The sequence below is a fragment of the Paenibacillus gyeongsangnamensis genome (assembly GCF_027533625.1).
Lineage (GTDB): Bacteria > Bacillota > Bacilli > Paenibacillales > NBRC-103111 > Paenibacillus_G > Paenibacillus_G gyeongsangnamensis.
This window is the reverse complement of the sequence record NZ_JAQAGZ010000031.1, coordinates 1-57,671: the sequence shown is the minus strand read 5'-3', so window position 1 is coordinate 57,671 and position 57,671 is coordinate 1. Positions and strand designations below refer to the sequence as shown.

The window sequence follows — 57,671 nt, the reverse complement described above, 5'->3', positions numbered from 1 at the left end:
GCATACTGCTCGACGAAATAAACGCCGCCCCGCTCCAAGCTTTTCTTAATCTGCTCTGCTCCAAAACGAATAACCTCATCCTTATGGTCATAAATCAGCTTCAAAGGAATATCCCCCTGCCTGTATCGCCCCATTTGGTAAGCCTGAATCAGCCTCAAGCTCCCCTACACGTGTAAAAGAATCCAGCCGTCCTCCACCGTAACCGGGTACGTGTCGATCCGCGTTTCCTGCTCATCCTCTGCCGCTAAATCCGTCACCGCGATGGCCGCCGTCCCTTGCTCCACGGTCACGTCGTACGTTTTCACCAAGCATTTGTGCGGATCATAGATGGACTTGCCGTTCGTCAGATCAAACTCCCACCCGTGCCAAGGGCAACGCAAGATCTCCCCTTCGCGCCCATATCGGTATTGTCCGGGAGGGGCGGTCAGCGTCATCCCGGTTACATGGCCTTTACAGAGAGGGGCTCCTTGGTGAGGACACGTGTTCCGCAAGGCATAATATGTACCCTTCACATTAAACACGCCGATGGAACGATTCTCCACGAGCATGATTTTACGTTCGCCCGGGGGAAGCTCGGTTACTCTCCCAACAACATGTGTGGACATATCGGCTTTCCTCCTTTCATCTGCTTACAATCCGTAAAGCTCTCTGGCATTGTCCGAGAAAATGCGGTTGTAGAGCTCCTCCGGAAGCCGTGGAAACGCCCGGTCCGGCGAATCGAAGTCCCAATGCGGGTAGTCGCTGGAAAACATCAGCACATGCTTGGCGTCCATCATTTCCAGCACTTGCAGCAAATACGCATCGTTATCTGGGCGTTCAATCGGCTGCGAGGTGATTCTCACATGATCACGCAAATATTCGCTTGGCCTCTTGGTAAGCCACGGCACCTCATAACGAAGCCCTTTATACTCGGCATCAAGCCGCCACATCAAGGCCGGCAGCCAGGAAACCCCGCCTTCGACAAGCACCACCTTGAAGCTGGGGAAACGCTCAAACACGCCTTCGGTAATAAAGCTGACCAGATGCGCTTGGAAGCTTAGCGAAAGGCACGTATGCCATTCGATGTAATGCGTCGGATAGCCCGGCGAAGGCTGCGCATTGATGCCCATGCCGTCGGTTCCCGGATGGATCGCGAAAGGCAAGTTGCCGCGTGCGCACGCTTCATAAATCGGATAATACTGCCGCTGACCGAACGGTGCCCGTGCGCCGGAATCCGTCATCACCTGCACGAAATGGGGGTGCCCGGCCCAGCGGTCGATTTCTTTGGCCGCCGCCGCAGGGTCCTGGTGAGCAATGGTGATGGAGCCTTTAAACACGCCGTCCTTGTTGTATTTGCCAAGCCATGTATCCGCCAGCCATTCGTTGTACGCGGCGGCAATCGCCGTGGCATAATCGGGGTCAGGGTGCATGTTGCAGAAGGCTCTCGGCAGCAGAATGGCATGGTCAATGCCGTATTCGTCCAAGAGCTGCTCGCGCAGAAAGTCCGGATCGGTACCCGGCCCTCCTCCTCCCGGAGGCTTCGCATCCAAACGGCTACCGTGCACCGGATTCTCGAAAAAGCCCCTTCCCATCGGCTTGAGCCGATCCCGCCAAGGCTCCTGCATATAGCGCTTAAGCTCCTCCATATTTCTCGGATAGACGTGAACGTCACAGTCGATAATTCCTTTTTTGCTCTGCTGTTTTTCCATGGGGCACCTCCAGTGAGATTAAGAGTTATGCTGCGTGCTTAGCCCTTAATAGAGCCGAGCATGACTCCTTTGGCAAAATGCTTCTGAAGAAACGGATACACTGCCAATATCGGCGCCATGGCGAGCATGATGGAAGCCATGCGGATCGTTTCCTGGGGCACAATGCGGTCATCGCCTCCGGCTCCGGCTACACCGACCCCGGTCGAGTCCGAATCAATGACCAGCGTTTTGACCAGCACCTGCAGCGTCCATTTCTTGGAATCGGATAAATAGATGAGTGCATTGAAGTACGTATTCCAATACGTTACGGCGAAGAACAGCGTGAACGCCGCTATAGCCGGCATCGACAAGGGAATAATGATTCTTATAAATACCCCGATGTCCGAGCAGCCGTCTATGCGGGCGGAATCCTCCAGCTCCGGCGGAAGAGATTCGAGAAAGCTTTTGATGACGATCAGGCTCCAGGCGCTCGTCAAGCTTGGCCAGATCAGTGACCAGTACGAATTTAGCAGACCTAGCGACTTGATCAGAATGTAGCTCGGCAATATGCCCGCATTGAACACGAGAGTAAATACAACCGCGCTTAGCATAATCGAGCGTCCGGGCATCGCTTTTTTCGTCAGCGTGTAGGCGAACGTAAACGAGGTGAAGATGCTGAGCGCGGTACCGATGAAGGTAACGAACACGGTGCTTTTTAAGGCATTCAAAAAGCTGTTCGTCGATAAGATGTACTTATATGCTGCAAGCGACCATTGATCCGGAAATAAGTAAAATTTAAGCGGAATATATACTTTAGGGTCTGTGAACGACACGCTGAATACATAAAGGAACGGGAACACGCACACCAGCGAGATCAGCAGAAGCAGCGAGTAATTGACATAATCGAACAACGTCAGTTTTTTGGTGCTTACCAGACTCATGCCCTCTCCTCCTTCCTAGTAAATGCCGTCGTGGCCCATTTTCTTGACGATATAATTCGAGGTTAGCACCAGCACCAGACCCACCACGCCTTTGAACATGCCGACAGTTATCCCGACGCTCACCTGGCCCTTGAGGATACCAATCGAGTAAGCATACGTGTCGAATACCTCCGCCACAGACATGACGAGCGGATTGGTCATCAGCAGCACCTGTTCGAAGCCGACGTCGGCCATATGCCCGAGTCTAAGGATCAGCAGGATGATGATCGTCGGCCGGATCGCCGGCAGTGTAATGTGCCATATTTGTCTCCAGCGGCTGGCCCCGTCCACTACAGCCGCTTCATAGCGCTGAGGGTCGACACCGGCCATAGCCGCGAGAAAAATAATCGTGCCCCAGCCGGCTTCCTTCCACATATTTTGTGCGGTCAGCAGCCCCCAGAAATAATTCGGGTTGGATAAAAAGGCAATGCGTTCATGGCCCGCCCCGGCGATCAGCTTATTCACGATGCCTACGTCGGAGGAAAGGATGAAGAAGGTCATGCTCGCTACCACCACCCAGGATAAAAAGTGGGGTAAATACACGATGGATTGGTTGATCCGTTTGAATGCCTCATGCCGGACCTCGTTCAGCATCAGGGCGAGGAGAATAGGCAGCGGAAACATGAAGATCAGACCGAAGAGGTTAATGGCAAACGTATTTCTAAGCATGATGTAAAATTTGCTGTCAGAGAATAGCTCGGTAAAATTTTTAACCCCGATCCACTCGCTGCCCATGATGCCGGCATAAGGATTGTATTTCATAAAGGCGAGGATCAGGCCCCACATGGGTACGAATTTAAACAGGATGAAATAAAGGATCCCCGGCAAAGCGAGCAAATACATGTACTTATGCTGTAAAATACGGATCCCAAGCTTAGACCCGCCTCTTGCTTTGGCTGCGGCCTTCGCGAGCGTAGTGGATTGCATGGTGTCCGGCTCCTCTCTATGTGAATTCATCGACTTGAAAATCATAGTCGTAATTTAAATCTCCGAGATCCGATATTCCGCTTTCTCGAGCCACTCCGGCCGGATGGTCACGCCCCAGCCCGGTTCGTCAGGGATTTCCACCTTGCCGTCCCGAACCTTCAGCTTGTTGGAGGTAAACAGCTGCTCGGTCCATGCATCGGATTCGACGGTGAATTCCATATAGCGGCCGGCGTTGGGGATGGCGGCCACCATGTGCATGGTGAACACGGTCACCATCGAGAGGTTGGCCGCATGCGGCGTGCAGGTCATGCCACAGGACTCCGCCATCCGCGCGACCTCGAGTGCTCTGCTCAAGCCGCCGATGTAGCAAATATCCGGCTGGACAATATCGACGGCATGCATCGAGATCATCCGCTGAAACTGGGCCAGGTCGGTATCCTGCTCCCCGCCGGTTACGGGCACTTCCAGCGCGTCGGCCACCTGCTTTGTCCATTCCAGCTGCGGATAAGGGCATGGCTCTTCGTAATGAACCACCCCTTGCTGCTCCAGCATTTTGCCCACCTCAATTGCCCGCGCAGGCGTGAAGCCGCTGTTCGCATCAACATAAAGCAGCGTTGCATCGCCTAATGCTTTGCGCACTGCCGGAACAATGCTCTCTGTCCGTCCCGGATACACATCCACGTCGTTGCCGAAATTGCTGCCGATGCGGAACTTGAACGCGCGGAAGCCGTGCTCCTCCTGCAGTTGCTTCAGCCGCTCCGCTTCCTCCGCCGGACGGATATCCCGCCGCATGCTGGAGCCGTACACCTCGACCGCACGCCGGTGCCCGCCAAGCAGCTCGCAGACGCTTTTGCCGAGCCGCTTACCCTTCAGATCCCATAGCGCGGTGTCCAATCCCCCGACGGCTCTGCAAACATACGAGCCCGGGAATTTATGCTCGGCTGTCACGATGGCCTCCGCAAGCCCTGCGATGTCATCCGCATCCGCTCCCAGTGCGTGATGTGCAATCTGCTGATGGAGCACCAGCGCGGAAATATTTGCGTGATAAGGGGCCATTTGGCCGATCCCTTCCAGGCCGTCTTCCGTTCTCAACCGAACTATACTAATTTGACGTGTGGTGAACGTTTCGATGCTTTTTATTTTCATCTGCCAAAGCCGCCTCCATTTTTCCTAAAGCTTATGTCTGCCTGGTCAACCGTGCGATCACCGCATCTTTGGCCGGTACTCTCACCTGCAGTACGTTCGCTGAAGCTGATAATGCTTCGTGGTGGCCCCAATGTATTCCACTTGGCCTACACTCGCCCCATGCAGGGGACAACGCCACCTCCGATACAACCTCTTCCCTTCCATGGTTGAGCACCCATAGGTACAAGCTGCCATTATGATGCTCGCTCAGCCTGACCGTCAAAGTGCCGTTGGAGTCGCGGGCATGCGGCTGAATCCCCGCCCAGCGGGCCACCTCCGAGAAAAACTCGAGCGTCCCCGCGTCATGCGTCCGGTAGTATGCCTCTCCCGGGAAGGTGCCGACCAACAGCGTTCGCCCCTTGCCGCAGGTATGCTCAATCACGGCTGTCCGACCATCCGAATAGGTACCCAAGGCTACTCCTCCGCCCGCCGCATACGATTGCACATACACACCGCCGCGAACAGTCAAGCCGTTAAACCCAAACGTCACGTCTCCCAGAATATCCGGCATAAACTCAACGCCGTTCTCCATCGCTCCAAACAGCTCACCCAGACTATAATTCGGCTGCCTGGTACCTACTCGGCCCCGATCACCGAAATAAGCGGGACAGCCCTCGCTGATGAGGATCCCTCCCTGCTCCACCCACCTCTTAATGACCTCCGCATGAGTATGCAGCGTCATGATCGGATAGGGCCAATACAGAACCTTGAATTTGTCGATCTGATCGATATGCACCCAATCGGCTTGAATGTGATTATCGAAAAAACCCTGATATGCCCCCCACATGGAATGGCTGTAAAGCTCGCACTTACCTTCCCGGCTCAGCAAATAATCAAACGTCTGCGTCTCCGGTGTGACGAGGATACCTATGTCCCCTTGCACCGGGGCCGCTTCCAACAGCTCCTTCTGTGCCGATGCGTTCGCCCACTTGGCAATTGTGCCGGCCATCCTGGAGCGCTCCGTGCGGGAGCCGTCCATCGCGTACGGTCCGAACGCGCCGAACAATGGCCCGTCCAGCAGCGGACGCCACCGGGGAAACAGCAGCCCTCGCGCTCCGCCGGCAAATGAGGTCATCTGCCATAGGCGGATATCCTCCGGCTCCGTCACTCTTCCGTCCTCTCGCGGCCGGCCGGTCACCTGCGGCTGCAGCCAGAGCGGGCCGCCCTGCGCCTCCGCATGCCAGAACGGCTTGCCGCCGGAGGCTGCACGCGTCAAGTCGACGGCGTGCCACTGCTTCCATGGCTCGCTTCCCTTGCGTGAAGCCACCCAAGTGAAGCCGTACACCTCTACCTTGGAAGCAGCCAGCCAATCGTCCGCTCCCATCGAGGCCATGGCATTCATGCTGCCGGCAATCCCGTGCGCCGTGATGGGGTGATCCGGATCCAAGCTGCGGATCAGATCGATCCGCCACTGCATGTGGTTGTAGAAATTGTCCTTCTTGAAGTCAAGCCAATCCATACATTCCGGATACGGCTCAAGCTGCTCCGGGGGCTGAACCTGATCCCAACCGGTATAGCTGTATCGATGCCAGGCGGAGCCCAGCTCCCGTAGGCTTCCGTATTTGTTCTGCAGCCAGCTGCGGAACTTGTTCTTGGTATGCTCGCAATAGCATACATGAGGGGAATAATTGCACTCGTTCCACACATCGTAACCGGCCATTGCCGGGTGATCCTTATACCGGAGCACCAGCTCCTTCAAGAACCGTCCGGCCAGCTGCCTTGCTTCGGGGCAATCCAGGCACAGCGCTCCCGAGGAGCCGTCGCCAAATCCGCCGGTGGCGCTGCTGACTCCCATTCGCGATTTCAGCCTGGTACCGTCCGCACGCGTATGAACGGCCGACGGATAAGTGTCGACGGCCCATTCGGGAACGGAAGTGATCATCTCCGCGATGATCGTCTTTATTCCCTGCTGTGCCGCCAAATCCATCTGGCGGTCATAATCCGCCCAATCGAACACGCCGGGTGCCGTCTCGATCGCTCCCCACATGAACCAATGACGAAACAGGTTCATTCCGTCTTCCCGCGCTGCTTCATAATCCCGTTCCCAATCCTCACACGGAGGGTTGGATTTACGAAAATATACCGCTCCATAGGGCAGTTGCGGCAGGGCATTCATCTGTCCCTCCACCTTTCTTGCTAAGAAAAGGCGACTTGCCGCATAAGGTCATTTGAACCTGCCCGGAAGTCGCCCACACTTGGGGTAGCGCTTACATTTTTGATTGTATTCCCGGCGTTATCGGCATGAAAGAGACAATTCTTTTCCATGGCCAGCGATCTGTGAGTAGTCAAATTTCGTCCTGCAGGTCAAATAAAGTCCGTATTACCGATGCCTGGCTCTGAACACACTGGGTGAGGTTTGGGTCAAACGCTGAAAAATCCGATTCAAATTCCGCTCCGAATACCCGATCGCCGTAGCGATTTCGCTGACGGATTGATCCGTCTCGGTAAGCAGCATCTTGGCCTCCTCCACCTTGCATTCCACGACAAAATCGAGAAAGTTCATGCCGGTTTCCTTCTTAAACAGCCGGCTTAAATACGATGGGCTCATCCCAACCATACCAGCGCATTGTACCAAGGAGATGTCGCTTGTACAGTTCTCCTTAATGTACTTGCAAATTTGCTGAATCCCGGATTGGCTCGATGAACTGCGGCTGTTTTCCGTCAACCATTGGTACAGCGGGAATAATGTCTCTACGAACCAGTCGTAGATTTCCTTGGACGTCTGCTTGTTCTTGAGCTGCCCGAATAAGTTGTGCTCCAGGATGTCGAGGATGCTGCCGCCTTGCTTCTCCAAGGAAGTGATGATGGCTGAAAGCAGTATATGATAGCTCTGATAAATAAACACGTAGGATTCGGAATCGCGCAAGACTTCGGCAAACTGCGATAAACTCGCTGATGCACTATGAACATCGCCGATTTCAAGCAAATTCAGGATGCAATGCTCCAATGGTTTAGGATAGCGGAGCGGAGCCTGCTTCTTCACATGCTCCAAATCCTCGATAAACAGAACGTGGTCGGATTCTTTATAAATCCGGTACTGCAGAGCGGTATCCGCCTCCTTGTAAGACACCGGCACGTCCGCCACGTGGGCATAAAAACGTCCGATCCCGACCGAAACGTCGATGTTTAACGCGTTCTTGAGGGAAGCACATACCGAGTGGGCGTAACGGAGCGTTTGCTGCTGGAGCACCGTCTGCTCCTGGCCGGGATGAAAGTGCAGCTGAGCCACCCCTCTGCTTTGGTAAGGCATCACATACCCTTGAAGGGTATCATGCATCTGTAGTATTTCCTGCATCACATTGGCAATGACAAAAGCGATAATACCCTTTTCCTCCGGAATAAACCGCTTGTCTTTCGTAATGTTCTCGGCTTCCGCCACGAGCACCACATGGGTAGCGCTGACCGGTATGCCGTACGTCTCACAATCCCGGATCAAAGCCTCCTGCCTGACATAATCGCCATCCAGAAGCTGCTGCAAACATTTTTCTCTAAGCGTAGGTTCGATTTTCTCCATATAGCTGCCTAATTTTTCCGTCTCCTTATTTAGGAAATCAAGGCACTCCTTTATATAATCGAATTCGTTTTCCTTCGACTGAATCCGCCCGACGTTCAGCGCCTTGCTGTGATTGATCAACTGCTCAATCGGGTTATAAGCGCGTTTCGTGTTAAAGTAAGTAATCAGCACGCCCAGAACGATAAATAAAAGCAAAATGAGTAAGGTTACTCCTCGAATCCAATTCACTTGGCTCGTAATCAGTTGTTCAGAGATGACCGTGATATAGGTTCGGCCGAACACATTTTTTAAATACAGAAAGTGCGCTTCCTTCCCGTCGATCCCTTTCGCGTAGAGGTGGTCGGAGCTTTTATCCGACGTCCGAATCATTTGAATAGCCGGCAGGTTAATAAGCACGGAGTTAAGGTCTGCCCTGTCGCTTTTATTTGAATCAAGCAGCTTTTGATAGTTCGTAATCAATAAATCCTGGCCTTGTGGCAGAATAAATGTATCCGTTTCCAAAAAGTTGCTGAACGCTGACATCTCGATCTCAAAGACCAAAACTCCTTGCGGCTTCCCTCCGCTAACGACGGGCAGCATGCGCGCAAACGTAATAAAGCCGTCCTTCTGGCTAACAGGCAAGTAAGTCCACTGGGACAGCTTCACTTCCGTCAACAACCGGTCGATGTCATCTTTGTACTTGTACGATTCTTTGGGAATGACGCCGTATCGGTTGGAGAGCACCACATTTTCAGTGGCATTGTAGAAATAAATCTCGTCGATAAAGCTGTTGCTGTTCTTCAATAAAGCGATCCGGTCCAGCAATTGCTGATGCCAAATGATCGTATTTTCAACAGATCCCTTAGTGAAAAAATCGGAAACGATGGGGTCTATGGCTAACTGCAGGGACTCCTGCTCAATCCCTTGTAATATCCGCTCCGCCCTGTCTTTCATTGTCACGAGTGAAGCTTCGCTTTTACTTACAATTTCTTGGTTCACCCGGTTCATGGAAAATTGGTAGTATACCGAGCATGCGAGTATGATGGGAACACACACGGAAATACAGCCAAGCCAAATAAGCTTATACAAATACTTGCCTCTTTGTACCGGCTTAAAACTTAGGTGACTCAGCATCGTTTTCATCCAGTTGACCATAGAACCCTCCCAACAGCTGAGCATCGAGAATACTAAGTTGTGCTGCAAGTTGCTATTTTATTTGCGGCTTGCGGCTCTTTCCTTCGGCATCACCAACTGGTTCGCACACGAAGTCGGCATCTTGTTAACCTCCATGTAACTTCGATTTTGACCTTGCCAAGTCCTTTGTCAAATGAACACTAGTTTTGCCGAACCTCCTAAATAAAGGGGGCGGTCTGCCGTCGGCCATGTAGTGGTCCGACGGTCTGTGGCCGCCCCATGCTGCAATGTTTATTTTTTACCGAAATATTCCTTGTAGTTCTTCGCGAATTCCTGATAAGCCTTCTTAAAATCCGGATTGCTGTTTAATTTATCCAGATAAGCCTTATATTCGTCCAGCGAAATTTGTCCTACGATCGCCTTGGTGACCATCGATTGCCATTCCTTCTCAAATTTCGGCCAAACGTCAGTCCACGTTTCCGATGCGATGATCCCGAATACATTGAGCTTGCCTACTTGCGCGAAGACTTCGGTTTCCTTCAGCTTTTCATCGTTATATGCCTTTGGAGCCGCTGGATTTAACACTTTCATTTTATTATTAAACGCCATCGCAAACACCTGATTGGCATTGGTGGTCACCTGCTTCACACCTAGATCCGTCAGTACCGGCTGCCCGTCGACCTTTTTATGGTGAACGCCTTCGATGCCGAAGTAGTTAAAATCGGTATACTCCATCGTAGTCGTCTTTTCCATGTAATCCAAAATCTGACGAACCTTAGCTTCCGGTACTTTCTTTGAAATGTACATCGCTCCGAAGAACGGAGTCGCAAGTTGGACGCTTACCCCGCCAGGCCCTTTCATCGGCGGCAACGTGATCACTTTGGCACCGGGCTGGACCTTCTTAATGTCCTGTTCCCATGAGTAGTCCCGCCAAATATTGCGGACGTAAGAAGCTGCTTTACCGGTCGCAAACAACTCCTCCGCCTGCGTTTTCTTGATCGCGGAAAACTCTTTGGCAAGCACGCCGTCCGCGTATAGCTTACGAAGCCAGGCTACCATTTCGGTGTATTGAGGGGTCATCGTTTCCTTTATCAAACCGCCGTCTTTATCGTAAACTGGATCCAAACCGCCGAATGCGGCCAAAAGCGAACCGTCGCCGTCGGCCAGCAGGAAGCCATGGCCCAATAAGCCGATCGTATCGTTCTTTCCGTTGCCGTCTGGGTCACTATCGACGATCTTTTTCAGTGCAGCGGCGTATTCATCCAACGTCTTAGGAATCGGAATATTCAACTTATCGAGCCAATCCTTACGCATTTTAATACCCAAATCGACAAGCGGGCGGTTGCGCGGTATTCCGTAAATTTTACCGTCCACCTTCATGTAATTCCATACGTTGGCCTCACTGTTATTTTTCAAATTAGGGTATTTGCTGAAATCGCCTAGGAACGGACTTAAATCCCAAAAAGCCCCTTGTTTAATCGCGTTTTGCAACGTCGGGCGAGTGGCCGACTGGGAAACAATAATTTCCGGGAGATTGCCGGATGCCAGAACGAGGTCGAACTTCGTATCATAATCGCCCGACGGAATCCATTCAACGTCCAGTTTAGTGTTCGTTCGCTTCTGCCATTCCGTCCAATATTCGTCGTTCATGTTGGGAACATCGGCAAAAGACGGCACCATCATCTGCATCTTAAGCAGCTCCGCTTGCTTCTGGTCAGCCGGTTTCGCATTGCTGTCCTTCCCGCTTGCTGCGGGCTCTCCCCCTCCCGTACAACCTGAAACTATGCCAATGGCGAGGACAGACACCATCAAGCTGCTCCAACGCTTCTGTATTCCAACCTTCATGTTAAACCTCCCCTTATGGTTAATTTCTATGTTATCGCTTTCATTCTATAGGGTTCCCGGTCGGCACGAAAGTGACAGTTTATGTTGAACCGAGCGCGGGAACCTCGCAAAACAATTTTTGTCTTACTGTATATAAAATGTCCGTTGTCACATCATCGGCAGTCGCTCATTCCCTTTTCAAAAAATAAATCATTGTTTACTTAATTTAAGGTAAAAAAAAGAGACCGCTTATGGTCTCAATTAATCCACTGGTGACTGCACACGTTCCAAAACGTTGAATTATGCTTTCTGGGCAGACTCGTTAGCCTTGAACTCTTTGCGTCGGCGGTGCAATATCGGCTCTGTGTAGCCGCTTGGTTGTTCATAACCTTTAAAGACAAGCTCACAGGCAGCTTGAAACGCAACAGAGTTATCAAAGTTACCCGCCATAGGACGGTATGCCGGGTCACCGGCGTTCTGCTCATCTACTATTTTGGCCATCCGCTGCATGGTCTTTAAGACCTGTTCCTTCGTACAAATCCCATGGTGCAGCCAGTTTGCCATATGTTGACTGGAAATTCGCAATGTGGCACGGTCTTCCATTAGCCCCACATTATTGATATCCGGTACTTTGGAGCAACCAATTCCCTGTTCAACCCACCGAACCACATAACCCAGTATCCCCTGCGCATTATTGTCCAGTTCCTGCTGAATTTCTTCATGGCTCCATTCCGGGTTCTCCGCAACTGGAATGGCTAGAATATCATCCCGATAATCTTTATTCGTTTCTTTTAATTTATTCTGAACTTCCTTCACATCGACTTGGTGATAATGGAGCGCATGCAATGTAGCCGCCGTAGGCGAGGGTACCCATGCCGTATTACAGCCTGCTTCCAATTGACCGATTTTCTGCCTCAACATATCCTTCATCAGATCCGGCATGGCCCACATGCCTTTGCCAATCTGAGCGCGGCCTTGCAAACCGCAAGCTAGGCCTACACTCACGTTCGACTTTTCATAGCCTTGTAACCATTGGGATGACTTCATATTATTTTTCCGAATCATAGGACCTGCTTCCATAGACGTGTGCATTTCGTCACCGGTGCGGTCCAAGAATCCGGTATTAATAAACGCAATTCGGTCCTTAACCTCGCGAATGCATGCTTTCAGGTTTAAAGAAGTACGGCGTTCCTCGTCCATAACACCAATCTTAATCGTATTACGTGCCAGACCAAGCATATCTTCAACTCTAACAAATAGTTCATTTGTAAAAGCCGCTTCTTCCGATCCGTGCATCTTGGGCTTAACGATATAAACGGAGCCTTCAGAAGAATTACGGTAGGGGCTATTTCCTAATAAATCATGCTTCGCAATTAGACCGGTCACAACGGCATCCAGAATTCCCTCCGGAATCTCCTGACCGTCTTGATCTAATATCGCATCACTGGTCATCAAATGCCCAACGTTACGAACAAACATTAGGGATCGCCCAGGTAAACTAATTTCCTCATCGTTCGGGGACTTGTAAACCCTATCCGGGTTTAAGGTCCGTGTTACCGATTTATTGCCTTTCTGGAAGGTGGCGGACAACGTTCCGTTCATAAGACCTAACCAGCTTCTGTATACTATTACCTTATCATCGGCATCAACCGCTGCAACGGAGTCTTCACAATCCATAATAGTAGTGAGTGCCGCTTCCATGAGGATGTCCTTGATACCCGCTTGATCCATCTTGCCAATTGGATGATTGCGGTCTATTTGGATTTCAAAATGAAGCCCGTTATTCTTCAGCAATACGGCTGATGGATTTTCGGATTGGCCTTGATATCCAATAAACTTTGTGGAATCCTTAAGTTCCGTCGTTTCTCCATTGCTAAGTGAAACGAGCAATTGACCATCTACGATCGAATACTGCTCAGCGTTTGTATGCGAGAATGCCGATAATGGCGCTGCTTGATCCAGAAATTCTCGGGCAAATGCAATGACTTTCTCGCCGCGGATCGGATTGTATTCGGGTGCACGGTTAGCTCCGCCTTCATCATCGATTGAATCCGTTCCGTACAGAGCGTCGTACAGGCTACCCCAGCGAGCGTTCGCCGCATTAAGAGCATAACGGGCATTATTCACCGGAACCACTAGCTGCGGGCCGGCTTGCGCTGCGATTTCATCATCTACTTTTTGGGTAGTAATCTGAAAATCTTCTGCATCCGGTTCCAAATAGCCAATTTTCTTCAGAAATGATTTATAATTTTCAAACTCAAAGCTTTCGTTATTCTCCTTATGCCATTCGTTGATTAATCTCTGCATCTCATCTCGTTTGGCTAATAAAGCTTTGTTTATGGGAATTAAATCGTTTAACAGGGTATCCAAGTCGGACCAGAACCGTTCGCCGCTTAATCCACTGCCAGGAAGGGCCTCCGATTGAATAAAATGAAAAAGCACCCGAGCCACTTGAAGATTTCCTATTTCTACATATCGTTCCATGGACATTGATCTCTCCTTTTTATCATTTATTATACTGACTGTTTTAAGAAGCGCTTACAGGGTTTCGCAGGTGCCCTATTCCTTCAATGAAGCAATCTACAATGTCCCCATCCCGCACCATATCCGCTCCGGCCGGCGTACCCGTTAGGATGACATCTCCTGGCATTAGGGTCATGAACCGGCTGATGTAGGATATCATAACGTCGATCGGAGTAATGATTCTGTCCATCGTGGCATCCTGCTTGACTTTATCGTTCACAAAAGCTTGAATGCGCGCTGAGCGATAATCGAATTCCGTTTCAATCACAGGGCCTAGAGGGCAGAACGTATCGAACGCTTTGCCGATCGTCCAGTGTCCTTCCGGGTGAAAATAATGGGTTGCGCCAAAGTCGTTTGCGACCGTAAAACCGAAGATGGCTTCATCTGCTTGACTGGGTTGAATGTCTTTTGCTGTTTTCCCGATGATTACGGCAAGCTCGGATTCGAACTTGATCTCCTCCGTTCCACGGGGCAGAAGCACCTTGTCACCGGGGCCGGTAACAGTCGTCAACGGTTTAAAAAATAAGATCGGCATTTCAGGAACCGGCGGTTTTTCCACACCTCCGTCAACAAAATTTTTGCCTATTCCAATGATATGTCTAGGTATGAGAGGCGCTAAGATTTGGACATTCTCCAAAGGATACGTATTTCCGGTGGCAATGCGAGATGTAAATAAGTCACCCGTAAACTCACTTACAATATTGTCTTCAATAATGCCATAACGAATCTCAGAATCATCCATAAGAGTAAACCGGACTATTTTCATCGACGCACCACTTTCTTGTTCATTATACTAAACATTGTTCTGTATTTTACCTAAAAATATATTCCCATAGTTTCCCGTTTGAGTCAATGGTATTTCTATAAAAAATGACCTATAAACCAGGATGTATAAACCAGGATAAACGGCTACGCCATCCTTGTCTTATAAGGACCAGCGCGTTTACCAAGGTTGATGCGAGGCAATAAGTTGCGAAAAACTTATAAATTCTTATCAACTCAAAAAAACGGTTACACCCGGAAAGTGACCGTTTTATATTGAATAAGTTATTCTGGTACAAGCCTTATAGATTTGTTGACAGCCGCTTTGCCAATGCGCAAATTTCACTTAAAGCCTCGTTCTTCTTCCCCTCCCAATGATGGATCGGCATGGAGCAACTGACCGCTGCAACAATTTCTCCACGACGGCGGACCGGCGCTGCTACACAGCAGAACCCCATTACGCCCTCCTGTATGTCAAATGAGTAGCCATTCCGACGAACATTTGCTAACTCCTGCAAGAAGCTTTCTCGGGAACCGATCGTATGAACCGTTACTTTATGAAGCGTCTCCTGAGGAAAGGTTCGGTGGACTTGCTCCGCATTCATATCCGCCATTAAAGATTTTCCCAGACCGGTCGCATGGGCCGGAAAACGTACTCCCGTCCCGGATACCATCTGTACCGGTGATGGCGCTTCAATCTTTGCAAGATATAACACTTCTTTCCCATCCAAACGAGCGAGCTGTATGGATTCCAGCAGCTTACGCATAACCGGTTCCGCTGCTCGTCTAAACTCTTCAATGAGGTCAAACTGACGGAAATAAGCGCTGCCCAAATCTCCGACAGTACTCCCTAAAGCATAAGTCTCATTTTTATCCCGGTTGATCCAATGAAGCCGTTCCATGGTCTGCAGCAGAGAATACATCGTACTCTTACTGATGCCCAACTGCTTGGATAAATCGGATAATTTCCATTTATAAGGCTCCTCGGTTAACAACGTTAGTACGGCATGAGCCCGATCCAGTGCAGGTACGGAATACTTTTGATCCATGTTTTCACTTTTCCTTTAGTATTATAAACGTCGTTCTTTATTTAAAGAATCCCTTTGATCGTATCATGGCTATCGATGCCGGTCAATGTTCAACTTTTTAATTTCCGTATGTTCCAAGACTAATCTATAACGACTCGCCTTCGTCTTATCTTAAATACCCCTGCTCATCAAATGACATGTACTCCGGTGTGCCCACAATCCTGACATGATCCAAATTTTGTATTTCCGGAAGTAAAGCTTCTGATACATAAAGATGTTCGAGGTGCAATGTATTGGGAATGCGAATAATACGTGCATCTTCTGCTTTCACGTCCCAATTGCATCGAAGGGCTGCAATTAATGCCTCCCGATCGCTTTCCATGACGATTGGAATCGCCGCCCTCGTCAAAAACGTGCTGGTTATAACGTTTTCGTTTGTTTTCTGAAAGTCAATTTTTTCAAATAACCTGCGCGTTGTCAGATCCGCAAGCCCGATTCCAAGAGCATTTCCATGGCTTTCTTCACTCAAGTCGCTTGCAATAATATATTTAATGCTTGGCATCTCAGGCTCCTTAACGCCGAGAATACGCATTCTCCCAATAATATTGGTATCCATGCCGGTGCCGCTAAAATTTTTGCCAATTTGGTCAACGAGTAAAATATCAAGGTTATTTACAGGGAGCTTTGGCATGAATGACGCAGATTGTTTCAAAAGTTCACGTTCCCGATTTTCAATTTGCTCTGTAGGAATAGCCTCAATGATGGCTGTCTGCTCAAATGCATTTTCCACAATAGCCAAACCGCATAATACATTCGCTTTCTTCAGAACTAATCGCGCTACTTCCGGCATGTAATCGCGGATGCCCGTTATCCCGGAGCTGTGCAAGGCAAGCGCTTGTTTATGCTTTCCCATGCCAATCGCTGCCATCTTCATAATACCGCTTTCAATGCCGATAGGGGACTTGAAATCCGTATGGACTTTAATCCGAGCTATAATCAAAACGGCGTCTGCTTCCCATGCATATTTGTCTACGTATACCGGTGTTCCCTGCTCCGTTACCCCAATTTGAACAACTTCCATCGATGACAGAATAGGTGCCTTACAAAACTCCTCTGTAATTCCGTAGCTTTCAAGGACCTCGACCTGGCCTTCCGCGGTTGCGCCGCCATGGCTGCCCATAGCTGGAATAATGAACGGTTCAGCACCGCTTATTTTCAGAAATGCCGCAGTTTCCCGTATAATTTTCGCAATGTTGGCAATTCCTCTGCTGCCGGCGGTAATGGCCACACGCATACCTGGCTTAATCTGTTCCGAAATTTTGATACGGGTCAATTCCGATCGGACGGCACTCTCTACATCATCGATAGAAGGTCCCGTGAAATGCTGTTGTACTTTAATAAAGCGAGGTAATTTCATAATACTCTCCCTTTCATGTTTACGTTGAACTTGGTCAACCTTAAACCGCACCGGACGTCAGTCCTGAAATAATCCTTCTTTGGAACTATCATCCATACCCATCACGATGCTGTACAACGTGGTCGCTGTCGCTACAATCAAGCTGTAGAATGGATAAAGCTTTGAAAAGCTTTTCACAAATGTAAGTATAAACTTATACCCTTAGTCTGGTTATTCACTTTCCGAATTAACCGAAGTCGCTTTCAAAATCTCGACTCAATAATTCATATTGCTGATTAAAAACGCAACTAAGTTCTTTTTTTACCAATTCCCACTTATGAAAAATATAACTAATAAGGCGGTAGCTTGCAATAGGGTATTAAACGCTTGTTGCAGGTACCTCCACTCGCGGTCCCGACTTGCGGAAGTAAAGCTTCCGACACAAAGATATGCTCAAGGTGCAATGTTCGACCAAATGCTGGCAATAGTGTTTGATCCGGGCAGCAGCCAAAACGGCGCCTACCTAAGGTAAAGGGTAAGTCAGCTGCAAGGTTCCCCCCTTACTAATCTATGTAATTGTAAATTTTATATAACGCTTGTGTACCGCTATCTTCCTCTCCCAACTCTGCCAATCGGTCATAAAGAGATTTGGCCAATTTCAAACCATGGGTAGGAAGGTTAAGCTCCTCTGCGGATTGCAAGGCGATGGATATATCCTTGATAAAATGCTTCACATAAAATCCAGGCTCAAAATCTTGCCGAATCATTTTGGGGCCCAACCTCGACAAGGACCAGCTGCCTGCGGCTCCGCTTTCAATGCTTTTTAATACGGAAAGTTCATCCAGACCAGCTTTCCTTGCATAAACCAGAGCCTCGCAAACCCCTATCATATTCGAAGCAATGGCAATTTGGTTGCATAGCTTGGTATGCTGACCTGCCCCTGCCTGTCCTTGGTAAACGATATTGGTGCCCATTATCCGAAAAATAGGAAGCACCGAATCAAATACTTCTTCGTCACCGCCAACCATAATGGATAGCTTCGCCTCTCTAGCACCCAGGTCCCCACCGGATACGGGAGCATCAAGTGAAAACATATGCTTTTGCTTGGCCGCTTCATAAATTCTTTTCGCTAATGACGGACTGGATGTTGTCATGTCGATCAAATATGTGCCGGGCTTCGCATGATAAATAACTCCCAGTTCTCCAAGATAAATCTGTTCCACATCACTTGGGAAACCGACCATTGTAATAATAACGTTCGCCTCTTTTGCCAAGGTGGCAGTATCTTCGTGCAGCTTGGCGCCCATGTCGAGCAGCTCCTCAGCTTTTGCTTTCGTACGATTGTAAACATGGACCTCATAACCCGCACGAATAAGATTTGCCGCCATGCTTTTTCCCATAACCCCCGTGCCAATAAAACCTACTTTTACAGTTTGTGGTGTTAAAGTCATAAGGCTACCTCCATATCCAATTCAATTTTAACTTCCGCCCCCAGGTGGGAGGACTCATATATGGCATTCAAGACATGAATCATTTGTAGCCCCTCTTCCCAAGTAATAAATGGATGGTGCTTCTACATTCCCTTGGCTCCACAGGAGTTACGAATAATAAGCTCGGTTTTAAGCACGATCCTTTGCGTATGAATCATTTCTCCGCGAAGTTTCTGAACCAGCAGCGACATCCCCAAGGATCCAAGCTGCTCAATGGGCTGGGCCATTGTTGTCAAATGGGGCTCTATAACGGTGCATATGAATTGCCCGTCGAAACCGACAACCGCCATATCTCGAGGAACGGTTAGCCCTCTTTCCTTTACGCCTTGAATAACCCCTACAGCCAGTTCATCATTCGCCGCAAATACGGCTGTAGGCCGTTCCTCCGCTAGAAACAACTCATCCACATAGCGCTTGCCGTTCATAATGGTGAAGCCCGTTGTTTCCTTAACCCATTCCTCTATCAGAGGAATATTGGAATCGGATAATGCTTTACGGAATCCCGCTTCACGGTCGCGTAGTATCATGGATTGCCGCTTGCCGCTCACCATACCGATTTTGCGGTGACCCAGTTTTACCAAATGCTTCGTAGCCGTATACGCAGCCGCGAAGTTATCAACGGTAACCGCAGGAAAAATGTCATGCTCCGTGTATTGGCTGATCATCACAATGGGTCCATACTGCTCAAATGACTGAACGAGCTCATAATCATTACGTATACCGGTCATAATGATTCCGTCCACCTGCTGATCCTGAGACATTTTGAGGTATTTAAGCTCCTTATGAGCATCGTTTTCCGTATTGCATAAAATCACGTTATATCCATGTTTCGCTGCTTCATCCTCGATGCCCTGCAGCAAAATGGAATTAACCGGGTTGGATACCCGCGAAACAAGCACCGCAATCATTCCTGTCTTCTGTTTGCGTAAGCTTTGCGCGAGCCGGCTCGGCCGATATCCAAGCTCTTTCATGCTCTTCAAAACCTTATTCCGTGTTTCATCATCCACCCGGTCATTGTCGTTAATCACTCGCGAGACAGTGGTTCTTGAAACCCCTGCGTGGACAGCCACATCAAGTATATTTGCCACTCAGCACACCTCTAATATCCAGCTTTTTTATTCACGAGATTCAGTAAAGGTAATTGGCTCTGAAATCTTTTCAGATTTTCAGCAAAAATACGGACAGTCCTGCTCGCTGAATATGGAGTAGCCCCGGATATGTGCGGGGACAGCAGCACTTGTTCCAACCCATAAAATGGAGAATCTTCGGGCAGCGGCTCCGTAACAAATACATCCAACCCGGCTCCGGCCACCTGCCGTTTCTTCAAGGCGTCGATCAACTCCTGTTCTTTGAATACATTTCCGCGTACGTTGTCGTCAATCTCCTGTTCATTCAGTTTAACATCAAACCGGACGTTAGGAAATTGACTTTTCAGATCTTCGAGCAAATTCTCCTTGATATTCCATGTAATCAATACTTTTGTGATGGATGTCATCCCTGATTCATTCCCCATTGAAGTTGAATTTTCTCTGATTTACCCCTTTACGCCGCCGGCTGTCAATCCGGCTATAATTCGTCTTTGGAATACCAAAACCATAATAATCAACGGCACGGTAACAACTACTGACGCCGCTGCAATATCTCCCCAAGGAAGATCGTGTTCACCGGGGAACATGGCAATTGCGACAGGTACTGTCCGCATCGTATCTTTGCTCATAAATGATAAGGCAAACAGGAATTCGTTCCAAGCATGGATGAATATAAGAATAGCGGTAGTAAATACTCCTGGGGCAGCCAGTGGAACAATCACCTTCACGAACGATTGAATCCGGTTGCAGCCGTCAATATAGGCGGACTCCTCTAATTCGCCGGGAATATCCCGGAAAAAGCTCGTCAAAATCCAAATCGCCATCGGTAAGCCGAATGTAGTATAAGGAAGAATTAACCCTGAGTACGTATTCAGCAAACTGAGCTTTTTGAGAATGATAAATAGCGGACTCAGAATAGCGATTGAAGGGAACATCGATACTGTAAGAACTAAACCCAACAGCAGCGTTTTCCCTTTAAAATCGAGTTTGGCGATCGCATAGGCACAGAAACTTCCAATCACGATACAAAATAAGGTTGTAGCCGAAGAAACGATTAAGCTATTTTTTAAATACGTCAGAAAAGGACGTCCCGTAAATACATTTACATAGTTCCCGAGATAAAATTGATTTGGCCACCAAGCCGGAGGAATACTGTACAATTGATCAGGCGATTTGAATGAAGTAATGATTTGCCATATGAAAGGGAACAGTATTCCCAGCACAAACAGCAGCATGGAGAAATAAAACAAAACCTGTTTGACTCTTTCCATAACGTTCTTCAACACTCCTATCTGGAACTGGCCCGCACTCCCAAAATTTTGATATAAATCATGCTTATTAACAAGACACAAAAGAAGGTAATCACGGCCAAAGCGGAACCATAGCCGAAATCCAAATATCTCATTAGGGTGGTTTGCGCAAACATGGACAGGGTTTCGGTTGAATTGCCAGGTCCACCACCAGTCATAACAAATACTAGATCAAATATACGAAAAGCATCTAAGGTTCTGAACAACAATGCTACCAGCATGGCCGGTTTTAAGAGCGGCAGCGTAATTTTCCAAAACTGCTGCATCGTAGTCGCCCCGTCAACCTTGGCCGCTTCGTACAAATCCTTAGAAATAACCTGCAAACCTGCCAGAAGCAGCAATGCCATAAACGGAGTCGTTTTCCATACATCCGTAATAATGATTGCGGCCATAGCCGTTCCGGTGCTGCCAAGCCAAGGATAGTAACTGTCCAGGAATCCCATTCTTTGCAAAATATCATTAATAACCCCGAACTGATCATTAAACATAAATTTCCACATCAATGAGGTAATAGCCGTTGGTATTGCCCAAGGAATAAGAACCGAGGCCCTTACCAGACCTCTGCCGAAAAAGTTGCGATTCATTAATAAAGCTATTGCAAGGCCTAACACCAATTCAAAAAAAACAGAAAGGAGTGTGAAATAGGTGGTATTCCATAAAGACCGAAAGAAACGAACTTCTTTAAAGGCGGTAATATAATTTTGGAGTCCAACAAAGTTTTTGCCCAATGCGGGCATATTCAATTTGTATTCATGCAGACTAAGCCAGATTGCATCAATAATTGGATACAAGGCAAATACGGCTATAATAATAACGGATGGCAATACCATCCAGTAACCCAGCCTGGCCTCATCGGCTTTTAAGCCAATTTTCTTTGCTGACATGGTTCACCCTTCTTTTCACAAGTAGGTCGGACCGCTACAGAAGCGGCCCGGAAGTACTTGAATTTTCAAACAAGATCACTTATTGAACTTTTTGTACAAATCGGTCATTTGGCTTTGCATATTTTTAAGCGCACTATCCACCGGTTGTTTTTTCGTAATCGCCTTATGAATCTCAATTTGCATCACATCCGCAAGTTGCGGATAAATAGGAGACACCGGTCTGGGCTTTGCCGATATGAATGCGGAATAGAGATCAGCGAAATGCGGATTAGCTTTAAGAACATCCTGATCTTTATATGTGGACTGTAGAACCGGTAATCTTCCGCCGTCAATCGCATTTATTTTTTGCGCTTCCTCTGAAATGATAAATTTCAGGAAAGTAACAGCGGCGTTCACTTTACTCTTGTCGATGTTCGCGTTGATACCGATATCCCAGCCTCCGAGTGCTGCAGAGGATTCCTTGCCTTTAGGGCCGTAAGGAACAGGAACAATACCCACCTTGCCTTTTACTTTGGAACCGTCTTCTTGCGCCTTAGCCCATGCCGACGGCCAGTTGCGCATAAACACCGACTTACCTTCGGTAAATACAACTCTCGCATCATCTGTAACGTAAGTGGTTGCTCCTTGCGGGGTAGAACCGTTATTAACCAGATCGACTAAATACTGTAAAGCTTCTTTGTTATTTTCACTATCGATCTGTACTTTATTATCTTTGTCCAGAACTGTTCCGCCATTCCCCCAGAAAAATTCGTCTGCCACACAGTTAAGACCTTCGAACTGGTTTAGATGGGAGACGTAACCGTACTCCGTCCCGCCCTTACCCTTTAAATCCTTAGCCAATTTCAGCAACTCATCAAATGTTTTAGGCGGCGTTACTTTGGCTTCCTCTAAAATATCCTTACGGTAGAATAAGACGCCGGCATCCGTATAGAAGGGAATGGCATAAAGCTTATCCTTATATTTGTTGCCCGCCACAGGCCCCGGGAGCAATGCGGATAACTCACTGTCTTTGAAATAATCATTTAAAGGAAGAGCCCATCCGGAAACTCCAAATTCCGCGGTCCAAACAATGTCCATACCGAAAATGTCAACGCTATTATCACCCGACGTGAATTTCGTTACAAGATCGTCATGAACCTTATCTGTGCTTGCTGGTACTTCCAAGAGCTTAATCTTAATATCTTTATGCTTTGCTTCAAAAGCTTGAATCATTTTTTGCGAGGCTGGGGTCGCATCCTTTGGGCGTTCAAACACAAGCTCGACTACTTTTCCCCCCGTGTCACCGCTTCCAGCGGACTTGCCCACTGCCGAGTCCCCCGTCAGTTTAGTGGATTCGTTGGAACCACACCCTGAAACCAAGGAAATGATCATTGCTGACGCCACAACCGAACCAGCCCATTTGTATTTCTTCATGAATACTAACCCCCTCAATTTTGTAAGGTATTGTTTTTACCAACAACTATGGAATCGATTCCATTCCTATTAAATCATAACGCTTTCAGAAATACTATTGGTCTTTTGCTCGAAATAATGAGTAATGAATTGTTGTTTTTTGGGTCATTTGCACACCTTATGCATTCAATTGGCTGCATGCATCCAAAGCTTTGATAATCATCGCATCTTTAAAACTTTTGGGATCCAGTTTCAAAACTTCATGTACCTTATCCAAACGGTAAAATAAAGTATTGCGATGAATATGCAGCTTTTCCGCCGTTTCTTTAATATTCATGTCGGACTCCAGAAATATCTTAAGCGTTCCTGCCATCTCTTCACTCAAATCATTAAATCTGGGCATATACCTGGTTATAAACTCATGGCGTACAGAATCTGGCAAATGATCCAATAGGTCAATGATTCCCCAATCATCGATATGAGTGACTGTTTTTTCGATCTTGAACTTTTCAAGCAGCTTTAAACTTTGCCCCGCCTGATTAAAAGATTGGCGGTAACCCATTATTCCATCGCTAACGTTCCCGATTCCAATCAAAGCCGAGATCCCCAGTCTTGATAAGATTTCCATAAAAGACTCAGCTAGTTGGCGTTCATTTATGCGGGACTGGTCCACACTTGAAAGTAAAAAAAGTCGGCTTTCTCCAGTGTAAGAAATAAATAGATCGCTTACCGGGAAAGCCGCCGCTTCTGCTAATAAAGTGCTTTTTATTTCATTGAATCTTGCAAGTGACTTGCAATGAGGATGTTCGCAAAGAATGTCTTCACCTTGGATTTTGATCATAAAAGCTACTCTAGGAATACTCACATCAAGGCTTAAAGACCGTGCAATTTCCTCCAATTTCTGAGTGCAAAAATCATAAGTGCTCGCTAACTCCCTAATCCAATTTTCAATTTCGAGATTCCGAAATAGGATCTGATCATTCAGATTAAAATAGTTCAAAAGAATATCGATTGTCGTTCTGACCAATTTAGCATATTCGGGAATCTCTGCAGGATAACCTAGTATATTCACAACTCCCATTTTTTCTCCGTTCCATTCGATGGGTAACGTAACAACAGTCTTATCTTCCGTTAATTCTTTCATGAATTACCACTCCTGACTAGATAAGCGTTTGCTTACTTTAAGTATCTGTAAATTATGTATAGCGCTACAGTTATAACTCAGCCATTAGCGGAATCGATTCCATATGAGCATGAGTATAACATAGTTTTGAAAGGCCTTACAATATAAAATTACCCATTGCTAATAGGGTTAGCCATCATAAGTCATTCTATATTGGTTCGGAGTCATGTGGATATACTTTTGAAAAATACGAATGAGACTTCTTTCGGAATACCCGATTTTTTGGGCAATTTCGTTAACCGTGAGCTTGGTATTCACTAGCAAATATTGTGCTTCCTTTAATTTGTGATTCAAAACATAATCCAAAAAGTACATACCCGTCTGTTTTTTGAACAACTTGCTCAAGTGGGAAGAACTTATATTAGCAAGCTCAGCGCATTGCACCAAGGAGATATCCTCATGCACGTGCTCATTTATATATTGACATACTTTTTGAACAATTAAATTAGGACTTTCCAATCTGTCGGCCACTTGATTGTAATATGGAAATACGGTTTGGACAAACCAGTCGAAAACCTCTGGCGGTGTCTTTCTTTCCTGTAAAGAAAAGACTAACTTGTGCTCAAAGATTTGTACGTATCCTTTTCTGATTAACGATTTCGTAATCGAACCTAGCAGCAGTACATAACACTGGGATACTGTGAAATGGGATTCAGAAGTGCGAATCGCCGTTATATATTCCTTAAGATGCTCCTCCGCCTCCTTCCATCTCTTGTTCTCGAGCCCGTCTATCAGCTTCTCTTCGATATAAAACGGATAATGAAACGACGATTGCTTTCTGGATAATTCCATATCTTGAATGAATACCACTTGGCTTTGATCCTTATATAGCCTATATTGAAGCGCTTCCAAAGCTTCCTTATAAGAAAGACCGATATCCTCCATTTGGCGATACACGTTGCCGATCCCTATACAAACCTTAAGCTTTAAATAGTTCTGGAACGAGAAAACCAAATCAGAAGCAAACTGATTCAGCCTGTTTTTCATTTCGATATCGGGCGTTTCCTGGGGAAAGGCTATAATAGCTGTACCAAGCCCGCTTCGGCTGATGATCACATCGCCTTCCAACGGACTTTGTTTACGTATCATTTCGTCAATGACATTTTTAACAATAAACGAAAGTATGGGGCCGTCCGTCCGCTCAAAACGGGTTTCTTTATGCATATTTTCAAGTTGGACCACTAATACAACCATGGCTTTAGGCTCATTCAACATCGAAACGGCAATTTCCTTGAAGTCGGTTAATCCCTTATCGTAAGAACGAAATTCTAATAGCTGCTGGTAAAAGCTTTCTTTGATTGTCGGTTCCCATCGCTTCATCGATTGATAGATCTTATTCGTCTTCTCACTTAAATGAATCCAGCATTCCAGGATGAAAGTAAGATCATTGGAATCATGGGAAGAGAACGACGGTTCTTGGCGCAATTGCTCACCGAAGCTGACCAATTGGCGGATCGGTCTGTACGCGTGCAGGCTGGTAACAATGGTTAGAGCAACTCCGATATTAATAAACAATAGGATTGTAAACGCAATCAACCAGCGTATCCATCCGATATGTTCGTAGATGTCGGCTTCGGAAATTTTGGAAATATAGATGCGGCCAAGCTCTGTTTTTTGAAATGAATAAAAAAATCGCTTTCCGGAAGAATCTTGCATCAATAAAGCATCATGGTTCTTTTCCGATTTAATGATGGATTTTATGGAGTTTTCATTCAACATAGAAGATGCGTTTTGAAATTGATTACCGGTATGGACCAATACATGGTTAGAAGAATCCAGCACCAGCATGGATTGTTTTGCACTGTAAACCGCAGGACCATCCAAATACTTTGTAATCAAATCGCTATTTAGTTTAACGAGAAGAAGTCCTCTGGCTTTATGGAGGGTGGAAGGGGGAAGAAATCGGACGCATGCCAGAGTGTCTTCCATGTATGGCTGGATAATATTCAAGCATTGGTCTTTAGGCTCAAACCGCATTAATTGATCCAGCACGGATCGATATTTATACATTTTTTTAAGAACAAAACCGTATTCCGTATTTAAGATGTCTTCCGAAGCATCGTCGTATAAGATGATGTCATTAATAAAATCGTTGGAGTTTTTGGCAATCTGAAGCAACTTTAAAATATCAAGATGAGTCAATATTTTTTCATTGGGATCCCCATCCAGAAATGAATTGCTGATCAAGGGGTTAGTTGTAAGCTGAAGAGAAGAAAGCTCTATGGCCCCAAATATTCTCTCCAGCCTGTCTTGTGCAAGCAAAAGGGAGTCAGCGGATATTTGCGTAACCTCTTTAACGGCAGACCTCATCGAGATCTGGTAATATACTCCGCCTATCAGCAAAACAGGAATACATGCCGAAATGCATCCAAGCCATATGAATCGGTACAAATAATACCTGGTATACTTTTTTAAAGAAAGTCGATGAAACAGGCCGCGTATACGCTCAATCACGTTTGATCCCCCCTTTAGAGCAAAACATGGCTTAAGTGCAACAGCGGCAACGGATTTTAATATCAATTCGATTTGAAGCGGCGAAATTCCTTTCAAGAATGAAACGGCAAATGGAATTTATCCTTTGACAGAACCAAGCATAACTCCTTTGGCGAAATGCTTCTGCAAGAAAGGATAAACAATCAGAATGGGGAGCATGGCCAACACCACCGAAGCCATACGAACGGTTTCTTGAGGGAGTACATGATCGTCCGTGGAGGCTGCCATATTTCCGGTCATATTCGAGCTGGCGTCGAGCACCATCGTTTTCACCAAAACCTGAAGCGTCCACTTTGCGGTATCCGTCAAATACAGAACGGCGTTAAAGTAAGTGTTCCAATGCGCTATCGCGAAAAATAAAGTAAAGGCCGCCACGGCGGGCATCGATAACGGAAGAATAATACGCAGAAAAACGCCGATATCCGTACATCCGTCCATTTTGGCGGACTCTCTTAACTCAGGAGGAATCGAGTCCAGGAAGCTTTTTACAACGATTAAGCTCCAGGCATTGGTGAGGGCCGGCCAAATCAACGCCCCATAGGAATTAAGCAGGCCTAAATTTTTGACAAGCAGGTAGTTCGGAATAATTCCCGGGTTAAAGACCAACGTAAGTACAACCATGCCCAGGATTGCATTGCGGAAAGGCATCTGCTTATCCGTTAGTCCGTACGCCATCGTAAAGGTAAATATCAGATTGAGCAGAGTCCCGATCAGGGTTATGAAGACTGTATTTTTAAAGGCGGTTAAAAAGCTGGGAGTTGACAAAATGTAAGTATACGCATCAAGGGATAGCTTTTGGGGCCACAGATGAAACTGAAACGGCACATAAACCTCTTTATCCGTCAAGGAAACCAGGATCAGATAAAGAATGGGAAATAAGCATACGATGGAAATAGCGATAAGCAGAGTATAGTTCGCGTAATCAAACAAGGTGAACCTTTTTTTATGGGTAAAGCTCATAAATTAGCCTCCCTCCTAGTAGATCCCCTCGTGTCCCAACTTTTTCACAACATAATTGGAGATTAATACGAGGACGAGACCTACGACGTCTTTGAACATGCCGACAGCTACTCCTACACTTGTTTGACCGCTTAATATTCCCTGCTTATAGGCATACGTATCGAATACATCGCCAACGGAAAGCACGAGAGGGTTCAGCATCAGCAACACCTGCTCAAAACTGACATCGGCAATATGTCCCAATCGAAGGATCAGCAGGATAAGAATAGTGGGACGAATCGCAGGCAGAGTGATATGCCAAATTTGCCTCATACGGCTAGCACCGTCTATGACTGCAGCTTCATATCTGGAGGGATCCACACCCGCGATGGCAGCCAAAAAGATAATCGTCCCCCACCCCATATCCTTCCATATATTTTGGATCGTCAGCAGCCCCCAAAAATAATGGGGCTCGTTTAAAAACGGAAACGGTTCATGCCCCATGCCGCGGATCGCTTTATTGATTAAGCCGACGTCCGTAGAAAGCATGAAAAAAGTTAAGCTTGTGATAATGACCCACGATAAAAAATGGGGAATATAAACGATCGATTGGTTGATGCGCTTAAATACCTCATGACGGACTTCATTCAGCATAATGGAAAGCAATATGGGAAGCGGGAACAAAAAAACGAGGCTGAACAAGTTGATGACGAGTGTGTTTCTAAGCAAATTATAAAAGGAGTCGTACTGAAAAAATTCGATAAAGTGTTTAAACCCTACCCACTTGCTATGAAGCATCCCTAGAATGGGAGTATAATCCTGAAAGGCTACAAGAAGACCCCACATGGGGATGATCTTGAAGATGATAAAAAACACCAGCCCGGGAAGCACCAGCAAATACATATGACGATATTTCAGCATGGTGCTCCACAAGGATGTCTTTTCCTTGTTCGATAGGGCCCCAGGGATGACGCCTTGCTCCAATATTTTCATCAAATCACTCCCCTCAGATTGTTTAAATGGACCGGGGATTGTAAGACCCGGTCCGGCCGCGTTTACTTACCAAAGAGGGCTTTATAGTTTTCGGCGAATTCCTTGTAGGCTTGGCCGAATTCCTTCTTCGCTCTTAACTGGTCGATATAGCTCTTGTATTGCTCCATCGTGATTTTCCCTATGATCGCCTGGGTTCTCATTGATGTGAATTCGCCGTCGTATTTGGGCCATTGCGTCACCCACGAAGAGGAATTAATGACGGAAAAGGGATCGATTTTCCCCACCTCAAGCTCCGGTTTGACTTTTTCCCTATTCCTTAAGTTAACCTCTTGGGGAGCAATGGGGCTGTCCGTTTTGGACCAAGGATCTAATTTGAGTACGAACGGCTCGATGGTTGTATTATTGATCTCCTTTTTTCCTTGGTCAGTCATTTTTATGACACCGTTTTCAACTTTATGATGAACGCCTTCGATGCCATAAGTGATATACTTGGTAATTTCGTCACTGGCTGTGTTATTGTAAAACTGAAGAATTTTCTCGACTTTTTCCTTCGGCACACTCTTGGGGATATAGAGCGCTCCGTAAAACCCGGGTGACAGAACAGCCGTAGTACCTTTAGGGCCTGTCAAATACGGAATGAGCTCCACTTTCGCATCCGGCTGCACTTTTTTGGCTGCCTGCTCGAGTCCATATTGGTGCCATGGATTTTTCCGGTAAAACGCCGCCAGGCCGGCACCGAACATATCGGAATACTGCAGGTCCTTCATGATGGCAAATTCTTGCGACATCAGCCCGTCCGCATAGGCTTTTCTGTACCATTCCACCATATTCGTATAGGCCGTACTCAATTGTTTAGGGTATAATCCGCCGTCCGGTGTATATTCCGGGTCTATTCCGCCGAAAGCCGCTCGATAGGATTCATCAAACATCAAACCGATCGTATCCCTCTTGCCGTTTCCATCGGGATCACTTTCCACTACCTTCTTCAGGGTGACCAGCAGTTCGTCCATCGTTTTCGGTACGGGAAGACCGAGCTTGTCGAGCCAATCTTTCCTTATATGCTCGGCAGCGCCGATTTGAGGTCTTGTCCGCGGCAGTCCGTAGATCTTTCCATTATAACGCAATAGTCTCCAGGCGCTTTCGGGAACGTTGTTCTTGAGATTCGGATATTTGCTGAAATCACCCAGAAACTCGCTCAGCTCCCAAAAGGATCCTTTATTAATGGCGTCAACCAAGCTCGACAAATTCGTGTCCGTCACGGTCAAAACTTCAGGGATGCTGCCGGACGCGAGTACCAAATTGACCTTGTTGATGTAATCGTTAATCGGCACCCAGTCGATATCCAGGTGTACCTTCGTTCTTTCCTCCAAGCCGGTCCAAAAGGCGCTGTTCATATCGGGGGGCTCCGTTTGAAGCGAAGACATGATTTTAATCGTCAGCTTATCATTTTTAGAACCGGCAGGGGTTCCCTCGTTATTGCCGCACGCGGATAATACGATTACCGACATCATCACGCCGACAAGTGAGCGCATTGCGGCCGGACGGGTTATTTTAGCCATAGGGCATCCCTCCCTCATTTATATGTATACGACTACCTTCTCTTCTTCCACGGTTACGGTGTATGTTTCGACCGATTTTGTTTCTTCTTCCGTTTCCACGGCTACTTCATACGTTTTCACGAGACACTTATGGGGATCGTAAACGGATTTTCCAGTTAATACATCGAATTCCCAGCCATGCCAAGGGCACCGGATAATTTCCCCTTCCCTCCCATAGATGTATTCTCCGGGCTTGGAAGGCAGGGTCATACCGGTAACGGTTCCTAAGCATAAGGGGGCCCCTTGATGAGGACAGCTGTTTTTCAGAGCATAGAACTGATGGTTTACATTAAACACTCCCACGGAACGGCTCTCCAGCGAAACGATTTTACGGGAACCGGGCGGAAGCTCTGTCACATTGCAGATGACATGTCGTGCCATACCGTTTTCCTCCCCCATCACAAATTGTAAAACTCCTTCGCATTTTCGTAAAATATTCGTCTCTTTAAAGCATCAGGAAGTTTGGGAAAAGCAACCTTCGGAGAATCAAAATCCCAATGCGGATAATCGCTCGAGAACATAAGAATATGCTCGGCATCCATCATTTCCAGAATGTTTAACAAATGTTGATCGTTCTCGGGCCTTTCGAGCGGCTGTGATGTAATTCGAACATGGTCTCTCAAATACTCGCTCGGTTTTTTCTTGACCCAAGGTACCTCGAATCGCAGCGCTTTATATTCCGCATCCAACCGCCACATCAATGCAGGCAACCAAGAAACGCCGCCTTCAACGAGAACTACGCGGAAATTATGAAATTTCTCAAAGACGCCTTCCGTCAAAAAGCTTACCAGATGAGCTTGAAATCCTAATGACAAACAGGTATGCCATTCGATATAGTGTGTAGGATATCCCGGTGAAGGTTGAATATTGATTCCCATGCCGTCCGTCCCGGGGTGGATTGCCATTGGAAACCCATGCTTCTCGCAAGCTTCATATATAGGGTAATAATGACGTTGGCCGAATGGTGCCCTGGCACCCGAGTCGGTCATCACCTGCACAAAATGCGGATGTCCCGCCCACCTCTCAATTTCTTTCGCGGCGGCTAACGGATCCTGATGGGCAATGGTGATAGAACCTTTAAATACGCCGTCATGATTGTATTTATCAAGCCAAGTATCCGCAAGCCAATCATTATAAGCAGCGGCAATAGCCGTGGCGAAGTCAGGATCCGGATGAAGGTTGCAAAAAGCTCTTGGAAGAAGAATGGCGTGCTGTTCGTCGTACTCCTCAATCAGCTGTTTGCGTACAAACTCCGGGTCCGAGCCAATAGGTCCTCCGTTTGGGGGTTTGGCGTCGAGCCGCGCTCCATGTACCGGATTTCCGTAAAACCCCCGTCCCCCGCCTGAGTAACGATCTTTCCAGGGTTGTTTCATATACGATCTTATTTCATCGATGCTTTTGGGCGTAGGGTGCACATCACAGTCAATAATTCCGGTTCTAGCCAAATCGAATCACGTCCTTCTGATGTTATTTGAAAAAACGTTATCTCAGGCGAAAGTCCACTGGTCATCAGCTTTTCATCCGCTTGAACTTATTTTATAGGATAGGGCTATTCATATTTAACTGTTAATCCTTGATTTAAGAAAATTATGTCATGCGATTGCTGATGTTTCCTAAAGAAAAGAATGCATAAGGAAAAAAACGTCATAAACGAAGTAATCGGATTGATTGATTCTTTCAATTTAATGTAGAATGGGATACGTAAGCTAACACTATCTTAAATCGTATCGAGGAGGAACCAGAAACGATGAAATACCGCAGACTCGGCAGTACGGATTTGAAGGTTTCGGTCATCGGCGTAGGTACTTGGCAGTTCGGAGGCGAATGGGGAAAGCCTTTTACACAGACTGAGACGGATGCCATCCTGGATCAAGCCAAAGAAAGCGGTATCAACCTGATTGACACGGCGGAATGTTATGGTGACCATACATCAGAATCACTGATCGGCGATTATATCGCTCGACGCCACCGTGAGGATTGGGTCATTGCAACGAAGTTCGGCCATCATTTTCATGCGCATTTAAATCGCAGCGAACATTGGTCTCCTCAGGATGTACTCGGTCAGTTAGAGGCTTCTCTCAAAGCGCTTCGGACGGATTATATCGACGTTTATCAATTCCACTCCGGATCGGATCAAGCTTTTGATCAAGATGAGCTTTGGACCATGCTTGACAAACAAGTGCAGGCTGGAAAAATCCGTTATTTGGGCACTTCCATCGGCAGCAACGATAATCTGCATCAAACAGAGGCATCTTCTGAAGTGGGTTCGCAGGTTATTCAAGTCGTATATAATCGTCTAGACCGGAAACCTGAAGAGCGCGTCTTCCCTTCTTGCATTCGGCAGGACCTCGGTGTACTGGCGCGCGTACCGCTGGCCAGCGGTTATTTGAGCGGTAAATACAAGCCGGGTGCCACATTCGCCGAGAACGACGTAAGACACCGGCATGATCAGGAGCAAACGCTGCGAAAGCTTCAAGAGGTCGAGCGAATCCGCGAGCACGAAGTGCCTGTCGGCGTAGACATGGCTACCTGGGCTCTGGCTTGGTGCCTCAAGCATCCGGCTGTCACCGCTGTCATTCCAGGCTGTAAAAGTCCGGAACAGGTCATTTCCAACGCCGCTGCCTCTGAGCATGTAGGAGAGGAACACCCGCAGCAGTGGAATTCCGAATTATAGAATCATTTAAAAAAACCTGGGATGCACGATGAAGTGCACTCAGGTTTTTTTGTCATAATCCCCACGAAGATTCACATTATCTAGTACCTGCTTGTAAGTAATATTTTACTTGGCAACTTCTGCATACCAAGGATTTAAATGAACAAGAACTTCATCTACATCGTTATGATTATCCATTATGATCGTTTTGATTTTGCGTGATATGTCATGTCCTTCTTGAACAGTCAAACCACCCGGAATACTGACACGAATATCCACTAAAATATAGTGCCCATGTTCCCTTGCGCGTAATCGATCGATTCGTTTAACTTCAGGTATTTTCTTGATCAATGAAGCATAATCACTTAATTTTTCCGCGCCGATCGTTTTCTCCATAAGGATGTCAAACGCTTCTTGTCCCATATGATAGGCCAGTTTAAACACTAAAATTGAAACGATAATTCCGGCAAACGGATCTCCATAGGATAAATAGTGAATCCCATACGTTTCACCAATTAGTGCCAGTCCTATTCCGACAACAGCCGCTATGGAAGCATAGACATCAGCCAAGTGGTCATAAGCTGTTGCCAGAAGACCTTTACTATTCTCTACCCTGCCGATCCGTACAGTATAAATGTACAATGCTTGCTTCCAAACAAGAGATATAAACCCTGCAATAAGAGCAATGAAGCTGGCTTTAGCCGGCTCCTCGAAAAACGCTAACACTGCCTCATAAGCAATATAAAGTGCTGCCAACGCTAATATAATTGCGACAATTGCTGAACCGATAACTTCTGCTTTACCGTGACCATAAGGGTGGTCTTCATCCGCTGGTTGTTTAGAAATTCTCATCGAAGTTAATGAAGCAAACGTTGCTATGATATCCCCTGCATTATGAACACCATCAGCAAGTAAAACCTGGCTATTAAATAGTAAACCTACCGATATTTTTAAAATAGTTAAAAACACATTGCTTATTAAACTGATCCAAACGGCAATAATAGATGCACTAGATTTGTTACCTTGACTCATAAATCATTACCCCCACCAGAATTTTTTCCCCGAGGAAACAAAAAACCTTGACCGTTTCCGGCCAAGGTTTGAGGATTTTTAAAATTTAGTTGAACCATTTGAACATTCATCTCATATCACCACACAATAAAATCAACACTTATGATTGTAGCACTTGTTTGGTCAGGTGGCAAACATTCCGCGTTTATTATTTAAAGCATTTCTGCGCGAGAAGGCTGTGGAGCTTCAGAAACGATTCCGTTTCCCGCGGCAAAGATACGCTTCAAATTTCCAAAGGAGTCGCCGGTCAGTAGACGTTGCCTGGCCCTTTTATCCCCACTTTCACCTTGAAGCGGAAATCGATTTGGGGATAAAGCTCTGTCCATGCTTTCCAATCCGATTTCCCGCTAAAATGGCTTGCGAAATAATCTTCCCCAAACCCAATTGGGTCTACACCTAATTTCTGGATTTTTTTCAACACGATCGAATAACGCTGTTCGAAGGACTTCTCTGATTCCTTCTCGTAGATTTTCCAGTCCTTCTTGGCTAACGTTTTATCGGCTTCTTCTACAACCCCGTCGGCCTTGACTTTCACTAGAACATAAGGAGTTCCTTGTCCCGGTGTCACGATCTTATGTTTGACACTGAGTTTTTCAAACGATATCGCAATTTTGATGTCTCCCGCCTCCACAACTCCTTCAAACTTAGAGATTTGGAATGCCAATTCATTCAATAATCGCGTCTCATCCCGCGTTAGGATATAAATCAGTTTCGTTTTATCAAATATTGCTGCCCGGCGGATGTTGTAAGATTCTTTACCGACTTCAACTACAGGCAAAACGGGATCGATTCCCGGTGTAGTGAGCCTTCGGTTGAAGTCAAATAAATATTCCGTCAAAATGTAGGCGGAATTCGCCCCTTCCTGTGCAAAGCTGAGAATAAGCGCGTTCCCCGGAATTTGTTCCGACTTCGGCTTCAATTTTAATATGGATTCTGCATCTGGGGAACCGACAGCGACAAATGCAACTTTTTGAATATCTCTTCTGCGATTAAACCAATCCATCGTTTTCTTTATATTATCTCTCGCCAATTTTTCTCCAAACACGATGACTTTCGCATGACCGAACTCTAACTCCTTATCCGCCTTGGATTTCATCAAACGAACGGCTTCCGTTATGGTAGCTCCCTTTTCTTGAATGATCAGGAATTCTTCTTTCCCCGGTTGGGTTTGGGTTCTCGATATAGCCAGTTTCAAGGTCACAAGGTACGGTTTGGCCTGATCTCCCGACAAATCTACTCCCATCGCAGTAACAAAGAATCGTTTATCGATATCTTTGAATCCACAGCTGGTCAAGACAAAGAGGATGGAGCCGACGACAAACAATCGAATCCCCTTTTTCACGCCGTCTTTCTCCATCGTCCCAAGAGGTATACGGTTAACACCAAAGCGATTTCACCGGCCAAGCGGCTATTCAGCCATAGACGTGAAAACTGGAGCAATTTCGGTTGATCGATCAATTCCACCGCATAACACGGAGGAATGGCAAGTAGAGCCAACAAAATCCAAGGGAAATAACGTTGCCATTGGCCTTTTATCGTTTTTTCAAATGCCCCTTTTAAAAGTTCGATCGAATTATGCCACGCGACAATCCCATACATTATGGATATACCGATATATAGCAAAAGAAAAACAAAAACTACGCGTTCCACAAAACCAAGCTTGAAGCGCATGGAATCCGCGGTCACCACCCAAGGATACGGATAATCGCCTACCGCCATGAGGCCATGGAAACCAATCGGAACCGCAAACGTCGTAATGAAACTGAGCAATCCCATAATAGGAATGATCCAATGATATTTGGTCGTAAATTTCCCTTCAAACTCCCGATGTAAAATCACCATTTCAATATAACCATTGAACAAATACGTAGCCGCAGAAAGACTGCTCCACGTCGGCCAGTTGAACGCAAAGGCCCCCATAGAAAAAATCTCTTTCCACCGCATATACGAGCTGGTGAACGCTTTGATCATAATAAAAAAAATTAACGGTACATTCAGCAAGGTAATGATTTCTGTAACATATAGAACCGTCCGGGAGTTTTGAACGGCCCCCCATCCCACAACAGCCAGAAAAAAGAGCAGGACAGCAACTAGGGATAAATCAGGGTTGATATATCTTTTGGCCAAGATAGCGAAATTTGTTAAGGCAATCCAGACCCCAATGGACCAATTAATGCCCAAATAAATCAATACCGGAGTACGAATCCATACCGGGAAAGTAAGTTTGAAGATTTCCGGCAAACCCATTCCGGGGAACTTCATTAAACCTATCGAGAGCAAATAAGCCAACGTGGTGCTTAAGGGGATCGTCAAAAGCATCGACATAATCGCCCCATTAAAACGGTCTTCAAACAAAATATCAGGAACATATACCATAATATTGATCAGCATGTCCATTAGGACCAAATAAAAAAAGTAGTGTGTTTTCATGAGATCGTTCTCGCTTTATGACGGACTGGACGATCTCCCGGTTCGCCGATAAATAATTTGAAATATGGCTTCCCGAAACTCCGGAGACTGCATAGATGGATTACAAGTGCCACGAATGCCCCCACGACTCCGATAATCCCGAATATGCTGCTAAACAGCAACAACAGATATTTGGCTACACGTATGGATAAGCCCATCGTATTGATAGGAATAACAAAGTTAGAAATCGCGACGGCCGCTACGACAATGATCATGATGCTGCTGACCAAACCAGCTTGCTGCGCCGCTTGCCCCAAAATCAACCCCCCTACCGTCGTAGCCGTAGATCCGATTACTTTGGGTAGGCGAAGGCTGGCCTCGGTCAATAATTCCATCATCCCCAGCATAAACAGCACTTCAATAAAAGACGGATACGGAACGGCAGCCCTGCTTCCGGCAATGCTGAGAGATAGTTGAACCCGAAATACTTCCGGGTTATACGACGCGACCGATACATAGATTGCTGGAACCAACAGAGCGATAGCCAACCCGAAATACCGAATGACAACAAGAAAGTTACTGACCCAAAAAGGCAGGTACAAATCCTCCACCGCGGAGAAAAAATCATAGAAAACGGATGGCACCACCAAAGCAAACCCCGTGCCGTCAATTAACATAGCGATTTTCCCCTCAGCGAGATTGAACGCCACACGATCCGGTCTTTCCGTCATTAACATAGTGGGAAACAGCATTTTCTTCTTGCTGTTGATCAATTGTTCTAGTTGACCTGCCGATTGGACGACCTCCTCGTTAATCCCGGCAATCTTTTCTTTGACTTGTTTCAAGACTTCCGGATCGACCAGCTCTTCGTCGTACACGAGATATATCGCCGTTTTCGATATCGTACCTGCTGTTTGATTTTCTATTTTCAAGGAAGCGGACAAGTAGCGCTTCCGTACTTGGGCTAAACTAATCTTCACATCTTCACTCAATGCGGTTTTCGGGCCGAGAATCGTATTTTCGATGGTGGTTGGCTGCGGTTGAGCAGCCATGTCTATTTTTACATCTAGAAAATAGAGGATATCGAAGCATAAGATCGCTACATGCCCTGTTAGGACAAACTGAACTGCCTTCTCAAAGCTCTGAAATGTCATGGAGCCCGGCAGCATCGAGATATACATTTCAAATTCCGCCATTCCTTTGCTGTCATACAATTGATCAATAATATCCTTCTTGATCTTGATTTCGTCGCAAAGACTATCCAAGTAAAGAAGCCGAATTTCTTTTTCATCCTGGTTTACCTTTTGATCGATTAGATCCGGGGATGCAGCAAACCGATGCTTCAATAGCTCCATCCGCTGCTCTAGATCAGATTTTCTCAAGAGAATATACCCCCTCTAACTCAAATGAAGGCCGAATATCCAAGCCTTGCATCATTAGGTTTCCATAATCCGAAGGGAATATTCACCAGTATAAAAGAAGACGCGCTTCATGGGGATAGAACTTATCTCCTGCAGAAGTACGTCTTCGTTGCATATTCATTCATTTATAAACGCGTTATTTTTTAGGTTTGATTTCATAAGTGCGGAAATCTTTTTTTCGTCTGCATTCGAAATTTGTTCCAGCTGAGTAATGATACGTTCTTGTCGGTGTTCTGAGTGATTTTGACTTAACTTTGCTTTGCCCTCTATTTTGTTGATCTTAATTTTGAATCCTTGAATACCTTTGTTCATCCCAGCAAGAAAGTCAGCGTCTACATCTTGCAATCTGTATGAACTATTAGGAGCTTCATACTTTAGCACCATTTCATGCAATGAATCCATTAATTTTTGTTCATCCTTTATTAGTTCGACTTCGCCGTATACATGAACAGTCACATAATTCCATGTTGGAACTGCAGTATTCGTCTCATACCATGAGGGTGAAATATAGCAATGAGGACCATGAAAAACAGCTAATACAATTTGATTATTAATATCCTTCCACTGAGGATTCGGGCGAGCAAAATGCCCATATAAGTATTTGTTCTCCTTATCCAAAATTAATGGCAGATGAGTGGCAAAGGGGATGCCATTGTGTTGAGAAAACAAAGTCGCAAAACTATATTCTTTTATAATGTTGTAAGCAATTTCAACATCTTCAATTTGAAAGTGCGGAGGAATATACATGGGTATCACCTCTCGATGTTGAATTATCGTCTTCGTTTACTTAAGAAAATCACTCCAAACTTACAACTTACCGGTTAAAAATTGTGCCTCACCCTGTCCAAAACTCCATTCAGCATCATTATTTTCAACAATAGAAGTCCAATAAATAGTTTTAGCACCAAGATTCGTACACCGCACCTTGTTTTGCATAATGCAGAATTTTCACGGGCAAACTTTACCTCGGGTAACGCTTGTTACACTAAAAATTATGAGGTGTAGTTATCAGCATGGCTAACCATGGATCGATTGTACAAAAAAGTCCCATTGGATTCGATTCTGCCAAGGTGAAGCAGATCACAGATATTCTTAATCCGGACTTAGCAACATTATTTGAGTTGTTTGAACTATGGGAGAAACACCAATGGTATGTCCGAGGAAGCGAATACAAGGAACTTCACTCGTGCTTCGACGCTTGGGCTGAACATTCATTGCAGCACGCGGATGCTGTTGCGGAACGCATTGTAACGGTTGGCGGTATCCCATTAGATCCAACCACATTTCCGCAAGCATCGGTGTTTCAATTTGAGCCGGCAGGAGTCCCCGCAGTTCGTGAAATGCTGCAGAGTCAATTGAACGCGCTGAATCAGCTGTTCACAAAATTGCGGAGCGATATCCCGCAACTTGATCAAATCGGCGACCCGGCATCCGCTATTCTACTTAGGAATATTCTCCTTGAGCACGAGAAATTTGCAAAGAAGATCTCCCTGTACTTGGAGAAAGCGGGAATTGTCTACGAGCTTACGCAGGGGCAACCATAAACGTTAGTTGAACAGGGGGACAACCAAAGCGTTATCCCCCTGTTAATATGGCTGTTCTTGGCTCTAACCTATTCTGTCGGAGGTACATATGAAAAAAATTACCCTAGTCTTTTTGCTGATTACAGCCGTTTTCTTGCAACCGCTCAATTGGCCGGCTGACAAAATCTTCGCTGAAGAAAGAGGCATCGAAAAACAACCCGTCTGGAAAAAGCTTGAACAAATTTTCAACCGAAAGGGCACGATACAAAACGACGTATTTAAAGTTACGTTTCCGCGTACCGATTTAAAAGTAAAAGTCGGAGAAGTCATGATCGAACCGGGTCTCGCACTTACCGGATGGCTCGCTTTTAAGCCGCACGGAAACGAAACGATGATGATGGGCGATCTTGTACTGCTTGAAACGGAAGTCCCTAAGGTGATCTCAAAGCTAAGCAGCAGCGGCATCGAGATAACAGCTTTACACAATCACCTTATTAACGAAATGCCAAGAGTGATGTATTTGCATGTTGCAGGACACGGCGAATCTACGAAGCTCGCCGACAACGTAGAGGCGGCTTTAGCTAAGTCGGGTACTCCGCTTACTCAGCCTACCGGCGTTCAACAGCCTTCATCTTTCGATTGGTCAAAAGTTGAAGCCATTATGGGCCAGAAGGGTCACCGCAGCGGGAATCTACTACAGTTCAGTATTTCGCGCGCAGAACCGATAACGGAAAATCATATGGTGATTCCGCCATCGATGGGAGTGGCTTCACCTATCAATTTTCAAGCAGTCGGTAAGATGGCAGCTATAACAGGAGACTTCGTCCTTTTGGCAAACGAAGTGAACCCTGTCATTCGTGCTTTGACAGAACACGGTATTACCGTCACGGCAATCCATAATCACATGTTGGTTGAATCTCCACGACTATTCTTCATGCATTTCTGGGGATATGATGATCCCGAAAAATTGGCTCGAGGTCTAAAAGCAGCTTTGGATAAAACGAATCATTCAAAGAAAAATTGAATGTCAATATCAGCTTCGCAGGGTATAAGCGAAGCTGATATCCCCAATCATGTATCCCCCGGCTCAGCAAACTCAAGTACCGATTCCGGTTCAAGCATTTAAGAAATGTGCCGCATGATTATTCGCCTTGTACAACGGCTACATTGTTGCGCCAAGAATGAAACGGCTGCCAATTGAGCAGTTTTTTCGCCTTGTCATTGCTGAGAAGCGTTTCATAACCGTTCAACGGCGCCCGGAAGTCCTTAACGTCCGGGTAAACTGCCGCCATCAGGTCGCGGCTCTTTATATCCATGCTCGAATCATCCGCAGCAATATTTAATGCAATCGCTCCCAACCCGCTCGCTTCAATCGCGAGACGGCATGCTGTCGCTGCGTCCCGGGTATCGATATAGCTCCACAGGATCCGCTTGCGTTTTTCCGCATCATGGATAAAGCCGGGGAAATTTTCATACATTTCAGGAGAGATCACATTTCCTAAGCGAAATGACACGACCTGCATACCGGTTTTTCGATTAAACATCTGGGCTGTTTGCTCATTGACTACCTTAGAAAGCCCGTAGCTATCCTGCGGCAGCTGCGGATGTTCCTCATCCATTGGCACATAGAGCGGAACGAAAGGCTTGACGGCAAATACCAATCCGTATGAGGATTCGCTGGAAGCGATGACCGCCTTTTTTATGCCAAGCCCTGCAGCCGCTTCAAGAATGTTATACGTGGACATGACATTATTTTCAAAAGTTACTTCATTCGGATGTGAATAGGCGACTGGAATTGCTGCCAAATGTACGACGGCATCGGCACCGGCCAACACCCCGTAAACTTCGCCAAGATTTTTTAGATCGACAATGACGGTTTTGCATAACGGTTCTACCGGATGTTTAATATCCGCGTTCACTACTTCATATCCTTGTTCAAGAAATTCTTTGATCACCCATTTGCCAAGACGTCCCGTGCCGCCTGTCACTACTACCTTTTTCATTAAGATTCTCTCCTCTACTTTTTCTATATTAGAACATCTCTATAAGCCATTATAATTCTAATACTATAAGATAGAAAGTAGTGACTTTTTTTATATATAAATACAATTTTTAAAGCTAGTTACGTTAATTATAGTAAGTTGCAAAAATTTATAAAGTCTTTTCATGGATTTTAAGCCTTTTCATTATTCTAATTAAGCGCTGGCTTGGTGACCGGGAGATTTGATTTCCGGGGGATTTTGCGTAGAAAAACTTTTGCTTAAATCTTGGCTGCAGTCCACATAAAGGGGATACACCAGAGGTTCTTCCTGCATTGCGAACGTTTCCTCGTTTTCCGCATCCGACGGATGAAGCGAATGAACGATTTGTTCGTTCCTTCTAACGACGTCGATACAAAGAATCAACATTGTACCTATGATTAATGCCGCTAAAGCATATTTTTCCAATTCCTGCATCATCATCCCTCAGTCCCCCTATGAATCTATTCTTTCATCAATAGGTTACCAATTCACTAGTGAAAATGTACTCGAATACTGCCGTCATTATCTGACTTTTATTGTTGAGCAGGAATGAATCCCGCAGCAATTCGAAAGAGCTTCTGCCGGGACTCATACAAGTCCCTTGTTAAGTACGATACGGCAGCTTCCATCGGCAGCGTTCAGAAGCTAATTCCGCGTAAAAAAAGTTGACAATACCGTCACATCAGCCTCCCCCAAGCCCATATACTTGGATAAAACGCATTAAAAAAAGCCCCCCAATGTTATGGAGGGCTTACAAATATCTTCTTATGAACAAATTAAATAAGCTCTGCAAGCTCAGGGGACCGAAGGGTACCGTCATTCAGATAGTTTCGGTATCTTATCTTCATTTTTATATATGGCTTTATGTAAATATTGTTCTCATCGTCGCTCAGTTCTATTTGACTGCATATTTCACTAATAAAAGTAATCATATTGAATATTAGAAAAAAGATCACAGCAACAGTTAACCCAAATAGGAGACTCTGCTGCTGTGATGAAAATATCAGCTGTTTATTTATTTACGGCCATTCCGCCCCTGCAAAACTCGAAATCCGGGGTAATTTTTGGGTTGGTCATCACCATACACATTGTCATGAGATAGAGGAAGCGTCAGAGATGGGGACGACCACGGATGATTGACAGCAACCTGTCAGAGGACAAGAACTTGTATTCATAGCCGATTTGATGATTGTCTAATAAACGGATAGGAGAAAGGGGGAACCCAACGGTGGTTTAAAAGGCTAATCGGCATCGGCAGCCCATTAAGCTCCCTCGATACGATTTAGTTTTCTCACGAATGCTCGCTTATTCGCAGGATTTCAACCTTGGCAGAAATACAGAATGATAGTAAAAGAGTCATTGTAGCAGACCAGAACAACATGAAGGCGTGAGGAAATAAAGGGGGAGGTTGTAACCCCATATCCTTCCATATACTGCACGCATTCTCCACGCCGCCCCTGGAGGTTTTCACTCCCATGTCTCAACGGGTCTATGCCCTCTCATTCCTTCGTTACGCCTGTCCAAGGGGTGGAGGCCGGTTTGCTAACGGTACGGGTCGGTGCCCTTTGGTTTAATACATCCGGTTCTCCGTGCTTTCTTTGAAATCCCGCGAATAAGCCAATCTACGTGCAACGAAACGGATGAAGAGATTAAGCTGCTTGCTGAAGGGGCAAGACTGTGAAGAAAGTTCTCCATGACCATAGATATTGTATACAACAGTTCTGGGAACTTCGGAAAGAACCAGGATTAGACTTCCCGAATTTGTGTCCCTATGCATACGTATTTGTTTTATGGCGAAGATCCTTGCTAAATCTTGAACAGTTCTATCGCAAAGATATGAGGGAGGACGACATACCAAAGCAAGATATGGTAACGTTTCTCACTTATGATGAGCTAAAGTATTTCATGGGTGAGTATTTAAGACATACAGGTACTATCAACGAATCAGGCGGATGAAGCCGATCCAGCAAGTATGCTTTCCGCAGTAAAAGTAACCTTCGGCAGATTTGGCATCGTATTCGGCACAACACATATTAAGAACGATCGTTCAAAATAATTCTTGACCGATCGTTCTTAATATGCTAAATTTGCTTTGAAAGGAGGGATATTGAGATGGCCAGGACAAAGGAATTCGATGAAGATGCCGTTCTGTTTAAAGCCATGCGGTTATTCTGGGAACAAGGCTATGAGAAGACATCCATACAGGAGCTGGTCTCACATATGGGGATTCATAAAGGGAGCATGTATGATACCTTTGGCGATAAGCAATCCTTGTATGTCAAAGCATTGAAACGCTATAGTGAAATGTTAGAGCAATCGGTTAAGCGTCGTGTGGCTGATACCCGTTCTGCCAAGGAAGCAATCCGACTGTTGTTTGAAATGGCAATCCGTCAGCGAGAAGAGTCTCCTGATGGCTGCTTAGTAGTGAATACAGCGGTTGAGTTGGCCAAACATGATTCTGAGTCCAGAGAATGGGTTCTTCAAGACTGGGCCCGTACAGAACAGTTAATACGCGACATCATTGTGAAAGGCCAACAATCCGGAGAATTTTCCAAGACGCTAAACGCGGAATTGCTGTCTTATTTTTTTAATAATGCACTAATTGGACTTCGCGTTATGGTTAAGACTATAACGGACAGGGAAAAATTACGTCAGATAATTGAAATGAATATGTCGGTATTGGAATAAAGGTTAGGTTATTTAATGATTTTAAAAAGGAGTGGGACAACATGGGAAAACTTGGATGAGGAGCTTGGTGCCAATGTTCATGCGATTCAGGCGGAAGCAGCCGATCCGGCAAGCATGGAAAATGCGGTGTCCGCAGCAGTAGCAACCTTTGGCAGACTTGACATCGTATTCGCTAATGCTGGCATTGCGGCTCCCACACCTTTAGGAAGTACAGAGCTTTCGGTTTTTGAAGAAGTGCTAAAGTTAACGTAACCGGAGTGTTTTTCACTATACAAGCCGCTCTGCCCCACCTGAAGGAAGGAGCTTCGGTAATCTTGATCGGTTCAACGCGTGCAAATGAAGGTGCACCGGAAAGATCCGCCTATGCGGCAAGTAAAGGAGCCATCAGCAGCATTGCTAGAGTGAGTGTTAGTTTCCGAGTTGTCCCCTCGGGGCATCCGAGTAAACACTGTCGCCCCAGGGGCAACACATTCACCAATTTGGAAACAGTCAACACCTGAAGAAATAGCAAAACTGGAGGCTGCACATGCGAGTACGATTCCTCTTAACCGTATGGGTAGTCCAGAGGAAGTTGCCAAGGTTACCTTGTTCCTGGCTTCTGATGATTCTTCATATGTACAGGGAGCAGAAATTGCCGTTGATGGGGGAGTATTAGCAGCTCCGCTGGGAGCGCCAATATACCGTCAAGGATAAATATGGCTCATATTTTTATTCATTCTTTTTTGAACGAACGTTCAAAATATGTAGATGAGCAAAAATCAATTCTGCAAAAAAACATCAGAAAAAATGAAGGAGTGTATACAAATGACAAAAATATACGATAAAACAACAACAGGTCTTCTTTTTGTTGACCCATATAATGATTTCTTAGATCCTGAAGGCAAACTTTACCCTCGTACTAAAGAAGTATCAGAATCCGTAAACTTATTCGAACATTTAAAAGAGATCGTTGATGGGGTTAGAGAAGCCGGTATTCGAGTTTTTTATGTACCTCATCACAGATCTGAACCGGATGATTACGAAACTTGGATGCATCCGACACCATATCAACTCAAGGCTAAACAAGGACAGGTATTTGCTAAAGATTCTTGGGGAGGGGAATTTCATCCAGATTTTCAGCCTCAAAAGGGTGATGTGATCATCAAAGAGCATTGGGCCAGCAGCGGATTTGCGAATACTGACCTCGATCACCAAATTAAAATGCATGGTTTACAAAAGATTATTGTTATCGGTATGTTAGCCAATGCGTGCATTGAAGCTACTGCACGCTTCGGCATGGAACTTGGTTACCATGTCACTCTCGTTAAAGATGCTACATCGGCTTTTAGTAAAGAGGCCATGTACCCGGCGCATGAAATTAATGGCCCTACCTTTGCGCATGCCATTTTGACAACAGAAGAACTTCTTGCCGCTCTGTAAGAAGCCAGCAAGAACACCAACGAAAACTGGGGTTAGATCACCAACCTACCAATCGATGGAGATTAAGGATGATACCAACATGAATGACAAAATTGTAATGCCGGTATGGACATTCGTCGTGTTCATCGTATTGATGAACACGACGATGTTTAACGTCTCCATTCCGAGCATCATTCGGGATATCGGCGTTTCGGCGGCTCTCGGATCGTGGATTATTTCAAGCTACACGATCGGCTACGCATTATCAACGATGATTTACAGCAGGCTCTCCGACGTGCTGCCAATTCGAAGATTGCTGTGGATTGGACTCTCGATACTAGGGCTTTCTTCAGTCTTCGGCTCATGGCGACGAATTTTCAAGCTCTGCTTATGGCTCGGATTGCGCAGTCTGCCGACGCCGGCGCGATGGCGGGACTTGGTCTCGTTCTCGCCAGCCGATATATTCCTTATGAAAGGAGAGGCAGAGCGATTTCGATGATTACGGCGGGAGCTGCTCTGGCATTCGGACTCGGGCCAATCGTCGGCGGATTGATTAGCGAGTACATCGGCTGGAACGGGTTATTTGCCGTTACTTGCCTAGTGCTTGTCCTTCTCCCGATTCTGCTGCGCCTACTCCCCAAAGAGCGGCCAAAGTCGTTCCGGTTTGACATGGCAGGCGCCATCCTAACTGTCGTCAATGCAGCGACGCTTCTGATTGCCGTAACGCAGCTCTCGGCTGGCTGGCAGCCGGATTGTTATCGATCGTCGCCCACGTATGGCACAACAGACGCTCGAAAGAAACGTTCATCAACCCGGAGCTCTTGGCTAAGCCCATGTACCGGAAACTGCTTGCTATCGGTTTCTGCATCATGATGCTGAATCTAGGCAACTTGTTTTTAATGCCCTTGGCACTTGCTAATCTGTTCGACCAATCGCCGTTGGCCATTGGCTTTACGATCGCGCCGGGCGCCGTTTTATCAGCCTTTCTTACGCCCTTCGTCGGACGCTGGATCGACAAGTATGACAATGTGCGGTTTCTGATTCTCGGGCATGGCATTTTAGCTTTCGTTTTGGTCGCCTTCTGGGTGGATCTCGGCGCATCTCCGGCTGTCATCTTGTTCGGGTACCTATGCTTCTCGCCGGCAGTCTCGGCAACAATAGCATCGTTAAACAACGAAACGTCGCGTATTTTGCCGGCCAAGCTGATCGGATCAGGCATGGGACTCATGCAGCTCATCCAGTTTTTCGGAGGTTCATTTTCCGTTGTGGTTTGCGGTATGTTGCTCGAATTTCAAAAAAAGAATTCTCTTGTCAGTGCCTATGAACATGTGTAAGGAGCTCTAATTGCGATATACATTTGCTCGTTATGCGCGCTGCTCTGGTACTTGTTATCCGGCCGTCGGTCCGAGTCTTCGCCGAGCAACATAACGGAAAGCGTTGAAGCGTCGCGAGACAGCGAAATAAATGATCAATTGAGGTGTACCCATTCGTGACACAAAGTCATCACTGGAGACTGCACATGCACGTGCGATTCCTCTTAAACGTATGGGCATCCGGAGATCTGATATGCCGTATAATCAATATGTTATGAAGAAACTTCTTTTCTCAAGACAGAAGGGAATGCATACTATTGACAAAAGTATACGATAAAACAGTAACTTTGGTTGACCCTTGTGATGATTTCTTAGCACCGGAAATGCAAACAAACTTTACCCTCGTACTAAGGAAGTATCAGAATCCGTAAACTTTCACGAACATTTAAAAGAGATCGTTGCTGAGGTTCAAAAAATCCGGCATACGAGTTTTTTATGTCCATTATCCAGATATTTCCTGCAATGAGTATTCCACCAACCACTCGGTGAATAGGGTCATTTTCTGAATGGGGGTGATTCCTCGAGATACAATCCCCACCTGCTTAAAACCGCTATTCTTGTCCGATTTTGAAAGTATAAAGCCGGATTGATCCTTTTTATATCCCGTTATATAAAATTCGTCATATTGCCAATGATCAATCTTCAACCAATGATCAGAGCGATAACCTTCATACAGACTATCTTTACTTTTGGCCAGGATCCCTTCCATCTTACGTTCGCGGATCTCCTCAAAAAGCTTACAACCATTCGCTTCAATGAATGGAATTTTACCGATATGACGATTGCCAAAATCGATGCCGGCAAGGATTTCTCGTCTCTTCATTAACGATAATCCCCGAAGGTCTCTTCCTTTATAGAAAAGAATATCAAATACGATATAATTGACAGGATTATGTATACTTCGATTCACGATCTCCCGCTTATCTCGCAATGCAAAGCGTTCCTGAATACTTTCAAAGTCAATAAGCCCCGTTGCCGGATTAACGATCGCCACTTCTCCGTCTAAAACGATGTCCTCATCGATTGCCAGATGATACAACTCAGGATATAACTTCGTTATGTCGTTATTGGAGCGGGAATACATTCGCGTCGTTCGTTTTAAGTGCGTGTAAATAAGCCGGTGACCATCAATTTTGGGTTCAAAAATATAATCCCCATCATTGAACGGTTCCTCGTATCTCTCGGGTAACATCGGGATGAACATAAAAACACCTCTAGGAGCCATTGTACCAATCCGAAGGCTGCCTGTAGAGGTGTAACTTATGGAAATGCAGCGACGCGATAACGGTTGCAGTAGGATTTATGGTATAAATAAGACCCGCCGCGCAGCATACGGCTTGTTCCCTTCGGCGGACCGGCGGGGTTAACCCGGGGACCGTTCACGTGAAAGGTCGGGCTAAACCAATCCGAGCACCATTCCAAAGTTTACTCTTTCAACAGAATCCAAGTACAGATCGAACAACGGTTCCTGTGGCAATTATCTATGTCAAGAAAAGAGCATTTGCTATGATACTCTCGCTAAAAAAATTATTATATTATTTACTCGAACCGACAATTTACGTCATATCTCTTCGTATGGTTTGTCTTAAATATGATGTATAATTTAATCCTGCAAACGCATACAACAATTGAACATTGAAAGGATGAAAACGTATTCATGGGAAACAAAGCACTAGAACAACTGCTTTTCATTGAGAATCAATGTGCCAATGCTCAAGATGCAATCATCATTCGTTTGCTTATGGAAGGTGTCGAGGTTCACGAAATCGTTTATCTGACGAACGATTCACTAGATCCGGACTCCCGCGTACTTACCATAAAGAATCACTCTGGAATAACAATAAGAAAAATCCTATTGACAACAAAGTGTGTTGAACTTTTCCAAAATGCAGCGAACCAATCCATATATATATTAAATAACGGCTACAATCCCATTAGCAAAACTTCTATTAATTTAAGAGATAGCCATTTTCTTATAAAGGTTAGTTTCCAAGATTACATTGCCAATGAATGCATGATCACTGAAATGGATTCCGTTATTTTGAGAGCAATATATACAAGACTCAAAAGACTGGCTGAATTTTTCTCATGTCCGGAATTAATTCATTTGACAACTGTCAAATTGGAAGAGAAGGCCTATGCTTAATTAAAAACAATATTATATGCTTGAGTATAATAAGCCTCTTGAGGAAGCTCCTCGAGAGGCTTTACTTATTTTTTCTTCTTAATTCATCGTGTGGTGTCAGAATTAGTGAGAAAAATGACATCTAAAAGCTTGATTTACAAAGAGCATTTTCATAACTAGTGATAACGACTTAGAGTCTGGCAGCTAAGAATAACACAGATTTTCATAATTGATGAGAATATCCCCTCAAAGAAAAATGACGGAATGCTTCAAAATACCGTTGGACTCCGGAATGTCCCTCGTCGTTTAGCTGGCAACCGGCGGCAATTTTCCGACAATGATCCGACGGCCTGTCGGCATGATTACGGATGGTCCCTGAAACCGATTCTCGATGCGATGTGTTCGTGGGGTAAAAGATATATCGAATAGAGACAATCACTTGATGCCGGATGTAGCTATGCCTTCCACGATATACCGCTGGAAGAATAGAAAGATAAGAAATACCGGGATGATTGATAACACCGACATGGCAAACAGGGACCCCAGCGCCGCCTCTCCTCCTGCATCAGTAAACATGCGAAGAGCAAGAGTTACGGTGTATTTCTTGACGCTGCTCAAGTACAAAAGCTGGCTGAAGAAATCGTTCCACGTCCAACGTACCCGAGGTTCCTTTCCAGCCTTTCACATAGTTCGCGAGCGTCAGATGACTCGGCCACAGGCTGTTGTCGGTCAGAATCGTCTCGGTTGGCTTGAATGAGCTGACCAGCATCCAAAGAATCGGATACAGCATCAATACTATGCCAGCGATAATGAACGCATGCAGCAGCAATCGTTGAACCTGAACGTTCAATTCCATGTTGTCTTTCCCCCCTAGTCCCCGTAATGAACCCACTTTTTCGATGTCAAGAAGATCAGGCCCGTAAAACAAGCGATATTGACAAGCAAAGCCCATGCCATGGCGGAAGCATACCCCATTTGGAAGTTGCCGATGCCGTTTTGATACAAATAAAGGGTATAGAATAACGTTGAATTCACAGGCCCTCCCGTACCGTTGCTAATAATTCGGCTAAAGTAACCTGCCCGTTTTGTTGAGCGGATCCCTCGGAAACGAAAACAAGCGATGGATCGGTTCCATCGTTATCGACGATAGAAGGAAGTTCTCTTCTGGTCTTACGCCTTCTGAATAAATGCGTCCGTATTCCCCGCTGCGCGCCGCCTCGATGGCTGCGTTGAGGCCGAGGATGTGCGTTTGTAGAAACGGATACGTTTTGAAAGGGATGAATCGATGTTTCATAAGGGGAATTTTAGGTTGGGTTTGAGGTAAAACAATTCCGATAAAAATTTATAACCGAGACGTTCAAGCTATTTCAACCTCTGTCGGGGTTTCATAGTTTTCCGGAGCCTTGTTTTCTTTGTCAAAAATAAATGTAAGCATTTTATTTACATCCATGCCAAGCTGTTTAGAAATCAGAACAATATCCAATTCCTGCGGTGACATTTTAAACATTCTCATCCAGCTCCTTTTAATCTATATAATAATTATGATTCCTCGCTCGCGATATGTTGAAGTAAATTGAGCATCGCCCCGATATCCTTAGAGATTCCCTGAACCTCTCTGGACTGCCCCACTAGAAGTTTCTCATTCGCATCGATCTCTTGCGCCGACACCGCAATCTGCTTGATACTGCCCGAAATCCACTGCGCATGCTCATGCAGACTGCGTGCCATTTCCTGCAAATCCTTTCCTACGCTCTGTGCCAGTTCTTGGTTTAAGTTGCGGATGCGGTTCAATAGCCCCTTCATAACCCGCCAGGCCAGTACACTATCCTCAGTCATAAGTTTGCGGAACGACTCACTCCCAAGTCCCACCAGCTCACAAGCCGTGGAAGTTACCGCCGTCCCGCTGCGGGGCAGCCCCTCGAGCAGGGACATTTCCCCTAGGAAATCCCCTTGTCCGAGCTTGGCCACCGAAATCGATTATAAAAGTACAGTCCAGCCGATTGCCTATACCCGGAAGGGAGCCCTACTTGGGCGTTTGGATGTATAATGTTTCGTTCAGCAAGTCCAACTTGCTAGCTGCTCTTCTCGAGCAAACTTTAGAAAGTTTCTTTCTGACCCGCTGACAAAGTTGATTTTCTGTTTTTCCTCATAATCATCGATATTCCGAAAGAAAAATTCCTCGGGAGACGGTTCTGTATTTTTGATGAAATCCATTCGGTTAAAATCTCCATCGTCGAAGATTGCATTATGTAAAGAAACGGAATTATTTAGAAATCTATGTTTATTACGAGAGGCACCTTTAATTGCGTTGATGACCTGACCGCGAATGTGCACCTCTGCAAATGAGTGAAATGAAGCTCCCCGTTCAGGTTGATATCTCAGAACTGCTTTAAATAGGCCTACAGCCCCTTCTTGAACAGAATCTTGATATGTCATACCCTTATAATAAAAACGATGCGCATAAAAACTAAACTTATTGGAATAGCGTCTTAATAAAACATTAAAAGCTTCCGGTTCGCCTTTTCTATACATCTCTACAAGAGTAGCATCATCTAATGACTGAAGCATTTTTGATTCATTTTTCATGAAATTACCGCCTCAAAACAAGGTTCATGTTGCCGGTCAGTCTTGCTCATGGATGACGCTGCTTCACTTGTGATAATGTTCCCCGTTCCTGTTAAAAGGGAAATTCACCACAACCTCATTATAGGTATCTCTTTTGATTCTTTCCTAGATGAAGATGTGCACTAGCAGAGGCCGAAATCCACTTATTTTCGACATAATTATCCAAATTTTATGACCTAAGTAACATTTATGGTATGATAAATGAAAACAACTTAACTATGGGGTACTAGAATGGATGCACATTTAAATAACAAAATGAAGTTTATTTTGAACATTATTGTTGTCGCGACAACGGTGCTCTTGCTATTGCATACAACTAAGTTTTCGTTCGGTCTCCAGTTACTTTCATGCATGTATATTACGGTCGTTATGTTGCGAGATTACATCATAATGATTGATTTGTTTGGAAAACCCGGCATCCTCTTTTTGTACTTTCAACTCGTGTTAGCTTTAGCTGTATGTGTATGGTCGGAAAGCTTTTTTGCACAAACGTATCTCCTGATTCTTATAGGCGAATTCACCTTCTATCAGTCGAGAAAGCTTTCTATCATCTTTACATGCATCAGCTATGTTAGCATTCTGCTAGGCGTTATAATCTATCGTAATTTCCCCCCTTTTGAGCAAATATACTTGATTTTACCGCGGTTTATTGAATTTTTAGCCATTTTCGGCATAAGCTTGCTTGCGAAAATGGCTTATCAGCAAAAACAGGTGCTCGCCGCGACCAACGAACAGCTTCAAGCCGCAACTGTGGAACTGGAACAAAAAGCTGCGTTACAAGAGCGCACCAGAATATCCCGAGACATCCATGACTCCGTTGGCCACACCCTAACTTCTGCGTTAACCGGGTTGCAAACCGCCTCTCATGCGATCGATAGAAACAACTACACGATTGCCAAAGAGATGATCGATCGAACGGCAGAGCATATCCGTAACGGACTGAATGAAGTTCGCGGTTCCGTCCACCTGTTGCGTGATAGTCTTTCCGAACGTGCATTCAAATCCGAGCTTCTAAAATTAATCGATGAAACCAAAAAGCAGACGGGCGTGGAAATTAAGTATGATATCGACCATTCTATACCGAATTTAACACCTAAGATTGAGCTAACGATTTATAGAGCACTGCAAGAAGGTCTTACCAATGGAATTCGGCACGGCTCCAGCACGTTCTTCCAGTTCTCGCTCAAAGTCCAGCCTGAATCCATACAATTTCTATTAGCCGATAACGGAAATGCACCATCGCAATTGATTCACGGATTTGGTCTGAAAGCAATGAATGAAAGAGTTGAGGAAGTGGGAGGGGGCTTATTCATTACATATAATGCTTCTACAACCGGCGTTACACTAGAAATCACAATCCCCCTTCAGTCCATACCGATGGAACGGAGAGAATACATTGGATAAAACAAAAATTGTGATCGCAGACGACCAGCCCTTAATCCGCGATGGTATCGCAGCTATTTTAAGCATGGAAGAGGATTACAACGTAGTTGCAAAAACCGGAGATGGGTTATCAACCATCGCACAAGTGAAAAAACACCATCCTCAGTTGGTTATCATGGACATCCAGATGCCAAAGCTCGACGGCCTGCAAGCGACCAAGGAAATTATTTCCGAATTTCCGGATACGAAAATATTAATTTTAACAACCTTCGAGGATGAGGAATATATCTGGGAAGCCATTCGTCTTGGCGCAAGCGGTTTTCTAGTGAAAGGGGTAGAGACAGAGAAAATATTGTCTACTATCCAGGACTGTTTGGAAGGAAGAATGAATTACCCCTCCAGTATACAGATGCGTTTAGTTCAGACTCTAAATGCAGCAGAAGCAGCTCCTGAACAACACTGGGACAGGCCTAAACATGCACTTTCCATTCAGGAACGGAATATCATCAGCCTGCTGAAACAGGGGAAGTCGAATCAGTCCATTGCTACCGAATTGCTATTGACCAAAGGAACCGTTAAGAATTACTTGAGTGCAATTTACAAGAAGCTGGAGGTTTCCAGCCGAGCGGAAGCCATTGCTTATTTACACAAGCATGATCGGTGATATTCGCCTACTTGTGATACGGTTCACCGCGGTTAATCTTGAACTGGTGATCGGGATAAAGCGCGTGGCCGAAGGGGCCGATGCGGGATATTTCATTTGGTCGACTGTGCAGTTGTGAGCCGCACACCAGGCTTTCAGGGTCATACCGCTGGCCCGGAACTCGGCAACGCGTGTCGCCCATTGCTGCCGAAGTTGTTCTTTTGCTGTCATGAGGCAACCTCCTTGTGATTTCGGTTGCCTTCATTTTCTCATGCTGCTCATTCCACTTGAAGGTGTGTAGGGTTTGACGCTTAGGTTCCATCGCCGCGCTATCGTACCGAGGGAGTTAAGTATGGACTAGCGTCTTACTCAGAGTTTTGATTTGCGTATTCATTATTTCCTACCACTGTTTCACATTAACCTGAAAATCAATTTCTGAGATCTATCGAACCATAGTCATTCGGATCATTTATTGTTTTATAAGCTATTAGGTTCCCTTCTTGATTAAAACCGTTGATATCAAAAGGAGTGGAATCTGACGAGGGGAGAAACACGAACCAAATCATATGCCCCATTCCAGTCAGTTTAGCGGTGTATTTACTAGTGCCTGTGCCTTTGCCCTTGACCTCGACAGTTACTTTCTTAACAGATGAATCTAGGACATCCCCAAACACCATGGGAAAAGGAGTTGAGAGACTTTTTACTTTAGGCATACTCATATAATTTAACGCAGACTTAGCTGACAGAGGAGACTTGCTTCCACCGATTCCGTATCCCCCGCCCCAAGCCCACTTCCATCCGAGCCACGTTTTTCGTACATACTCTACCTGAAGATCGTTGCCATCTTGTTCATAAAATCGCTTAATAAATAGAAGGAGGCCTCCTTCTACAGGTTCTTGGTGAATGACTTGCATCGATGGAAAATGTCGGAACTTTCGGATCGCATCCTCTGGGGTTTTTCCAAGTGGGATACGGATCGTTCCGTTCAGTCCCATGGCGTGCGACATCCGCCAATCCGATAATCCCCCTGGGGTATCATTAACAAAAGCAAGTGCGTATAGAATGGCGAAAGCAAAGATCACCCCGGTAGTGATCCATACAAGTCGTTTTTGCCTGATAAGTATTGGCATGCCCCACCACCTCAATTTTTTATAATTTTTTTCCTCAGTAGAACAATGACAAAAAGCGGTTCTGTCCGTCCGACCTTAGAATAATCTTCATAGTTACCCACCATGAACGTCAATCAAAATTAATAACTCTGTATTGATTCGTCCCACATAAGCGATTACCTGATTTTTCCATACTAATCTGCCCTTTAGTTTAGAGGAGTCCCACCCGGAGGAGGCATTTAAAAGTAGCGACGATACAGCTCTTTACGACGTTCACCCCGAAGTTGGGCATATATTTGGGTAGTGGATGCCTTCTCATGCCCAAGCATCCCCTGGATGAAATCTAACGGTGCACCATTATCCAGTAGTTGGCAAGCGAATGTATGACGAAATCGATGAGGGTATACATTCACGGAAACCTCGCCGCGGCTTGCCATTTTTTTGACTGTCCATCGTATTGTAGGGATTGCCATCCTACGGATTGGATATGTTTCTGTTACAAAAAGGGCTTTACAGGAATCCTGTCTATCTCCCAGATATCTTTTTAACCATACCTTACACTCAGTCGTAAAATAAATCTCTCTTTGTTTTGACCCTTTTCCATTCACAATTGCTGAGCAATGTTCCCAATTTATATCTTCGATGTTTATTTTCTGTACTTCACCAACGCGGCAACCTGTACAATACAAAAATTCTAAAAGAGCACGCTCGCGATTCGACAGACAAGAAATCTTAAGTTGGATAACATCTTCCTCAATCAGAAATTTAGGTATGCGTTTTTCCGTTTTTGGTTCTCTTAATTTAAGAGATGGATTTCGGGCAATATGCCCTTCTTCAAATGCAAAACGAAATAGGGATCGCACTAATCGAATACGGTGTCCTAAGCTGCTTGGTTTTAACCGTTCTGCTTCTTTAGCCAAATATTCTTTAAGCAAGCTCAAAGAAATTTCCTCAATTTCAATGTCACCTATTTCACGGATGAGAATTCTTAATTGAAGAGAGTACGCTTTTAAGGTATGAGGACTAAAACCTAAAATTCGCTTATCGGCTTCATACAGCACCCACAAGTCGTTTAACTTCATGAAAAAACCTCCCAATTATTTGTAATTCTAGCTTTGTTTAAAATGGGAGGGTTTAATCTATGAAGTATCGTCTCCATTACTGCAATAGATTTACTGCCAATTACCTAACTAAGATGGGTAGATAAAAGGTAGAATTTACCGCTTGGTTCCGGTTACGAACGGATCTCATCATAATACAAAAGCTCGCTGTCACCGTTATCAATGGAATCAACCTGATAGTAATCCACCCTGGCATTTGCGTCTTCAAGTGTCATGATTACGTAGGCGTGGTTATAGAAGCCATCATTGTTTGTTCTTAACATTACTTGATTGTTTATGGTTGGCCAGGCGTTCAATCCCTGCAGATTAAGATCTGCCTTTGTTGGGTATGGCAATTTATGGGCCATCACAGGAAAAGCACTGGCACCAATACATCTACCACGCTGCAGATTAATATATTCATCGAAAACGATCAGATTATGTTCGTGTCCCCAGAGCCAGAGTTCTACCTGGTCAAGCACTTTGTGGAACGCTGTATTTAAATGGGGGTTAAAAGCGACTTTACGGCCGTGCTCGTCCATTCCAACTCCGCCATCACTGAAGAACTGGTGATGTGATAGCAGAACGGTCTTACGCGTGCCGGCAGTCTTGAACTTATCGAGGTGCCAAACGACTTCCGCGGGATCGAGGTAGGTGAGTTTCAAATGGGTAGTGAATGGGTTGTTATCATTGAGGCCGGTGTCCATCGCTAGGAACTGCCAGTAATCGTTTCTTAGGCAGAAATAGCTGGCTTGCTGTTTGAGATGTTTTAGCAACCAGTAGTAGCCTTTGCCTCCGGAATACATATCGTGGTTTCCAGAAAGATTATAGACCTTTGTTTGCTCTAAATTTATGTTTTTCTCGATAATGTTATAGAAATTATTCTGCACTTCGTCCATCGTACCTGCGTAATAGATGTCGCCGAGATGGATCAACATTTCAGGCTCATGGCGCATTACCTGTAATAACAGGCTCTCAGCGTCTTTAGCTCCGGTTCCCCAATCGGAAATAAAAGCGATCTTCAGCTTATTTTCTATCGGAATGACAAAATCGCTGAGATCCTTGTAGCGAACGTAAGGGATCGTATCGCCTTGTTCCTTGAACAACAGATACTCATCGATGACCTCACTCCATCGTGGGTCGTAGTCATACATGCGAAGCTCATTGATCAACTCGGTGGCTCTAGTAGTGTTTCCCCTGATACAAGCCCAAGTTAGCTTGGTTACAAGATCAAAATAATCAACAATTTTTTTTATGTCAAAAAATCCTCCCATATGTTACGTAACACCTCCACGATAATAATGGTGGGAAATTCCCCCAGAATGAGGACCCGTTTTCATTCATCGATATGCCAATGTTTATTGGAATCGGTATCTGTTATCGTTAAATGTTAAATTTTGATCAAGAGAAAACCGCTTCGCGGTAAGGTGATTGAACTATCCTATCAGTTAATTCAACTTCCTTTACCTTAGAGCGAATTTGCATTACGAATATATCGCATAATGTGAACAGCGACGAAGATATTGGGTTGTTTAATTTGATTTTCACGTCAAATCACACGATTTGTCAACATAAAAAACCATGATTCACAAAGTGGTTTCGCATAGTTGACGATATTTAACTAACGGTTGCAATAGGTAAGCGTTTGAAGTGATCTCCAGCTTTTCCCCTGCTCCACACGGAGCGTGCCAGTTTCCCAGCACTCCGCGTTCCCTCTAACTGAATGTACTAGATCATAAGTTCCTCGTTACTCATAGATTTGGGTGAGTTAGATTGGTTCAAGTCCGTATCTTTCACGGTACTGGTTGACTTTGATTTTCATCAAATCCGTTATACCAAG

52 protein-coding genes and 6 pseudogenes (1 of these 58 running past the window's edge) are annotated in these 57,671 nt (G+C 45.6%); 12 read left to right on the top strand and 46 right to left on the bottom strand.

What is annotated here, in order from left to right; all coding sequences use genetic code 11:
- The 26 genes and pseudogenes from O9H85_RS33085 to O9H85_RS32955 form a co-directional block, all read right to left on the bottom strand.
- Positions 1-104: the 5' portion of a hypothetical protein gene (locus O9H85_RS33085; protein WP_269885632.1), read on the bottom strand. Its footprint begins 1,990 nt before the window's first position; only the first 104 of its 2,094 coding nucleotides appear in the window; its start codon is at positions 102-104; its stop codon lies off the left edge, out of view.
- A gap of 60 nt (positions 105-164) precedes the next feature.
- Positions 165-605: a Rieske (2Fe-2S) protein gene (locus tag O9H85_RS33080; protein ID WP_269885631.1), complete on the bottom strand. Its 441-nt coding sequence runs from the start codon at positions 603-605 to the stop codon at positions 165-167.
- 24 nt (positions 606-629) lie between these two features.
- A complete protein-coding gene (locus tag O9H85_RS33075) occupies positions 630-1,688 on the bottom strand; it encodes an amidohydrolase family protein (RefSeq protein ID WP_269885630.1) in 1,059 nt (352 codons plus the stop codon).
- 38 nt (positions 1,689-1,726) lie between these two features.
- The gene (locus tag O9H85_RS33070) at positions 1,727-2,608 is read right to left on the bottom strand and encodes a carbohydrate ABC transporter permease (protein ID WP_269885629.1); all 882 of its coding nucleotides are present in this window, start codon (positions 2,606-2,608) and stop codon (positions 1,727-1,729) included.
- Between the two features lie 15 nt (positions 2,609-2,623).
- Entirely contained in the window at positions 2,624-3,574 is a 951-nt protein-coding gene (locus tag O9H85_RS33065) for an ABC transporter permease (protein ID WP_269885628.1), read from the bottom strand.
- 54 nt (positions 3,575-3,628) lie between these two features.
- Entirely contained in the window at positions 3,629-4,720 is a 1,092-nt protein-coding gene (locus O9H85_RS33060) for a mandelate racemase/muconate lactonizing enzyme family protein (RefSeq protein WP_269885627.1), read from the bottom strand.
- 31 nt (positions 4,721-4,751) lie between these two features.
- The gene (locus O9H85_RS33055; protein WP_269885626.1) at positions 4,752-6,875 is read right to left on the bottom strand and encodes a beta-galactosidase; all 2,124 of its coding nucleotides are present in this window, start codon (positions 6,873-6,875) and stop codon (positions 4,752-4,754) included.
- A gap of 204 nt (positions 6,876-7,079) precedes the next feature.
- Complete coding sequence (locus tag O9H85_RS33050; RefSeq protein ID WP_269885625.1) at positions 7,080-9,341, bottom strand: helix-turn-helix domain-containing protein; 2,262 nt, start codon at positions 9,339-9,341, stop codon at positions 7,080-7,082.
- A gap of 336 nt (positions 9,342-9,677) precedes the next feature.
- Positions 9,678-11,231, bottom strand: a complete 1,554-nt coding sequence (locus tag O9H85_RS33045) for a type 2 periplasmic-binding domain-containing protein (protein WP_269885624.1) — start codon at positions 11,229-11,231, stop codon at positions 9,678-9,680.
- A gap of 279 nt (positions 11,232-11,510) precedes the next feature.
- Positions 11,511-13,694 (bottom strand): malate synthase G, encoded by a 2,184-nt coding sequence (locus O9H85_RS33040; RefSeq protein WP_269885623.1) that lies wholly within the window; start codon positions 13,692-13,694, stop codon positions 11,511-11,513.
- Positions 13,695-13,737: 43 nt separating this feature from the next.
- Positions 13,738-14,499, bottom strand: a complete 762-nt coding sequence (locus O9H85_RS33035) for a fumarylacetoacetate hydrolase family protein (protein ID WP_333474298.1) — start codon at positions 14,497-14,499, stop codon at positions 13,738-13,740.
- A 298-nt stretch (positions 14,500-14,797) separates the two neighbouring features.
- The gene (locus O9H85_RS33025; RefSeq protein WP_269885622.1) at positions 14,798-15,544 is read right to left on the bottom strand and encodes an IclR family transcriptional regulator; all 747 of its coding nucleotides are present in this window, start codon (positions 15,542-15,544) and stop codon (positions 14,798-14,800) included.
- A 145-nt stretch (positions 15,545-15,689) separates the two neighbouring features.
- Positions 15,690-16,940, bottom strand: a complete 1,251-nt coding sequence (locus tag O9H85_RS33020) for a nickel pincer cofactor-dependent isomerase, group 22 (RefSeq protein ID WP_269885621.1) — start codon at positions 16,938-16,940, stop codon at positions 15,690-15,692.
- 542 nt (positions 16,941-17,482) lie between these two features.
- Positions 17,483-18,370, bottom strand: coding sequence for an NAD(P)-dependent oxidoreductase (locus tag O9H85_RS33015; protein ID WP_269885620.1), 888 nt, complete (start codon positions 18,368-18,370; stop codon positions 17,483-17,485).
- Positions 18,371-18,492: 122 nt separating this feature from the next.
- On the bottom strand, positions 18,493-19,479 hold the full coding sequence (locus O9H85_RS33010) for a LacI family DNA-binding transcriptional regulator (protein WP_269885639.1): 987 nt from the start codon (positions 19,477-19,479) through the stop codon (positions 18,493-18,495).
- Positions 19,480-19,508: 29 nt separating this feature from the next.
- Entirely contained in the window at positions 19,509-19,904 is a 396-nt protein-coding gene (locus tag O9H85_RS33005; RefSeq protein ID WP_269885619.1) for an NAD(P)-dependent oxidoreductase, read from the bottom strand.
- A 39-nt stretch (positions 19,905-19,943) separates the two neighbouring features.
- Complete coding sequence (locus O9H85_RS33000) at positions 19,944-20,768, bottom strand: carbohydrate ABC transporter permease (protein ID WP_269885618.1); 825 nt, start codon at positions 20,766-20,768, stop codon at positions 19,944-19,946.
- Between the two features lie 17 nt (positions 20,769-20,785).
- A pseudogene (locus O9H85_RS32995) lies at positions 20,786-21,526 on the bottom strand (carbohydrate ABC transporter permease); the annotation flags it as partial.
- A gap of 240 nt (positions 21,527-21,766) precedes the next feature.
- The gene (locus O9H85_RS32990; protein WP_269885616.1) at positions 21,767-23,104 is read right to left on the bottom strand and encodes an ABC transporter substrate-binding protein; all 1,338 of its coding nucleotides are present in this window, start codon (positions 23,102-23,104) and stop codon (positions 21,767-21,769) included.
- A gap of 157 nt (positions 23,105-23,261) precedes the next feature.
- Positions 23,262-24,227: a PucR family transcriptional regulator gene (locus O9H85_RS32985; protein WP_269885615.1), complete on the bottom strand. Its 966-nt coding sequence runs from the start codon at positions 24,225-24,227 to the stop codon at positions 23,262-23,264.
- Positions 24,228-24,395: 168 nt separating this feature from the next.
- On the bottom strand, positions 24,396-26,720 hold the full coding sequence (locus O9H85_RS32980) for a helix-turn-helix domain-containing protein (protein WP_269885614.1): 2,325 nt from the start codon (positions 26,718-26,720) through the stop codon (positions 24,396-24,398).
- A gap of 117 nt (positions 26,721-26,837) precedes the next feature.
- Entirely contained in the window at positions 26,838-27,719 is an 882-nt protein-coding gene (locus O9H85_RS32975; protein WP_269885613.1) for a carbohydrate ABC transporter permease, read from the bottom strand.
- 15 nt (positions 27,720-27,734) lie between these two features.
- Positions 27,735-28,691 carry an ABC transporter permease gene (locus O9H85_RS32970; protein ID WP_269885612.1) on the bottom strand — a complete coding sequence of 319 codons (957 nt, stop codon included), beginning with the start codon at positions 28,689-28,691 and terminating at the stop codon, positions 27,735-27,737.
- Positions 28,692-28,753: 62 nt separating this feature from the next.
- Complete coding sequence (locus O9H85_RS32965; protein WP_269885611.1) at positions 28,754-30,250, bottom strand: extracellular solute-binding protein; 1,497 nt, start codon at positions 30,248-30,250, stop codon at positions 28,754-28,756.
- An 18-nt stretch (positions 30,251-30,268) separates the two neighbouring features.
- A complete protein-coding gene (locus O9H85_RS32960) occupies positions 30,269-30,670 on the bottom strand; it encodes a Rieske (2Fe-2S) protein (protein ID WP_269885610.1) in 402 nt (133 codons plus the stop codon).
- Positions 30,671-30,687: 17 nt separating this feature from the next.
- A complete protein-coding gene (locus tag O9H85_RS32955) occupies positions 30,688-31,704 on the bottom strand; it encodes an amidohydrolase family protein (RefSeq protein ID WP_269885638.1) in 1,017 nt (338 codons plus the stop codon).
- A 332-nt stretch (positions 31,705-32,036) separates the two neighbouring features.
- On the opposite strand from O9H85_RS32955, the gene O9H85_RS32950 reads away from it, so the two are divergent.
- Complete coding sequence (locus O9H85_RS32950) at positions 32,037-32,963, top strand: aldo/keto reductase (RefSeq protein ID WP_269885609.1); 927 nt, start codon at positions 32,037-32,039, stop codon at positions 32,961-32,963.
- Positions 32,964-33,068: 105 nt separating this feature from the next.
- Here the strand turns inward: O9H85_RS32950 and O9H85_RS32945 are convergent, their stop codons facing one another.
- The 6 genes and pseudogenes from O9H85_RS32945 to O9H85_RS32920 form a co-directional block, all read right to left on the bottom strand.
- Positions 33,069-33,974, bottom strand: a complete 906-nt coding sequence (locus O9H85_RS32945; protein WP_269885608.1) for a cation diffusion facilitator family transporter — start codon at positions 33,972-33,974, stop codon at positions 33,069-33,071.
- 286 nt (positions 33,975-34,260) lie between these two features.
- Positions 34,261-35,355, bottom strand: coding sequence for a Ger(x)C family spore germination protein (locus O9H85_RS32940; protein WP_269885607.1), 1,095 nt, complete (start codon positions 35,353-35,355; stop codon positions 34,261-34,263).
- Positions 35,352-36,443, bottom strand: a complete 1,092-nt coding sequence (locus O9H85_RS32935; RefSeq protein WP_269885606.1) for a hypothetical protein — start codon at positions 36,441-36,443, stop codon at positions 35,352-35,354. The genes O9H85_RS32940 and O9H85_RS32935 overlap by 4 nt, the downstream gene beginning before the upstream one ends.
- Positions 36,440-37,804: a spore germination protein gene (locus tag O9H85_RS32930; RefSeq protein WP_269885605.1), complete on the bottom strand. Its 1,365-nt coding sequence runs from the start codon at positions 37,802-37,804 to the stop codon at positions 36,440-36,442. The genes O9H85_RS32935 and O9H85_RS32930 overlap by 4 nt, the downstream gene beginning before the upstream one ends.
- Positions 37,805-37,960: 156 nt before the next feature.
- The gene (locus tag O9H85_RS32925; RefSeq protein ID WP_269885604.1) at positions 37,961-38,590 is read right to left on the bottom strand and encodes an FMN-binding negative transcriptional regulator; all 630 of its coding nucleotides are present in this window, start codon (positions 38,588-38,590) and stop codon (positions 37,961-37,963) included.
- Between the two features lie 60 nt (positions 38,591-38,650).
- Positions 38,651-38,731, bottom strand: a pseudogene (locus O9H85_RS32920) (tautomerase family protein); the annotation flags it as partial.
- Between the two features lie 125 nt (positions 38,732-38,856).
- Between O9H85_RS32920 and O9H85_RS32915 the strand changes: the two are divergent.
- Both O9H85_RS32915 and O9H85_RS32910 read left to right on the top strand, forming a co-directional pair.
- Positions 38,857-39,387, top strand: coding sequence for a ferritin-like domain-containing protein (locus O9H85_RS32915; RefSeq protein WP_269885603.1), 531 nt, complete (start codon positions 38,857-38,859; stop codon positions 39,385-39,387).
- 88 nt (positions 39,388-39,475) lie between these two features.
- Positions 39,476-40,390: a DUF1259 domain-containing protein gene (locus O9H85_RS32910; RefSeq protein ID WP_269885602.1), complete on the top strand. Its 915-nt coding sequence runs from the start codon at positions 39,476-39,478 to the stop codon at positions 40,388-40,390.
- 118 nt (positions 40,391-40,508) lie between these two features.
- On the opposite strand, the gene O9H85_RS32905 is transcribed toward O9H85_RS32910, so the two are convergent.
- Both O9H85_RS32905 and O9H85_RS32900 read right to left on the bottom strand, forming a co-directional pair.
- The gene (locus tag O9H85_RS32905; protein ID WP_269885601.1) at positions 40,509-41,369 is read right to left on the bottom strand and encodes an NAD-dependent epimerase/dehydratase family protein; all 861 of its coding nucleotides are present in this window, start codon (positions 41,367-41,369) and stop codon (positions 40,509-40,511) included.
- 192 nt (positions 41,370-41,561) lie between these two features.
- Positions 41,562-41,828: a hypothetical protein gene (locus O9H85_RS32900; protein ID WP_269885600.1), complete on the bottom strand. Its 267-nt coding sequence runs from the start codon at positions 41,826-41,828 to the stop codon at positions 41,562-41,564.
- A gap of 1,671 nt (positions 41,829-43,499) precedes the next feature.
- Here O9H85_RS32900 and O9H85_RS32895 point away from each other — a divergent pair.
- From O9H85_RS32895 to O9H85_RS32880, 5 genes and pseudogenes are all read left to right on the top strand, one after another.
- Positions 43,500-44,075: a TetR/AcrR family transcriptional regulator gene (locus O9H85_RS32895; RefSeq protein WP_269885599.1), complete on the top strand. Its 576-nt coding sequence runs from the start codon at positions 43,500-43,502 to the stop codon at positions 44,073-44,075.
- A gap of 15 nt (positions 44,076-44,090) precedes the next feature.
- A pseudogene (locus O9H85_RS38075) lies at positions 44,091-44,575 on the top strand (SDR family NAD(P)-dependent oxidoreductase).
- Positions 44,481-44,768 (top strand): SDR family NAD(P)-dependent oxidoreductase, encoded by a 288-nt coding sequence (locus O9H85_RS38070; protein WP_409348243.1) that lies wholly within the window; start codon positions 44,481-44,483, stop codon positions 44,766-44,768. The pseudogene O9H85_RS38075 and the gene O9H85_RS38070 overlap by 95 nt, the downstream one beginning before the upstream one ends.
- A gap of 111 nt (positions 44,769-44,879) precedes the next feature.
- Positions 44,880-45,494 (top strand): cysteine hydrolase family protein, encoded by a 615-nt coding sequence (locus O9H85_RS32885; protein ID WP_269885597.1) that lies wholly within the window; start codon positions 44,880-44,882, stop codon positions 45,492-45,494.
- A 55-nt stretch (positions 45,495-45,549) separates the two neighbouring features.
- Positions 45,550-46,094: pseudogene (locus O9H85_RS32880) on the top strand (MFS transporter); the annotation flags it as partial.
- A gap of 73 nt (positions 46,095-46,167) precedes the next feature.
- Here the strand turns inward: O9H85_RS32880 and O9H85_RS32870 are convergent.
- Positions 46,168-46,308: a hypothetical protein gene (locus O9H85_RS32870; RefSeq protein ID WP_269885641.1), complete on the bottom strand. Its 141-nt coding sequence runs from the start codon at positions 46,306-46,308 to the stop codon at positions 46,168-46,170.
- Between O9H85_RS32870 and O9H85_RS32865 the strand changes: the two genes are divergently transcribed.
- Entirely contained in the window at positions 46,307-46,807 is a 501-nt protein-coding gene (locus O9H85_RS32865) for an MFS transporter (protein ID WP_269885595.1), read from the top strand. The two genes, O9H85_RS32870 and O9H85_RS32865, sit on opposite strands and share 2 nt — an antisense overlap.
- A gap of 481 nt (positions 46,808-47,288) precedes the next feature.
- Here the strand turns inward: O9H85_RS32865 and O9H85_RS32860 are convergent, their stop codons facing one another.
- A complete protein-coding gene (locus O9H85_RS32860; protein WP_269885594.1) occupies positions 47,289-48,050 on the bottom strand; it encodes an ATP-dependent DNA ligase in 762 nt (253 codons plus the stop codon).
- Between the two features lie 56 nt (positions 48,051-48,106).
- A pseudogene (locus O9H85_RS32855) lies at positions 48,107-48,265 on the bottom strand (SUMF1/EgtB/PvdO family nonheme iron enzyme); the annotation flags it as partial.
- 238 nt (positions 48,266-48,503) lie between these two features.
- Between O9H85_RS32855 and O9H85_RS32850 the strand changes: the two are divergent.
- Positions 48,504-48,992 (top strand): hypothetical protein, encoded by a 489-nt coding sequence (locus tag O9H85_RS32850; RefSeq protein WP_269885593.1) that lies wholly within the window; start codon positions 48,504-48,506, stop codon positions 48,990-48,992.
- A 544-nt stretch (positions 48,993-49,536) separates the two neighbouring features.
- Here the strand turns inward: O9H85_RS32850 and O9H85_RS32845 are convergent.
- From O9H85_RS32845 to O9H85_RS32825, 5 genes and pseudogenes are all read right to left on the bottom strand, one after another.
- Positions 49,537-49,827, bottom strand: coding sequence for an ABC transporter permease family protein (locus tag O9H85_RS32845; protein ID WP_333474297.1), 291 nt, complete (start codon positions 49,825-49,827; stop codon positions 49,537-49,539).
- Positions 49,828-49,841: 14 nt separating this feature from the next.
- Positions 49,842-50,033 (bottom strand): annotated as a pseudogene (locus tag O9H85_RS32840) (ABC transporter permease); the annotation flags it as partial.
- 295 nt (positions 50,034-50,328) lie between these two features.
- Positions 50,329-50,478, bottom strand: a complete 150-nt coding sequence (locus O9H85_RS32835) for a hypothetical protein (protein WP_269885592.1) — start codon at positions 50,476-50,478, stop codon at positions 50,329-50,331.
- Between the two features lie 32 nt (positions 50,479-50,510).
- Complete coding sequence (locus tag O9H85_RS32830; RefSeq protein WP_269885591.1) at positions 50,511-50,939, bottom strand: Crp/Fnr family transcriptional regulator; 429 nt, start codon at positions 50,937-50,939, stop codon at positions 50,511-50,513.
- 87 nt (positions 50,940-51,026) lie between these two features.
- On the bottom strand, positions 51,027-51,557 hold the full coding sequence (locus O9H85_RS32825; RefSeq protein ID WP_269885590.1) for a sigma-70 family RNA polymerase sigma factor: 531 nt from the start codon (positions 51,555-51,557) through the stop codon (positions 51,027-51,029).
- 270 nt (positions 51,558-51,827) lie between these two features.
- On the opposite strand from O9H85_RS32825, the gene O9H85_RS32820 reads away from it, so the two are divergent.
- Together O9H85_RS32820 and O9H85_RS32815 are read left to right on the top strand one after the other, a co-directional pair.
- Positions 51,828-53,000, top strand: coding sequence for a sensor histidine kinase (locus O9H85_RS32820; protein WP_269885589.1), 1,173 nt, complete (start codon positions 51,828-51,830; stop codon positions 52,998-53,000).
- Positions 52,993-53,643 carry a response regulator transcription factor gene (locus tag O9H85_RS32815; protein WP_269885588.1) on the top strand — a complete coding sequence of 217 codons (651 nt, stop codon included), beginning with the start codon at positions 52,993-52,995 and terminating at the stop codon, positions 53,641-53,643. Before O9H85_RS32820 ends, O9H85_RS32815 begins: the two co-directional genes overlap by 8 nt.
- On the opposite strand, the gene tnpA is transcribed toward O9H85_RS32815, so the two are convergent.
- The 4 genes from tnpA to O9H85_RS32795 all read right to left on the bottom strand — a co-directional run bounded on the left by tnpA (position 53,623) and on the right by O9H85_RS32795 (position 57,105).
- A complete protein-coding gene (tnpA, locus tag O9H85_RS32810) occupies positions 53,623-53,853 on the bottom strand; it encodes an IS66 family insertion sequence element accessory protein TnpA (protein WP_269885587.1) in 231 nt (76 codons plus the stop codon). The two genes, O9H85_RS32815 and tnpA, sit on opposite strands and share 21 nt — an antisense overlap.
- 197 nt (positions 53,854-54,050) lie before the next feature.
- Entirely contained in the window at positions 54,051-54,752 is a 702-nt protein-coding gene (locus O9H85_RS32805) for a hypothetical protein (protein WP_269885586.1), read from the bottom strand.
- 218 nt (positions 54,753-54,970) lie between these two features.
- Positions 54,971-55,813, bottom strand: a complete 843-nt coding sequence (locus O9H85_RS32800) for a tyrosine-type recombinase/integrase (protein ID WP_269885585.1) — start codon at positions 55,811-55,813, stop codon at positions 54,971-54,973.
- Between the two features lie 152 nt (positions 55,814-55,965).
- Complete coding sequence (locus O9H85_RS32795; protein WP_269885584.1) at positions 55,966-57,105, bottom strand: metallophosphoesterase family protein; 1,140 nt, start codon at positions 57,103-57,105, stop codon at positions 55,966-55,968.
- Positions 57,106-57,671 lie beyond the last annotated feature (566 nt).

Bases quoted from the DNA above. Each gene is read 5' to 3' on its own strand.
- O9H85_RS32910 (WP_269885602.1), top strand. From the start codon at position 39,476: ATGAAAAAAATTACCCTAGTCTTTTTGCTGATTACAGCCGTTTTCTTG.
- O9H85_RS32865 (WP_269885595.1), top strand. From the start codon at position 46,307: ATGTACCGGAAACTGCTTGCTATCGGTTTCTGCATCATGATGCTGAAT.
- O9H85_RS32800 (WP_269885585.1), bottom strand. From the start codon at position 55,813: ATGAAGTTAAACGACTTGTGGGTGCTGTATGAAGCCGATAAGCGAATT.
- O9H85_RS33065 (WP_269885628.1), bottom strand. From the start codon at position 3,574: ATGCAATCCACTACGCTCGCGAAGGCCGCAGCCAAAGCAAGAGGCGGG.
- O9H85_RS33040 (WP_269885623.1), bottom strand. From the start codon at position 13,694: ATGGAACGATATGTAGAAATAGGAAATCTTCAAGTGGCTCGGGTGCTT.
- O9H85_RS33070 (WP_269885629.1), bottom strand. From the start codon at position 2,608: ATGAGTCTGGTAAGCACCAAAAAACTGACGTTGTTCGATTATGTCAAT.
- O9H85_RS32935 (WP_269885606.1), bottom strand. From the start codon at position 36,443: ATGAAAACACACTACTTTTTTTATTTGGTCCTAATGGACATGCTGATC.
- O9H85_RS33075 (WP_269885630.1), bottom strand. From the start codon at position 1,688: ATGGAAAAACAGCAGAGCAAAAAAGGAATTATCGACTGTGACGTTCAC.
- tnpA (WP_269885587.1), bottom strand. From the start codon at position 53,853: ATGACAGCAAAAGAACAACTTCGGCAGCAATGGGCGACACGCGTTGCC.
- O9H85_RS33025 (WP_269885622.1), bottom strand. From the start codon at position 15,544: ATGGATCAAAAGTATTCCGTACCTGCACTGGATCGGGCTCATGCCGTA.
- O9H85_RS32870 (WP_269885641.1), bottom strand. From the start codon at position 46,308: ATGGGCTTAGCCAAGAGCTCCGGGTTGATGAACGTTTCTTTCGAGCGT.
- O9H85_RS33060 (WP_269885627.1), bottom strand. From the start codon at position 4,720: ATGAAAATAAAAAGCATCGAAACGTTCACCACACGTCAAATTAGTATA.
- O9H85_RS33000 (WP_269885618.1), bottom strand. From the start codon at position 20,768: ATGGAAAGAGTCAAACAGGTTTTGTTTTATTTCTCCATGCTGCTGTTT.
- O9H85_RS33080 (WP_269885631.1), bottom strand. From the start codon at position 605: ATGTCCACACATGTTGTTGGGAGAGTAACCGAGCTTCCCCCGGGCGAA.
- O9H85_RS33005 (WP_269885619.1), bottom strand. From the start codon at position 19,904: ATGACATCCATCACAAAAGTATTGATTACATGGAATATCAAGGAGAAT.
- O9H85_RS32970 (WP_269885612.1), bottom strand. From the start codon at position 28,691: ATGAAAATATTGGAGCAAGGCGTCATCCCTGGGGCCCTATCGAACAAG.
- O9H85_RS32805 (WP_269885586.1), bottom strand. From the start codon at position 54,752: ATGCCAATACTTATCAGGCAAAAACGACTTGTATGGATCACTACCGGG.
- O9H85_RS32860 (WP_269885594.1), bottom strand. From the start codon at position 48,050: ATGTTCATCCCGATGTTACCCGAGAGATACGAGGAACCGTTCAATGAT.
- O9H85_RS32915 (WP_269885603.1), top strand. From the start codon at position 38,857: ATGGCTAACCATGGATCGATTGTACAAAAAAGTCCCATTGGATTCGAT.
- O9H85_RS32905 (WP_269885601.1), bottom strand. From the start codon at position 41,369: ATGAAAAAGGTAGTAGTGACAGGCGGCACGGGACGTCTTGGCAAATGG.
- O9H85_RS33045 (WP_269885624.1), bottom strand. From the start codon at position 11,231: ATGAAGGTTGGAATACAGAAGCGTTGGAGCAGCTTGATGGTGTCTGTC.
- O9H85_RS32925 (WP_269885604.1), bottom strand. From the start codon at position 38,590: ATGTATATTCCTCCGCACTTTCAAATTGAAGATGTTGAAATTGCTTAC.
- O9H85_RS33015 (WP_269885620.1), bottom strand. From the start codon at position 18,370: ATGACTTTAACACCACAAACTGTAAAAGTAGGTTTTATTGGCACGGGG.
- O9H85_RS33035 (WP_333474298.1), bottom strand. From the start codon at position 14,499: ATGAAAATAGTCCGGTTTACTCTTATGGATGATTCTGAGATTCGTTAT.
- O9H85_RS32945 (WP_269885608.1), bottom strand. From the start codon at position 33,974: ATGAGTCAAGGTAACAAATCTAGTGCATCTATTATTGCCGTTTGGATC.
- O9H85_RS32985 (WP_269885615.1), bottom strand. From the start codon at position 24,227: ATGAAAGAATTAACGGAAGATAAGACTGTTGTTACGTTACCCATCGAA.
- O9H85_RS32990 (WP_269885616.1), bottom strand. From the start codon at position 23,104: ATGAAGAAATACAAATGGGCTGGTTCGGTTGTGGCGTCAGCAATGATC.
- O9H85_RS32950 (WP_269885609.1), top strand. From the start codon at position 32,037: ATGAAATACCGCAGACTCGGCAGTACGGATTTGAAGGTTTCGGTCATC.
- O9H85_RS33020 (WP_269885621.1), bottom strand. From the start codon at position 16,940: ATGAAATTACCTCGCTTTATTAAAGTACAACAGCATTTCACGGGACCT.
- O9H85_RS32895 (WP_269885599.1), top strand. From the start codon at position 43,500: ATGGCCAGGACAAAGGAATTCGATGAAGATGCCGTTCTGTTTAAAGCC.
- O9H85_RS32820 (WP_269885589.1), top strand. From the start codon at position 51,828: ATGGATGCACATTTAAATAACAAAATGAAGTTTATTTTGAACATTATT.
- O9H85_RS32850 (WP_269885593.1), top strand. From the start codon at position 48,504: ATGGGAAACAAAGCACTAGAACAACTGCTTTTCATTGAGAATCAATGT.
- O9H85_RS32825 (WP_269885590.1), bottom strand. From the start codon at position 51,557: ATGAAAAATGAATCAAAAATGCTTCAGTCATTAGATGATGCTACTCTT.
- O9H85_RS32835 (WP_269885592.1), bottom strand. From the start codon at position 50,478: ATGTTTAAAATGTCACCGCAGGAATTGGATATTGTTCTGATTTCTAAA.
- O9H85_RS32960 (WP_269885610.1), bottom strand. From the start codon at position 30,670: ATGGCACGACATGTCATCTGCAATGTGACAGAGCTTCCGCCCGGTTCC.
- O9H85_RS33055 (WP_269885626.1), bottom strand. From the start codon at position 6,875: ATGAATGCCCTGCCGCAACTGCCCTATGGAGCGGTATATTTTCGTAAA.
- O9H85_RS32965 (WP_269885611.1), bottom strand. From the start codon at position 30,250: ATGGCTAAAATAACCCGTCCGGCCGCAATGCGCTCACTTGTCGGCGTG.
- O9H85_RS32900 (WP_269885600.1), bottom strand. From the start codon at position 41,828: ATGATGATGCAGGAATTGGAAAAATATGCTTTAGCGGCATTAATCATA.
- O9H85_RS32795 (WP_269885584.1), bottom strand. From the start codon at position 57,105: ATGGGAGGATTTTTTGACATAAAAAAAATTGTTGATTATTTTGATCTT.
- O9H85_RS32845 (WP_333474297.1), bottom strand. From the start codon at position 49,827: ATGGAATTGAACGTTCAGGTTCAACGATTGCTGCTGCATGCGTTCATT.
- O9H85_RS32885 (WP_269885597.1), top strand. From the start codon at position 44,880: ATGACAAAAATATACGATAAAACAACAACAGGTCTTCTTTTTGTTGAC.
- O9H85_RS32975 (WP_269885613.1), bottom strand. From the start codon at position 27,719: ATGAGCTTTACCCATAAAAAAAGGTTCACCTTGTTTGATTACGCGAAC.